Annotated in this window: 57 protein-coding genes, 1 other RNA gene and 1 riboswitch (2 of these 59 only partly in view); of the genes, 31 read left to right on the top strand and 27 right to left on the bottom strand. The window is 58.1% G+C overall.

The features are described from left to right. Window positions 1-621, top strand: partial view of an EamA family transporter RarD gene (rarD, locus tag AC2FJW_RS14140; RefSeq protein ID WP_496750397.1) — the 3' portion only. Its footprint begins 282 nt before the window's first position; the window shows 621 of its 903 coding nt (coding positions 283-903); its start codon lies beyond the left edge, outside the window; its stop codon occupies window positions 619-621. On the opposite strand, the gene AC2FJW_RS14145 is transcribed toward rarD, so the two are convergent. Both AC2FJW_RS14145 and AC2FJW_RS14150 read right to left on the bottom strand, forming a co-directional pair. After that, window positions 612-1,328, bottom strand: coding sequence for an SGNH/GDSL hydrolase family protein (locus AC2FJW_RS14145; RefSeq protein WP_496750399.1), 717 nt, complete (start codon window positions 1,326-1,328; stop codon window positions 612-614). The two genes, rarD and AC2FJW_RS14145, sit on opposite strands and share 10 nt — an antisense overlap. After that, window positions 1,325-1,735, bottom strand: coding sequence for a nuclear transport factor 2 family protein (locus AC2FJW_RS14150; protein WP_142637264.1), 411 nt, complete (start codon window positions 1,733-1,735; stop codon window positions 1,325-1,327). The genes AC2FJW_RS14145 and AC2FJW_RS14150 overlap by 4 nt, the downstream gene beginning before the upstream one ends. A 60-nt stretch (window positions 1,736-1,795) precedes the next feature. Here AC2FJW_RS14150 and AC2FJW_RS14155 point away from each other — a divergent pair, with 60 nt between their 5' ends. After that, window positions 1,796-2,479: an RluA family pseudouridine synthase gene (locus tag AC2FJW_RS14155; protein ID WP_496709419.1), complete on the top strand. Its 684-nt coding sequence runs from the start codon at window positions 1,796-1,798 to the stop codon at window positions 2,477-2,479. Window positions 2,480-2,481: 2 nt separating this feature from the next. On the opposite strand, the gene AC2FJW_RS14160 is transcribed toward AC2FJW_RS14155, so the two are convergent. Then, window positions 2,482-2,667, bottom strand: a complete 186-nt coding sequence (locus tag AC2FJW_RS14160) for a hypothetical protein (RefSeq protein WP_496750401.1) — start codon at window positions 2,665-2,667, stop codon at window positions 2,482-2,484. 103 nt (window positions 2,668-2,770) lie between these two features. Here AC2FJW_RS14160 and AC2FJW_RS14165 point away from each other — a divergent pair, with 103 nt between their 5' ends. The 4 genes from AC2FJW_RS14165 (at window position 2,771) to AC2FJW_RS14180 (ending at window position 5,748) form a co-directional block, all read left to right on the top strand. Then, window positions 2,771-3,463 (top strand): helix-turn-helix transcriptional regulator, encoded by a 693-nt coding sequence (locus tag AC2FJW_RS14165; protein ID WP_271949714.1) that lies wholly within the window; start codon window positions 2,771-2,773, stop codon window positions 3,461-3,463. A gap of 117 nt (window positions 3,464-3,580) precedes the next feature. Next, on the top strand, window positions 3,581-4,252 hold the full coding sequence (locus tag AC2FJW_RS14170) for a YiaD family glycine zipper/OmpA-like lipoprotein (protein ID WP_142637036.1): 672 nt from the start codon (window positions 3,581-3,583) through the stop codon (window positions 4,250-4,252). Window positions 4,253-4,367: 115 nt separating this feature from the next. Beyond that, window positions 4,368-4,910: an NADPH-dependent FMN reductase gene (locus AC2FJW_RS14175; protein WP_496692496.1), complete on the top strand. Its 543-nt coding sequence runs from the start codon at window positions 4,368-4,370 to the stop codon at window positions 4,908-4,910. Window positions 4,911-4,959: 49 nt separating this feature from the next. After that, window positions 4,960-5,748, top strand: a complete 789-nt coding sequence (locus AC2FJW_RS14180) for an HTD2 family dehydratase (RefSeq protein WP_496750403.1) — start codon at window positions 4,960-4,962, stop codon at window positions 5,746-5,748. On the opposite strand, the gene AC2FJW_RS14185 is transcribed toward AC2FJW_RS14180, so the two are convergent. Both AC2FJW_RS14185 and AC2FJW_RS14190 read right to left on the bottom strand, forming a co-directional pair. Beyond that, window positions 5,740-6,159, bottom strand: a complete 420-nt coding sequence (locus AC2FJW_RS14185) for a GNAT family N-acetyltransferase (protein WP_496750405.1) — start codon at window positions 6,157-6,159, stop codon at window positions 5,740-5,742. The genes AC2FJW_RS14180 and AC2FJW_RS14185 overlap by 9 nt on opposite strands. A gap of 56 nt (window positions 6,160-6,215) precedes the next feature. After that, window positions 6,216-7,256: an NAD(P)/FAD-dependent oxidoreductase gene (locus AC2FJW_RS14190; RefSeq protein WP_496750406.1), complete on the bottom strand. Its 1,041-nt coding sequence runs from the start codon at window positions 7,254-7,256 to the stop codon at window positions 6,216-6,218. A gap of 49 nt (window positions 7,257-7,305) precedes the next feature. Here AC2FJW_RS14190 and mnmC2 point away from each other — a divergent pair, with 49 nt between their 5' ends. Continuing rightward, window positions 7,306-7,971 (top strand): tRNA (5-methylaminomethyl-2-thiouridine)(34)-methyltransferase MnmC2, encoded by a 666-nt coding sequence (mnmC2, locus tag AC2FJW_RS14195; RefSeq protein ID WP_496697643.1) that lies wholly within the window; start codon window positions 7,306-7,308, stop codon window positions 7,969-7,971. Next, window positions 7,968-8,837: a DMT family transporter gene (locus AC2FJW_RS14200; RefSeq protein WP_496697645.1), complete on the top strand. Its 870-nt coding sequence runs from the start codon at window positions 7,968-7,970 to the stop codon at window positions 8,835-8,837. The genes mnmC2 and AC2FJW_RS14200 overlap by 4 nt, the downstream gene beginning before the upstream one ends. Here the strand turns inward: AC2FJW_RS14200 and AC2FJW_RS14205 are convergent. Then, window positions 8,811-10,775 (bottom strand): lytic transglycosylase domain-containing protein, encoded by a 1,965-nt coding sequence (locus AC2FJW_RS14205; RefSeq protein ID WP_496750438.1) that lies wholly within the window; start codon window positions 10,773-10,775, stop codon window positions 8,811-8,813. The genes AC2FJW_RS14200 and AC2FJW_RS14205 overlap by 27 nt on opposite strands. A gap of 133 nt (window positions 10,776-10,908) precedes the next feature. Here AC2FJW_RS14205 and dapA point away from each other — a divergent pair, with 133 nt between their 5' ends. Continuing rightward, window positions 10,909-11,781: a 4-hydroxy-tetrahydrodipicolinate synthase gene (gene dapA / locus AC2FJW_RS14210; RefSeq protein ID WP_496750408.1), complete on the top strand. Its 873-nt coding sequence runs from the start codon at window positions 10,909-10,911 to the stop codon at window positions 11,779-11,781. Between the two features lie 99 nt (window positions 11,782-11,880). Here dapA and AC2FJW_RS14215 read toward each other — a convergent pair whose 3' ends face one another. The 6 genes from AC2FJW_RS14215 to pdxR all read right to left on the bottom strand — a co-directional run bounded on the left by AC2FJW_RS14215 (window position 11,881) and on the right by pdxR (window position 20,784). Next, the gene (locus tag AC2FJW_RS14215; protein ID WP_496706771.1) at window positions 11,881-12,753 is read right to left on the bottom strand and encodes a dimethyl sulfoxide reductase anchor subunit family protein; all 873 of its coding nucleotides are present in this window, start codon (window positions 12,751-12,753) and stop codon (window positions 11,881-11,883) included. Then, window positions 12,753-13,502, bottom strand: a complete 750-nt coding sequence (locus AC2FJW_RS14220) for a 4Fe-4S dicluster domain-containing protein (protein ID WP_271949727.1) — start codon at window positions 13,500-13,502, stop codon at window positions 12,753-12,755. Before AC2FJW_RS14220 ends, AC2FJW_RS14215 begins: the two co-directional genes overlap by 1 nt. Beyond that, on the bottom strand, window positions 13,499-16,312 hold the full coding sequence (locus tag AC2FJW_RS14225; RefSeq protein ID WP_496750409.1) for a molybdopterin oxidoreductase family protein: 2,814 nt from the start codon (window positions 16,310-16,312) through the stop codon (window positions 13,499-13,501). Before AC2FJW_RS14225 ends, AC2FJW_RS14220 begins: the two co-directional genes overlap by 4 nt. An 87-nt stretch (window positions 16,313-16,399) precedes the next feature. Continuing rightward, window positions 16,400-17,413 (bottom strand): phosphate acetyltransferase, encoded by a 1,014-nt coding sequence (gene pta / locus AC2FJW_RS14230; RefSeq protein WP_496677819.1) that lies wholly within the window; start codon window positions 17,411-17,413, stop codon window positions 16,400-16,402. A 5-nt stretch (window positions 17,414-17,418) separates the two neighbouring features. After that, complete coding sequence (gene xsc / locus AC2FJW_RS14235; protein ID WP_142637005.1) at window positions 17,419-19,197, bottom strand: sulfoacetaldehyde acetyltransferase; 1,779 nt, start codon at window positions 19,195-19,197, stop codon at window positions 17,419-17,421. A gap of 126 nt (window positions 19,198-19,323) precedes the next feature. Further along, window positions 19,324-20,784, bottom strand: a complete 1,461-nt coding sequence (gene pdxR, locus AC2FJW_RS14240) for a MocR-like pyridoxine biosynthesis transcription factor PdxR (protein ID WP_282021956.1) — start codon at window positions 20,782-20,784, stop codon at window positions 19,324-19,326. Window positions 20,785-20,919: 135 nt separating this feature from the next. On the opposite strand from pdxR, the gene AC2FJW_RS14245 reads away from it, so the two are divergent. Continuing rightward, window positions 20,920-21,228 carry an ArsR/SmtB family transcription factor gene (locus tag AC2FJW_RS14245; RefSeq protein WP_142637001.1) on the top strand — a complete coding sequence of 103 codons (309 nt, stop codon included), beginning with the start codon at window positions 20,920-20,922 and terminating at the stop codon, window positions 21,226-21,228. Then, entirely contained in the window at window positions 21,221-22,252 is a 1,032-nt protein-coding gene (locus AC2FJW_RS14250; protein ID WP_496697656.1) for a permease, read from the top strand. Before AC2FJW_RS14245 ends, AC2FJW_RS14250 begins: the two co-directional genes overlap by 8 nt. A gap of 42 nt (window positions 22,253-22,294) precedes the next feature. Here AC2FJW_RS14250 and AC2FJW_RS14255 read toward each other — a convergent pair whose 3' ends face one another. Next, window positions 22,295-22,684, bottom strand: coding sequence for a hypothetical protein (locus tag AC2FJW_RS14255; RefSeq protein WP_496697657.1), 390 nt, complete (start codon window positions 22,682-22,684; stop codon window positions 22,295-22,297). Window positions 22,685-22,735: 51 nt separating this feature from the next. Beyond that, complete coding sequence (locus AC2FJW_RS14260) at window positions 22,736-23,494, bottom strand: DUF1013 domain-containing protein (RefSeq protein ID WP_142636995.1); 759 nt, start codon at window positions 23,492-23,494, stop codon at window positions 22,736-22,738. A 130-nt stretch (window positions 23,495-23,624) separates the two neighbouring features. Between AC2FJW_RS14260 and AC2FJW_RS14265 the strand changes: the two genes are divergently transcribed. Further along, complete coding sequence (locus tag AC2FJW_RS14265; protein ID WP_496750439.1) at window positions 23,625-24,254, top strand: ribonuclease T2 family protein; 630 nt, start codon at window positions 23,625-23,627, stop codon at window positions 24,252-24,254. A gap of 141 nt (window positions 24,255-24,395) precedes the next feature. On the opposite strand, the gene AC2FJW_RS14270 is transcribed toward AC2FJW_RS14265, so the two are convergent. From AC2FJW_RS14270 to AC2FJW_RS14285, 4 genes are all read right to left on the bottom strand, one after another. Then, window positions 24,396-24,761, bottom strand: coding sequence for a thermonuclease family protein (locus AC2FJW_RS14270; RefSeq protein WP_281995398.1), 366 nt, complete (start codon window positions 24,759-24,761; stop codon window positions 24,396-24,398). Window positions 24,762-25,056: 295 nt separating this feature from the next. Beyond that, window positions 25,057-25,650, bottom strand: a complete 594-nt coding sequence (recR, locus tag AC2FJW_RS14275) for a recombination mediator RecR (protein ID WP_142636989.1) — start codon at window positions 25,648-25,650, stop codon at window positions 25,057-25,059. Between the two features lie 64 nt (window positions 25,651-25,714). After that, the gene (locus AC2FJW_RS14280; RefSeq protein ID WP_142636987.1) at window positions 25,715-26,059 is read right to left on the bottom strand and encodes a YbaB/EbfC family nucleoid-associated protein; all 345 of its coding nucleotides are present in this window, start codon (window positions 26,057-26,059) and stop codon (window positions 25,715-25,717) included. A 235-nt stretch (window positions 26,060-26,294) separates the two neighbouring features. After that, window positions 26,295-28,046, bottom strand: coding sequence for a DNA polymerase III subunit gamma/tau (locus tag AC2FJW_RS14285; protein ID WP_496697659.1), 1,752 nt, complete (start codon window positions 28,044-28,046; stop codon window positions 26,295-26,297). A 156-nt stretch (window positions 28,047-28,202) separates the two neighbouring features. On the opposite strand from AC2FJW_RS14285, the gene AC2FJW_RS14290 reads away from it, so the two are divergent. Beyond that, entirely contained in the window at window positions 28,203-28,703 is a 501-nt protein-coding gene (locus AC2FJW_RS14290; protein WP_496697660.1) for a protein-tyrosine phosphatase family protein, read from the top strand. A gap of 1 nt (window position 28,704) precedes the next feature. Here the strand turns inward: AC2FJW_RS14290 and AC2FJW_RS14295 are convergent, their stop codons facing one another. Beyond that, a complete protein-coding gene (locus AC2FJW_RS14295; protein ID WP_496697661.1) occupies window positions 28,705-29,109 on the bottom strand; it encodes a hypothetical protein in 405 nt (134 codons plus the stop codon). A gap of 83 nt (window positions 29,110-29,192) precedes the next feature. Next, window positions 29,193-29,412: riboswitch (cobalamin riboswitch) on the bottom strand. A gap of 139 nt (window positions 29,413-29,551) precedes the next feature. Here AC2FJW_RS14295 and AC2FJW_RS14300 point away from each other — a divergent pair. Beyond that, complete coding sequence (locus AC2FJW_RS14300; RefSeq protein ID WP_496697663.1) at window positions 29,552-30,409, top strand: alpha/beta hydrolase family protein; 858 nt, start codon at window positions 29,552-29,554, stop codon at window positions 30,407-30,409. A gap of 24 nt (window positions 30,410-30,433) precedes the next feature. Here AC2FJW_RS14300 and rsgA read toward each other — a convergent pair whose 3' ends face one another. The 3 genes from rsgA to AC2FJW_RS14315 form a co-directional block, all read right to left on the bottom strand. After that, window positions 30,434-31,462 carry a ribosome small subunit-dependent GTPase A gene (gene rsgA / locus AC2FJW_RS14305; RefSeq protein ID WP_496706757.1) on the bottom strand — a complete coding sequence of 343 codons (1,029 nt, stop codon included), beginning with the start codon at window positions 31,460-31,462 and terminating at the stop codon, window positions 30,434-30,436. A gap of 158 nt (window positions 31,463-31,620) precedes the next feature. After that, window positions 31,621-31,719, bottom strand: an RNA gene (ffs, locus tag AC2FJW_RS14310) — signal recognition particle sRNA small type. 39 nt (window positions 31,720-31,758) lie between these two features. Continuing rightward, the gene (locus AC2FJW_RS14315) at window positions 31,759-33,600 is read right to left on the bottom strand and encodes a 5'-nucleotidase C-terminal domain-containing protein (RefSeq protein ID WP_496750411.1); all 1,842 of its coding nucleotides are present in this window, start codon (window positions 33,598-33,600) and stop codon (window positions 31,759-31,761) included. A 195-nt stretch (window positions 33,601-33,795) separates the two neighbouring features. On the opposite strand from AC2FJW_RS14315, the gene nudC reads away from it, so the two are divergent. From nudC to AC2FJW_RS14330, 3 genes are read left to right on the top strand one after another with little or no spacing between them, the layout of a single operon-like run. Next, entirely contained in the window at window positions 33,796-34,776 is a 981-nt protein-coding gene (gene nudC / locus AC2FJW_RS14320; protein ID WP_496697668.1) for an NAD(+) diphosphatase, read from the top strand. Between the two features lie 40 nt (window positions 34,777-34,816). Beyond that, window positions 34,817-35,284, top strand: a complete 468-nt coding sequence (locus AC2FJW_RS14325) for an SRPBCC family protein (RefSeq protein ID WP_142636970.1) — start codon at window positions 34,817-34,819, stop codon at window positions 35,282-35,284. Window positions 35,285-35,308: 24 nt separating this feature from the next. Continuing rightward, complete coding sequence (locus tag AC2FJW_RS14330; RefSeq protein ID WP_496750413.1) at window positions 35,309-35,776, top strand: GNAT family N-acetyltransferase; 468 nt, start codon at window positions 35,309-35,311, stop codon at window positions 35,774-35,776. A gap of 1 nt (window position 35,777) precedes the next feature. On the opposite strand, the gene AC2FJW_RS14335 is transcribed toward AC2FJW_RS14330, so the two are convergent. Next, complete coding sequence (locus AC2FJW_RS14335) at window positions 35,778-36,611, bottom strand: prephenate dehydratase (protein WP_496750415.1); 834 nt, start codon at window positions 36,609-36,611, stop codon at window positions 35,778-35,780. A 119-nt stretch (window positions 36,612-36,730) separates the two neighbouring features. Here AC2FJW_RS14335 and AC2FJW_RS14340 point away from each other — a divergent pair, with 119 nt between their 5' ends. From AC2FJW_RS14340 to AC2FJW_RS14360, 5 genes are all read left to right on the top strand, one after another. Then, window positions 36,731-37,240: a c-type cytochrome gene (locus tag AC2FJW_RS14340; RefSeq protein ID WP_496750441.1), complete on the top strand. Its 510-nt coding sequence runs from the start codon at window positions 36,731-36,733 to the stop codon at window positions 37,238-37,240. Window positions 37,241-37,414: 174 nt separating this feature from the next. Then, on the top strand, window positions 37,415-39,319 hold the full coding sequence (locus tag AC2FJW_RS14345) for an extracellular solute-binding protein (protein ID WP_496750416.1): 1,905 nt from the start codon (window positions 37,415-37,417) through the stop codon (window positions 39,317-39,319). A gap of 9 nt (window positions 39,320-39,328) precedes the next feature. Continuing rightward, window positions 39,329-40,414 (top strand): microcin C ABC transporter permease YejB, encoded by a 1,086-nt coding sequence (locus tag AC2FJW_RS14350; RefSeq protein WP_142636962.1) that lies wholly within the window; start codon window positions 39,329-39,331, stop codon window positions 40,412-40,414. Beyond that, complete coding sequence (locus AC2FJW_RS14355; RefSeq protein WP_142636960.1) at window positions 40,415-41,521, top strand: ABC transporter permease; 1,107 nt, start codon at window positions 40,415-40,417, stop codon at window positions 41,519-41,521. After that, a complete protein-coding gene (locus AC2FJW_RS14360; protein WP_496750418.1) occupies window positions 41,518-43,095 on the top strand; it encodes an ABC transporter ATP-binding protein in 1,578 nt (525 codons plus the stop codon). The genes AC2FJW_RS14355 and AC2FJW_RS14360 overlap by 4 nt, the downstream gene beginning before the upstream one ends. Before the next feature lie 19 nt (window positions 43,096-43,114). Here the strand turns inward: AC2FJW_RS14360 and AC2FJW_RS14365 are convergent, their stop codons facing one another. Further along, entirely contained in the window at window positions 43,115-45,043 is a 1,929-nt protein-coding gene (locus tag AC2FJW_RS14365) for an elongation factor G (RefSeq protein ID WP_496750420.1), read from the bottom strand. 209 nt (window positions 45,044-45,252) lie between these two features. Continuing rightward, entirely contained in the window at window positions 45,253-46,608 is a 1,356-nt protein-coding gene (gene hemN / locus AC2FJW_RS14370) for an oxygen-independent coproporphyrinogen III oxidase (RefSeq protein ID WP_496750421.1), read from the bottom strand. 61 nt (window positions 46,609-46,669) lie between these two features. On the opposite strand from hemN, the gene fnrL reads away from it, so the two are divergent. Together fnrL and AC2FJW_RS14380 are read left to right on the top strand one after the other, a co-directional pair. After that, the gene (gene fnrL / locus AC2FJW_RS14375; protein ID WP_281973102.1) at window positions 46,670-47,413 is read left to right on the top strand and encodes a transcriptional regulator FnrL; all 744 of its coding nucleotides are present in this window, start codon (window positions 46,670-46,672) and stop codon (window positions 47,411-47,413) included. Window positions 47,414-47,485: 72 nt separating this feature from the next. Continuing rightward, window positions 47,486-47,740 (top strand): GlsB/YeaQ/YmgE family stress response membrane protein, encoded by a 255-nt coding sequence (locus AC2FJW_RS14380; protein ID WP_142636950.1) that lies wholly within the window; start codon window positions 47,486-47,488, stop codon window positions 47,738-47,740. A 28-nt stretch (window positions 47,741-47,768) separates the two neighbouring features. Here AC2FJW_RS14380 and AC2FJW_RS14385 read toward each other — a convergent pair whose 3' ends face one another. Continuing rightward, entirely contained in the window at window positions 47,769-48,608 is an 840-nt protein-coding gene (locus tag AC2FJW_RS14385; RefSeq protein WP_142636947.1) for a universal stress protein, read from the bottom strand. A gap of 195 nt (window positions 48,609-48,803) precedes the next feature. Between AC2FJW_RS14385 and ccoN the strand changes: the two genes are divergently transcribed. From ccoN to ccoP, 4 genes are read left to right on the top strand one after another with little or no spacing between them, the layout of a single operon-like run. Then, window positions 48,804-50,411, top strand: a complete 1,608-nt coding sequence (ccoN, locus tag AC2FJW_RS14390; protein WP_142636945.1) for a cytochrome-c oxidase, cbb3-type subunit I — start codon at window positions 48,804-48,806, stop codon at window positions 50,409-50,411. 14 nt (window positions 50,412-50,425) lie between these two features. Continuing rightward, window positions 50,426-51,154 (top strand): cytochrome-c oxidase, cbb3-type subunit II, encoded by a 729-nt coding sequence (gene ccoO / locus AC2FJW_RS14395; RefSeq protein ID WP_142636943.1) that lies wholly within the window; start codon window positions 50,426-50,428, stop codon window positions 51,152-51,154. A gap of 11 nt (window positions 51,155-51,165) precedes the next feature. Next, window positions 51,166-51,378: a cbb3-type cytochrome oxidase subunit 3 gene (locus tag AC2FJW_RS14400; RefSeq protein WP_142636941.1), complete on the top strand. Its 213-nt coding sequence runs from the start codon at window positions 51,166-51,168 to the stop codon at window positions 51,376-51,378. Next, window positions 51,375-52,238: a cytochrome-c oxidase, cbb3-type subunit III gene (gene ccoP / locus AC2FJW_RS14405; RefSeq protein ID WP_142636939.1), complete on the top strand. Its 864-nt coding sequence runs from the start codon at window positions 51,375-51,377 to the stop codon at window positions 52,236-52,238. The genes AC2FJW_RS14400 and ccoP overlap by 4 nt, the downstream gene beginning before the upstream one ends. Window positions 52,239-52,341: 103 nt before the next feature. Here ccoP and AC2FJW_RS14410 read toward each other — a convergent pair whose 3' ends face one another. Then, window positions 52,342-52,524: a hypothetical protein gene (locus AC2FJW_RS14410; protein ID WP_496750423.1), complete on the bottom strand. Its 183-nt coding sequence runs from the start codon at window positions 52,522-52,524 to the stop codon at window positions 52,342-52,344. A gap of 100 nt (window positions 52,525-52,624) precedes the next feature. Between AC2FJW_RS14410 and AC2FJW_RS14415 the strand changes: the two genes are divergently transcribed. The 3 genes from AC2FJW_RS14415 to AC2FJW_RS14425 all read left to right on the top strand — a co-directional run. Next, window positions 52,625-53,500, top strand: a complete 876-nt coding sequence (locus AC2FJW_RS14415) for a LysR family transcriptional regulator (RefSeq protein WP_496709410.1) — start codon at window positions 52,625-52,627, stop codon at window positions 53,498-53,500. Window positions 53,501-53,600: 100 nt separating this feature from the next. Then, on the top strand, window positions 53,601-55,028 hold the full coding sequence (gene ccoG / locus AC2FJW_RS14420; protein WP_281973105.1) for a cytochrome c oxidase accessory protein CcoG: 1,428 nt from the start codon (window positions 53,601-53,603) through the stop codon (window positions 55,026-55,028). A 2-nt stretch (window positions 55,029-55,030) separates the two neighbouring features. After that, a protein-coding gene (locus AC2FJW_RS14425; RefSeq protein WP_496750424.1) for a FixH family protein crosses the window boundary here: on the top strand, window positions 55,031-55,191 show its 5' portion. 298 nt of this gene lie beyond the right edge of the window; the window shows 161 of its 459 coding nt (coding positions 1-161); it begins with the start codon at window positions 55,031-55,033; its stop codon lies beyond the right edge, outside the window.

Here is a 55,191-nt window from a genome sequence, read left to right on the forward strand (position 1 = left end):
ATCTATGTCTGGGCCATAGCCAGTGGGCATGCGCTGGACGCAGCGCTGGGCTATTACATAAATCCGCTGTTCAGTATCGCGCTGGGCGCGGTGCTGCTGCGCGAACCTTTGAACCGGACGCAGCTGATTGCTGTTGGGTTGGCCGCAGCCGGGGTGGTGGTTCTTGTTGTAGAGGCCGGAAGCCTGCCTTGGGCGGCGCTGGGGCTTATGTTCAGTTGGGGGTTCTACGCCTTCTTCAAACGCTCACTCCCCATCGGGCCAAATCAGGGGTTCTTGCTGGAAGTGCTGATCCTGCTGATCCCCGCATTGGTTTATGTGACTTGGCTGGGGGTCAACGGGACGGGGCATTTCGGGCTGGTCGCAACCGACACCATGCTGCTGGCCGGGGCCGGGGTAGTGACCGCCGTGCCGCTGTTGATCTATGCCAATGGCGCCAAGCTGGTGCGCCTGTCGACGATGGGCATCCTGCAATATATCGCGCCGACCATGATTTTTGTGACTGCCATCGCGGTTTTTGGAGAGCAGATTGACCGCGGCCGCATGATTGCGTTTCCGCTGATCTGGGCCGCACTTGTGGTCTACTCGATCCCGATGATCCGGCAGATACGGGCTCAGGCCTGACGCAACAATTCGGCGGCCTTTTGCGCCCAGATCGCATAGGCTTTGGGGCTGGGATGATAGCCGTCCGGTGCGGCCAACGCCGGGTCATCGGGTAAATCAATGGACAGATGGCGGATTTGCGGGAAGCCGGTCGCAATCTGTTGCAGGCCTTGGTCCAGGCGGGCTGCCTGACGCCCCAGCACCCAGGCAAGCGGTTGCGGCAAGGCGGGAAACCGACCCATCTGGGGAACGGCCGTTACAATGACACGCCGGGCTCCAAGCTGGTCGGTGATCAGGTGCATCAGACGGGATTGGTGTTCGACAAACCGCTTTTTAGTGACGCCACGGGTGACGTCATTGACGCCAAGCGCCGTAATGACGGCATCAAATTGATCTGTCAGACCCTCAAGGCGTTTCAGTGTATCCAGCGTTGTATGCCCTGTCATAGCCTCGAGCCGCCATTCGACACTGTGGCTTTTTGCTAGTTGTGCGACCAACTGCCCGGACAAAGCCTGCGCCTGGGTGCCAGCGCCAACACCTGCTGCCGAGCTGTCGCCTGCGATTAGCAACCGCAAACGCGGGCCGCGCCCTTCACGGCCTTCGCGCGGCCCGGTCGGTTCGGGCAGGAACCGCGCCTTTCGTCGAACTGAAATCCCCTGTGCCGCCAATAGTGGCAACAGCGGTAATCTCAGAAACTGATCAGCTCCGATCCGGGCAGGCTTGGTCAACCCAAAGCGTCCTTGAAATTGATAAAGCGAGGGTCTTTTGCCACGCGTGCCATCATCTCGGTGCGCAGGGCTGCAATGGTTTTAAGTGGGCGCATGACCACTTCGAACTTTTCGATCAAGCCTTCATCATTCAGCCGGATCAAGTCCACACCAACCGCATCCAGATCACCAACCTTGCACTGAAATTCCAGCGCCCAGTCTTTGCCTTCACCCATGATCCGACGATAGCTGAAGTCCGAGAATACCTGCCCAACATGCCCCAGCAGAGCCGCCACGGGTTCGCGCCCGGCCCAGGTGCTGTAGTAGGTCGGCGGCAGAAAACGCACGTCTTCGGCCAGAAACTCGTGAATCAGACTTTCATCGCCTTTTGTGATGACATCTTTTAGTTGTTCGATTGTCGGGTGCATGGTTTCTCCTCCGAGTTGTCGCATGATTTGCTGAACTATTCAGTTCAGGCAAGCACGACGTTGCGGGAGGTTGTCGCTTGCGATAGGCAGACCCGCATGAGCGAGACCTACGATCCCCCGAAAACACCGCTGGATGTGCTGCACGAAGATGCGCATCTGATTGTGGTGAACAAGCCCTCGGGGCTTTTGTCCGTACCGGGTCGAGGAGAGCATCTGGCCGATTGTCTGTTGACCCGTGTGCAGGCGGCGTTCCCGCAAGCCCTGCTTGTGCACAGGTTGGACCGCGACACTTCGGGCGTGATGGTTTTTGCCCAAACCCCTCATGCTCAGCGCAATCTGAGCATGCAGTTCGAACAGCGTCAAACTCGTAAGACCTATATTGCCCGCGTCTGGGGCATGGTAGAGTCAAAGACCGGAACTGTTGATCTGCCGTTGATTGTAGACTGGCCCAACAGGCCGCTGCAGATGGTGTGCCATGACACTGGCAAGCCTGCGGTGACGGATTGGCGCGTGGTCAAATATGAAGGCAACACTACCCGCATACGCCTGTTCCCGAAAACCGGGCGCTCGCACCAGCTGCGGGTTCACATGCTGGCGCTGGGCCATCCGATTTTGGGTGATCCGTTCTATGCAAAAGGTGAGGCGCGGGCCTTCCCGCGCCTGATGTTGCATTCCGAGGAATTGCGGCTGAAGAACCCCGATGGCGGGGCGTCGATGAAGTTTCGCGCAAATGCCGAGTTCTAGAGTCAGGCGGGGTTGGTCCAAAGCAGTTTGAGATTGCCCAGTGAAAATCGTCCGACCCGTTTCCTAGGAGCGCAGGGCTGTCGGCTGGCCATGATCTCGCGTTCGATTTCAAAGGCGCGCAGGGTATGGTCCTGGGACCAGCGTCCCAGTTGCAGTGTCATCATTACGTGATTGTCGAGGCTGGGCATCAGTAATCTCCTGTGAATTGTTGAACCAGCATCCCACATCACTCCTGACAGCGCGTTGTCAGGGGGGTGTGCTAAGGTGTCAGCAGAGAAACCGGAGTTTGCCATGCGCCGTTCGTCCCGCCTGTTTGAAATCATCCAGATTCTGCGTGCCGCCGACGCTCCGGTTACTGCTGAGATGCTGGCGCAAAAGCTCGAAGTCTCGGTGCGCACGGTGTATCGCGACATCGCGGCACTGCAGGCCCAACGCACACCGATCGAGGGCGAAGCCGGCGTCGGGTATCTGATGCGGCGGGGCTATGACTTGCCACCACTGAACTTCGACGCTGAAGAGGTCGAGGCGCTTTGGGTCGGTCTGTCAATGCTGGCACGGACCGGCGACAGTACCCTGCAGGAAGCCGCCAAACGCATTTGCCGGAAAATAGAAGGCCTGCGCGCAAGTCCCGACTGGTTGCAGGTCGCGCCTTGGGGGGCTCCGGTTGATGATCCGGCCAAGGGCTGTATCCCGGTCGTGAATTACCGCGAAGCCATCCGGGACGAGCGCAAGCTTCGCCTCACATATGTCAGCTCGCAAGACGTTCGCTCCGAACGGGTCGTCCGTCCGGTTGCCCTGATCTATCACATCGAGTGCACGATGCTGGTTGCGTGGTGCGAATTGCGCAACGGTTTTCGCCATTTTCGGACCGATCGCGTCTGGGCCTGCGAAATGGTTGACGATCATTTCTGCGGCCAAGGGCAGCCGCTGCGGGAGATCTGGCAGGAGCAGAACCAATGGGGTTCCCCTGCCGAGGCCCATTGAGCGGCGGGTATTCGCCGATATCACCTGATTGTTGCTTGAGCCTGCGGGGGGGCAGCGCGATATACTGTGCCAAATAATGGGACCCGGCAAACGGGCCTCTGAGCAGAAGGTGATATCATGACGATTTCCAAGCTTGTTGTTTCTGCTGGGCTTTGCTCGGCCTTGTTCTTGGCGGGCTGCACCGACCCCGGAACGCTGAACTTGCCCTCGGACCCCAACCAAAATACCAAACAGGGTGCGCTTTTGGGTGGGTTGGTTGGTGCCGGTGTCGGGGCCATTGCGAACGACTCGGATCCGCTTCTGGGTGCGCTGGCTGGTGGTGCAATCGGTGCAGCAGGTGGCGGCCTTATCGGCAATCAACTGGACCGCCAGGCGGCTGAGTTGCGCCAGCAGCTGGCAAATGACGGCATCACAATCGTCAACGCGGGCGACCGCCTGATTGTTACCGTCCCCAACGACATCACCTTTGACACCGACAGCTCGACCGTGCGGCCTGCATTGCGTTCTGATTTGGTCCGGGTGGGTCAGAATTTGGTGAGATATCCCAACTCGGCCGTTCAGGTCATTGGCCATACGGACAGTGATGGCGAAGCCTCTTATAATCAGGCCCTATCTGAGCGTCGGGCTAGGTCCGTGGCGGATGTTCTGCAAGCCAATGGTGTGAACGGGGCCCGTATCAGCACCATCGGATTGGGTGAGAACCGACCTGCGGCCTCGAATCTCACACCCGAAGGGAAGGCGCGGAATCGTCGGGTTGATATCGAAATCATCCCCAACGGCAACACCTGATGTGACCGGGCACCGTCTAGGTGCCCGTTATTGCACATTGACTGCGCGTCAACTGGGCTTTGGCTGGCGGTGATCAGGGGCTACCTTCTGGAAAACGCCTGAACGGAGTGCTTTTATGTCCGAACCGATCCTTCTGAGCCTGTCAGGTTCACTGCGCCAAAATGCTACCAACCGAAAACTGCTTCGCGAGGCGGCGCGGCTGTTTGAGCCGGGCACTCATATCGAGGCCGATCTGAACTTGCCATTATATGACGGTGATCTTGAAGAAGGCGAAGGGGTTCCCGAGACCGTCCAGATTTTGGCGGATCAGATTGCCCGTGCGGATGCGGTCATCATTTCGACGCCGGAATATAATAAAGCGCCGTCAGGTGTGTTGAAGAATGCGCTGGACTGGGTCAGCCGCACCAAGGACAAGCCTTGGGCGAACAAGCCGGTTGCGGTGATGTCTGCCGCTGCGGGTCGTGCCGGCGGTGAACGTGCACAGATGATACTGCGCAGCTATATGGTTCCGTTCCAGACGCGCATCTTGCAAGGGCCGGAAATTCATCTGGCCGACAGTTCGAACGAATTCGACGCGCAGGGCAAGCTGGTTAACGAACGCTATGAAAACGCCCTTCGGACCTTGATGAAGAACTTGCGGTCAGAGGCCGGTTTCTGAAACTGCCGGTTTGCTTGCCCGTAGGGGGCAGGCCGCCTAATCTTGCGCTATGTCGATGGAAATTCAGACAGATGTGATGGACGCAGCCCGTGCTGGCGCGTTGCAGGTGGCGCTTGGGAAACAGGCAACTGTGAGGGGCGGCACTGCGTTGCCGCCGTTCTTTCATCACCTGTATTTCTGGACTCCGCAGCCACCCGGCCAACTTGGGCGCGACGGACATCCCAAAGTCGGGGGCCTGATCCCCGATATGGGCCTACCCCGCAGAATGTGGGCAGGCGGGCGCTTGGAGTTTTTCGCGCCTCTGATAGCAGGTCAGTTAGCCGAACGGCGATCGCTATGTGAAAGTTCGAGTTCGAAATCGGGACGCACCGGCCCCTTGGGCTTTGTCACGTTGCGCCACGAGGTTTGGCAGGGCGGTGCGCTGCGCCTGACCGAATGGCAGGATCTGGTTTACCGCCAAGACCCCTCGGCCGATACGGCCACCCCTCGGGCACCACTGGCCAGGCAAGATGAAACCGAACATCGCGAGCTGTCCTTCGACAGCACAATGCTGTTTCGCTACTCGGCCCTGACATTTAACGGACACCGCATTCACTATGACATCGACTATGCCCGTGATGTCGAAGGATATGCCGGGCTGGTCGTGCATGGCCCGCTTTTGGCGCAGCACCTGATGTTGTTTGCGGAAGATGTGATGGGCCCATTGGCGCAGTTTTCTTTCCGCGCAACCTCGGCATTGATGCATTTCGAAACTGCGAGCCTGTGCCGGAAGGGCAATACCCTGTGGGTGCGTGCGGCAGACGGGCGCCAATGTATGATTGCCGAAGCCTCAGCCTAAATGTTTCTGCATGGTAATCGAGGTCGCCCGGGTGAACCCGGGATGCGCCGTTTCCGCCGTTTTGACAAAGCCCATCCGGGCAAAGGAGGCATGGTTTTCGAACAATTCGACCCGTGTCTTCAGTTCCAGCGTCGCAAAACCTATTTCAACCGCCCGCGCGGATGCCAGATCGACCAGACGCTGTGCCAGCCCCTGACCACGTCGGGTTTCGTCCACAGCCAGTTTGCTCAGATACAGACTGTCCTGTTTGGGTGTCAGAAAGACGACCGCATCCGGGCGATTGCCTATGATCCAAACCTCGTGGTCGCGGGCCTGTTGCCGAAGCGTTTCCTCGGTCAGGCGATGCATTGACGAGGGCGGGTCTATACGCCCCTCCATGAATGCAAAGCTGTGGCGGATCAGGAGTAACACCTGTGGCAATATCGGATCGTCTGGTTGCAGGCGAACTGGGGTGTCGTCGAGGGAGGTCACAAAGAAGCCTCGGGTTGAAAATCTGCGGGGATTTCATCGCGCCCTTCAAGCACCAGTTCGGCCATGACTTCTGCCACTTTGGGCGCCATGCCAAAGCCGATCTTGAACCCTCCATTGGCGATGAATTCTCCGGCGTGCAGCGGATGTGCACCCAGCATCGGCGCACGGCTTTTGCTGCGGGGTCGGATCCCGGCCCAGCGTTCGATCACTTCGGCACCGTGCAGGACCGGAACCGCCCGCGTGGCCCGATCCAGGACATCATCCAGCGCCGCATCGGTGCTGGTTGGGTCGTCATAGTCCCGTTCCGAGGTCGATCCGATGGCCAATGTGCCATCCGCATGCGGGACAATGTGAACGGCATCTGCAAACAGCTGGGAAACGTCCCCGGCATCGAACCGCAGCAAAGCCGCCTGTCCCTTGACGCCATTGCCGACCGTTTTGCCAAAGGCGTCGTTCAGTTCTAGCAGGCCAGAAAGCCCAGTGGCGTGAATGATCTGCCCTTGATTGGCCGCATCGGTTTTGACCTCAACCCCCATCACCGCCAGCGCCGAAACCAGTGCAGAACATGCCCGCCTTGGGTGCATCCGGGCGCTAAGCGTGTCGTGGATCACAAAGCCAGTGGGGCTGGGAGGGCACCACGACCCGACCTCATCCATTGCAACAACGCGCCATTCGGCCCGCCCCTGCCAAAGCTCTGCGGCGGTGACCGTACGTGCATGGGCCAGATCCAGCGTGCGGCTATCTGCGATGGGCTGCAGCCTACCCAACCGGGCATATCCGGCTGAGACGCCTCCGGTCACCTCAACCTGTTTCCAGAAGGGTTCGGCCATGATCAGGCTTTCGAATTGAAAAGCTTTCTTGGCATTCCAATTCTCGGGCACATGTGGTGCCAAAGCCCCGACCAAACCGCCGCTGGACCCTGCACCGGGCCCAAAAGGGTCAATGATCTGAACTTTTGCGCCGCGTCTTGCGCAGGCCCAGGCGATCGAAAGGCCAAAAATGCCCGCGCCTCGCACCGTCACATCGACCATTGCCATTCCCCTTTTCCTTGTTCAGTGTCGCGCCGCTTAGCTACAGGATTCCCCGATGGCAGACCAGCGCGCCGAACTGACTTGGAAAGACGGGCAGATACCCGTCTCGGACCGTTTCGACGACCCCTATTTCTCGTTGCAGAACGGGCGGGAGGAGACGCGGCATGTGTTTTTGGCGGGCAATGACCTGCCCGCGCGGTTTGCGCCGGGGTTTCACATTGCCGAGCTTGGGTTTGGCACCGGTCTGAACATGCTGACCGTCTGGTCCGAATGGGAAAAGGCTGGCCAAACGACCCCGCTGACATTCACCAGTTTCGAAGCCTATCCAATGGCACCGGACGACATGGCGCGCGCTCTGGCCGCCTTTCCCGAGCTGTCCCCTTGGGCCGACCGGTTCCTGTCCCAATGGCAGGGCGGTACCTGCGATCTGGGCACCCTGCGGCTTGAGGTTATCGAGGGCGACGCGCGGTCCACCCTGTCCGCATGGTCGGGGCAGGCCGATGCCTGGTTTCTGGACGGGTTCTCTCCGGCCAAGAACCCCGAACTTTGGGGTGCGGACCTGATGCAACAGGTATCCGACCACACGGCGCCCAATGGAACCGCCGCCACCTATACCGCCGCTGGGTTCGTCCGGCGCGGGCTCCAAGACGCGGGGTTCAACGTCACCCGCGCGCCGGGCTATGGGCGCAAGCGTCACATGACGCGGGCGGTCAAGCCATGACCCAACAGAACAACACTCGCGCCGGTATCGCGCTGATGATCGCGGCGACTGTGGTTTTTGCGCTGCAGGACGGTATCTCGCGCCATCTGGCCGGGACTTATAACACCTATATGGTCGTGATGATCCGCTATTGGTTCTTCGCAGCATTTGTCGTCGCTCTGGCGCTGCGTGCACCCGGCGGTATCGCGGCCACGGCCCGCACCAGTCAGCTTGGCCTGCAGATCCTGCGCGGGGTGCTTCTGGCCGGAGAGATTTGCGTCGCGGTCTATGCCTTTACCATCCTGGGCCTGATCGAAAGCCAGGCCGTGTTCATCTGCTACCCGCTGCTGGTGGCGGCACTCAGCGGCCCGGTTTTGGGCGAGAAAGTCGGTTGGCGCCGTTGGTCCGCCATCGGCGTGGGCTGCATCGGCGTGCTGATCATCCTGCAGCCGGGAGTGGGCGTCTTTAACCCTTGGGCGGTGATCCCGCTGATCTCGGCCCTGATGTTTGCCGTCTATGGCCTGCTGACCCGCTATGCGGCGCGGCGCGACACTACCGCCACCAGTTTTTTCTGGACCGGGATCGCCGGGGCGGTTGCCATGACGGCCGTGGGCGTGTGGTTTTGGGAACCTATGCAGGGCGGTGACTGGGTTTGGATGGGCCTACTCTGCCTGACCGGAGTTCTGGGACATTGGTTGTTGATTAAGTGCTACGAAATGGCCGAGGCCAGCGCCGTGCAGCCCTTTGCCTATTTTCACCTGATGTGGAGCGCCATTCTGGGAATCTCGGTCTTTGGTGAAAGCTTGCGACCCGCGGTTGTTGCAGGGGCCACATTGGTTATTGCCGCCGGACTGTTCACCTTATGGCGCGAACGACGCCAGAGTTGACCCGATCAGTTCCTCGGAAAATGGCACCGGCAACGCCTGCTGCCCCAACCGTGCGCGATACACAGGCAGGCTTTCGGCGACGCGCATGACATAGTTGCGGGTCTCGCTGAAGGGTATGAATTCGATCCAGTCGACGATATCGGCCTCACCCCGGCGCGGGTCGCCATTGCGTTTCATCCACGAGATGGGCCTGCCCGGCCCGGCATTATACCCCGCAGCCATCATCACCACATTGCCGTTGAATTCGGCTGCCAGCTCGGACAGGTAATTCGCCCCCAACTTGGCGTTATATCGCCAGTCCGAAGTCAGTTTTCCGGTTTGGTGGCTGCTTAGGATGCCCATGTTCCGGGCCACAACTTTCGCCGTCGCGGGCATCACCTGCATAAGCCCGCGCGCGCCCGCGCCGCTGATGACAACCGGGTCAAACTCGCTTTCGCGCCGGGCGATTGCTAGCGTCATTTCTTTGGCCATGGGCAGGCCCAGATCTGCCACCGGATGAACCGGGTAATACGCGGCGGGCAGGACAACGCCGGTGGTCGCGGCGCGCTTGGCGATCATCACCGCCAGATGTGGTTCGTTCAGTTCGATGACCAGATCGCCCAGTTGGCTTGCCTGAACGGGGTCGAGCCCCTCAACCAGATGGGTCAGGAACCGCTCGGATAGGTTTGCCTCACCTGCGCGCAACAGCAATAGCCCCGCTTCCAGAACGCTGGAATCGGCAAACTCCGCTTGTTTCCAGTGCGGTGCTCTTCGCGGGTTTGCCAGATCGCTGTCGAAGGGGCGCCCTATCCGTTCGGCGGCAAGAAGCCCGTAGAACGAGGTCTGGTGATCAGCACCCATGGCATAGGCCTCATAAGCCTTTTCCGCATCCCCCTGCGCGGCATAGGCCCGACCCAGCCAATACCCGCCACGTCCCTTGGAAATCGGTGACTGCACCGCGCCCGAGAAGTTCTGGAAATGCCGTACAGCCGTTGCGGGATCATTCAACCGACGCAGGGCAAGGAACCCGGAAAGCCATTCGAGATCGGCATAGGCATAGCCCATGTCCGGCGTCATATGGTGACTAGAGGCAATCTTGTATGCGCGGCTCACATCACCGTTGCGCATCTCAAGCCGTGCCAGTCGGCGACGGCCCTCGGCCCATTTGTCTGGCTCGCCCAGAGCATCCGGGCTGGATGACCGCGCCAGCATCAGATCAATCGCACTGTCATCCAGTTCCTTTTTATCTCGCCAGACAAAGCGGTCAAAGGCAAGCCCCGCCGATCCGGCCACGGATTCGGGAACCGCCCCTACTTTGGTATCAACACCCGGCGCACGTTTTTGCAATGCAATCCGCGCCTCGGCCAGCTTGCGCTGATCGTCATTCACCAATGGCAGCATTTGTCCTGCGCTAATCAGATGACCGTCCCACAGCATCCGGTCTAACCGCGCCGCGTGGTGGGGTTTCAGCAATGTCTCAAAGTTCTCGATATAGTCTTTCTGCAGGCCCGATCCCATCGGCATCGTACGCCAGGCGGTGACGATATCCGCCTGCGCATCGCCCTGTCGCCCTTTAGCCTTCAGCGCTACGGTGAAATTCAGCGCCCCTTCCGCCGTTTGCGGGGCAGTGTCGGCGTAGAATTTCAACACCCGGTCCGGGTCCGCCCCGGTAAAGGCGGGTTCGCTTTCGCGCCGTAGCCATGCCAGCCCCGGCCAATCCGGCCTGCGGTTCAGAAATACCAGCACATCGCCCGAGCTTCCGAACCCCTCGCGCAGCCAATGCCATACGATGATGTCACGTGACACAGATCCGCGCGGGCCTGCCTCTTGCAGCGCTGCGTTCCAATCGCCCTTTCGCATTTCATACATGCCAGCGCGCAGATCGCCCACCGAGTCGGCTTGGGCCGGCCCGAAGGATGCCAGAATCACCGCTGTCAAAAGCGCCAGAACGCGTGTCATGCCTTGCATTTCCCAACCAACCAAGGATAGAGCCATTTAGGATAAACCTTGCGCCAGCGGGATCAACACACATTGCTAGGAATGTGATTGCCCAAGGTGCAAAAATTGCTAACCGCACAGCAAGGAGCGTGTCATGTTCAAAGGCTCGATGCCAGCCCTCGTTACCCCGTTTTCGAATGGCGAGTTGGATCTGGGCACGCTCAAACGTTTGGTGGAATGGCAAATTCAGGAAGGCTCGACCGGTTTGGTGCCGGTGGGGACCACCGGTGAAAGCCCAACCCTCAGCCATGAAGAACACGAAACGGTGGTGGCAGAAGTTGTCAGTGCCGCAGCCGGTCGTGTCCCGGTGATCGCTGGTGCGGGCTCGAACAACACGGTCGAGGCGATCCGATTCGTTCAATTTGCGCAGCAAGTCGGCGCGAATGCCGCTCTAGTGGTGACCCCGTATTACAACAAGCCGACCCAGAAGGGCCTAATTCAGCATTTCCGCACCCTACATGATTGTGCTGATATTCCGATCATCATCTACAACATTCCAGGCCGTTCCGTCATCGACATGACGCCCCAGACGATGGGTGAGCTGGCCGAATTGCCAAGGATCGTTGGGGTTAAAGACGCAACCGGAGATTTGGGGCGTGTCAGCCAACAGCGCGCCTCTTGCGGGCCTGAGTTTTGCCAACTGTCGGGCGAAGACGCCACGGCGCTGGGTTTCAATGCGCATGGTGGTGTGGGCTGTATCTCGGTCACGGCGAATGTTGCGCCCAAGCTATGTGCCGAATTCCAGCAGGCCACCCTGAAGGGGGATTATGCCAAAGCGCTGACTTATCAGGACCGCCTGATGCCTCTGCATGAGGCAATCTTTATCGAACCCGGTCTGGTCGGGGCCAAATACGCTCTCAGCAAGCTGGGCCTGTGCAGCGAAGAAGTTCGCTCGCCCCTGACCACGCTGGACGACAGCACCAAAACAGCCATCGACGCAGCCATGAACCACGCAGGTCTGCTGTAACCAGGGGTGTTCTTGGCCTGATCCGATCTTCATCTGGCCAAAAATACCTCGGGGGATGAATTGGCCTGTTAGGGCCAAGAAGGGGGCTGGCCCCCTTCTTTACCGTTTGCCGTAATACAGACCCACGACATGCTCGGCCTGCGCAAAGAACAGCCAGCGCGAAACTGCAACGCCTGCCACATGCGACAGCGCAGCCAGAAGAGCGAAGAAGTGGTTGAACGGCAGGATCAGCAGGATGACCGGCAATAGGAAGGCCAGCACAAACGAGATGACCCGCAATTTGTCCGCATGTTTCCTGCCAACCACGTGGACAAATTCGCGCAGAAGATAGTTTGTACCTGTATGTGGAGGCTCAAACGCACGCACTGCCCCGCGCTGCCCCAAACCCGTAGCGGTACCAAGGTTTGTTCCTGAGTTCGCAAATGCCTTATCCCCTTGCCACCAGTAAAATGTCTGCGCAACGGCAGCGACCACCAACAGAGGAACGGCAAGGCTGACCTGACCGGCCAGAAGCGAGCCACCGGCAAGGCTGAAGCTCAGAAACATGATTGGTGTCAGTTTCATGTTCCAGCGTGGGATTGTCTTGAGCTGGGTGTAGATCATTGAGGTGGTGAAAACTGTTGCCAGCGAAAACAACGCGCCAAGGACGCCCAAAACACCCCAACGCTGACCAAAGATGACAGCGCCCAGCGCGTAGAAGCCCATAAGAATCAAGGCGATCACTGCGCACCAACCCTCACGGCTGAGCCAGCTTGACCGCCATTGGGTGAATGCTTTCCACGCACGTTCAGGATGGCCCAAGTGAAAGGTCGAGGCCATCAGCCCACCCACCGACAGGCCAAAGGCCATGGCATAGAATACGAAGGCTACCCACCCGGTGACATCCGGCATCCCAAGGCCCAGAAAAAACAGCAGCCCAAAGCCCAGACCGGACAAGGTGGTGAAGATAATGACGGATGGGGCCGGATGCATCAGAGCTTCTCCAGTGTCTTGTCGAGCCAACCCAGAAAGCCCTTGGGCTCTTCGGCTACCGGGGCCAGAAGGGGCGCGAGAATGTCGATCTGGTCCTCGATCTGATCTTTAGGGCGAGGTGGCAGGTATTTGTTGACGGGCTTGGTGCCCATTTCAGGCATCAGATCCATGCCACCACGTTCGGCGACCAATTTGCTGACATCGCTATCTGCGTCGCCCAGATCACCGAAATGGCGGGCTCCGGCGGGGCAGGTCCGCACACAGGATGGCACGCGGTCCACTTCGGGTATGTTCTCGTTATAGATGCGATCCACGCAGAGGGTGCATTTCTTCATCACGCCCTCGGCCATATCCATCTCACGCGCGCCGTAAGGGCAGGACCAGGCGCAAAGCCCGCAGCCGATACAGTCGCTTTCATTGACCAATACGATACCGTCCTCGACCCGCTTATAGCTGGCCCCAGTGGGGCAGACGGTGACGCAGGGCGCGTCCTCGCAATGGAGGCAGGATTTGGGGAAGTGGATCAGCTGGGCGTGACCCTGTTCGGGTTGGACCTCGTAGGAATGTACCCGGTTCAGGAAGGTGCCGGACGGGTTGCCGCCATAAGCGTCCTGATCCGACAGGGGCGCGCCGTAGTTTTCAGTGTTCCAACCTTTGCAGGAAATCACGCAGGCATGGCAGCCGACACAGGTGTCCAGGTCGATGACCAGACCCATTTTCTTGTCTGTGGATTGGGGGAGCTGGGTCATTTTCCTACCTTCCACGCCAGATCTTTTGGTCCGGTGCCGACCGGTGATTTGATCGGTTTGAATTCGGGCTGGCTTTCTGCATCCGAAGGTGGCGCTGCCTTTTCGATCCTGACCTTCAGGTCGAACCAAGCCGCCTGACCTGTAATCGGATCAGAATTGGTCCAACGCATTCCATCGCCTTTTGACGGCAGTAGTTCGTGGATCAGGTGGTTCAGCAAAAAGCCTTTGGTGGCCTCTGGTGCGTCTTCCTGCAGGGCCCAAGCACCTTTGCGTTTGCCGATGGCATTCCAAGTCCAGACAGTGTTTTCATTCAGCGCGGCCATCTCCATGACCGGAACAGTAATTTCCCCGTGCGGAGACGTCACTTTGGCCCAGTCGCCGTCCTGCATCCCGTGTTCGCGCATCAGTTTGGTTGGCACATAAAGCGGGTTGCGCCCGTGTAGCTGGCGCAGCCAGGCGTTTTGGGTGCCCCATGAGTGATACATCGCCATCGGGCGCTGAGTCAGGGCATTGATTGTGAAACCTTCATTGCCCTGCTGATCGGTTTCGTACCAGATCGGCAGCGGGTCCATGGTGTCCTTGAGGCGCTGGCGCAGATTTTCCGGCGGTTGCCGGTCCCCGTGGCCTTCGGCGGCCAGCTGGAACTTGCGCATCGGTTCTGAATAGAGCTGGAACAGATAGGGTTGCGGGCTGTCGTAGATTCCCATCCCCACTGCCCAATCCTGATAGGCTGCGTTCCAGGGTTTGTAGTAATCCGCCCCTTCGGGGATATGCGCGACGTAGAAGCCGCCATTTTCGATGTAGCGATTTAGCTGGTCGGGGTTGACCTCGCCACGACCTTCCTTGTCGCCATTTTCGCCTCGAAACCCGGCCAGCGGGCCGATACCGGGCTTTCGCTGATGGTTAACGATATAGTCAGCGTAGTCTTTCCACTTCGGCGTACCGTCTTCGTTGGTAAAGCCTGGCAAGCTCATGCGGTTGGCCAGTTCCACCAGCACCGACTGAAAGCCCCGCACGTCGCGGTCGGGCTCGATCACCGGCCAGCGGATTGCGTCGGCGGCGGCGTCTGCCTCGCAGATCGGGCGGTCGAGCAGCGAGATACAGTCGTGCCGTTCAAGATAGGTGGTGTCGGGCAGGATCAAGTCGGCATAGGCCACCATTTCCGAGGAATAGGCATCGGAATAGATGATGTTTGGGATGACATATTTGCCGTCTTCGGTCTTGGCGGTCAGCATCTCCATCACACCTTTGGTGTTCATGGAGGAGTTCCACGACATATTCGCCATATACATGAACAGCGTGTCGATCTTGTAGGGATCACCGGCGGCGGCGTTTGAGATTACCATATGCATCAGCCCATGGGCTGACATCGGGTTTTCCCATGTGAATGCTTTGTCGATCCGTTGGGGAATGCCGCAGTCGTCCAGCAACAGGTCTTCGGGCCCGCGGGGGAAGCCTAGATGCGGGCCTTCCAGGGGTCTGCCGGGGCGGCGGTCGCCATGCGGGGTTGGGTGCGCCTCGACTGGCTTGGGATAGGGCGGTTTGAAGCGGAAACCGCCCGGAACTTCGACCGTGCCGAGGATGATTTGCAGCACGTGCAGCGCGCGGCAGGTCTGGAACCCGTTGGCATGGGCCGAGATGCCACGCATGGCGTGGAAGCTAACCGGGCGACCGATCATCTTAGCATGGGTTTCGCCGCGGAAATCGGTCCATTCCTGATCCAGCTCGATCGCCTCGTCAAAGGCGACACGGGCGATTTCCGCCGCGATGGCGCGAATGCGACTGGCCGGGATGCCACAGCGGTCAGCCACGGCCTCAGGGGCGTGCTTGTCGCTTAGGTATTTCTCGGCCATCAGGTGGAAAACCGGGCGATGGGTGACGCCGTCCTTTTCGTAAGTAGCCGACAAGTCCGGGCGCACGCCCGGCTTGTCAAACGCAGTGAGTTCGCCTGTGGCCCGGTCGATCACCAGCGGTTTGCCGTCACTATCGCGCAAGAACAGACCCTTCTCGGGGCCTTCGGATGCGTTCACCAGAACAGGCGCGTTAGTATAGCGGCTGAGGTAATCCAGGTCGATCTTGCCGGCCTTCATCAACACATGGATCAGCGATAGAATGAATAACCCATCGGTGCCGGGGGTGATCCCGACCCAGTCATCGGCCACAGCGTTATAGCCTGATCGGATCGGGTTCACACCGATCACCCGTGCGCCGCGTGCCTTGATCTTGCCGATGCCCATCTTGATCGGGTTGCTGTCGTGGTCTTCGGCCACGCCGAACAGCATGAACAACTTGGTGTGGTCCCAGTCGGGCTGGCCAAACTCCCAAAACGCACCGCCCATCGTATAGATGCCGCCTGCTGCCATGTTGACGGAACAGAACCCGCCATGGGCGGCATAGTTTGGGGTTCCAAAATTCTGTGCCCAGAAGCTGGTGAAGCTTTGGCTTTGGTCGCGTCCGGTAAAGAAGGCCAGCTTGTGCGGTGCGGTTTCGTGCAGCTCGTTCATCCAGCCGACGGCGGTGCTGATTGCCTCGTCCCATTCGATCTCGCGGAACTCGCCCGATCCGCGCGGGCCGACACGGCGCAGCGGTTTGCGTAGGCGCGACGGCGCGTTGACCTGCATAATGCCTGCGCTGCCCTTGGCGCACAGAACGCCTTTGTTCACCGGGTGGTCTCGGTTGCCCTCGATATAGGCGACCTTGCCGTCTTTCATGTGAACGTTGATGCCACAGCGGCAGGCGCACATGTAACAGGTGGTCTGCCGGATCTCGTCCGAGACTTTGGGCGAGGTGTCAATCACTGGCTGGTTCATAGGCGCCCCTGTAGTTTGCAGACCGGTATTCCCCCGAGTATTGCCGGGAACCGGAATAAAATTTGTTTTTCACGGACTTGTCGAGACTTATATTCCGTTTTCGCCATGTTGTGCTTGAACAGCCGTCACGGCGATCATGTGAAGGATGTCCTCTGCCGTACAGCCGCGCGATAGATCATTTGCCGGCTTGGCCAGGCCTTGCAGGACTGGCCCGATTGCCTCAACCCCTCCGATGCGCTGTGCGATCTTATAGCCCAGATTGCCCGCATTCAGGCTGGGGAAGACAAAGACATTCGCTTCGCCCTTCAGTGGCGAATCCGTCGCCTTTTGCGCCGCAACCTCGGGGACAAAGGCGGCATCGAACTGCAGCTCTCCGTCGATCAGAAGGTTCGGATCTTTTTCGCGTGCGATCCGGGTTGCCTCGACGACCTTGGATACTTTTGGATGTTCGGCGCTTCCCGAGGTGGAAAAAGACAGCATCGCCACACGCGCCGTGTTTCCAGTCAAAGCTGAATAGGATGCGGCCGATGCGCGGGCAATTTCCGCCATTTCTTCGGCGTTTGGATCCACCACCAGGCCACAATCGGCAAAGATGCGCGCGCCTTTGACCTCGTGATGATCCTGGCAGAACAGCATGAGAAAAAAACTGGATACCATTGTTGTACCCGGCGCTGTTCCGATGATCTGCAACGCCGCGCGAACTGTGTCAGAGGTGGTTTCAACCGCTCCGCCCACGGTGCCGTCAGCGATACCCTGATGCACCAGCATGGCGGCAAAGGTCAGCCGGTTGGTGATCTGTTGCCCTGCCTCTTCAAGGGTCATACCCTTGTGCTTGCGGCGATTAAACAGCGCTTCAGCCAGTTCCGTGGTGATTGAGGAATGCGCCGGGTCAAGAATGTCTATCCGAGTGGGATCAAATCCTTCATGCGCATCCAGAAGGGCCGAAATTTTGGCCCCGTCGCCGATCAGGATGATCCGTGCAACGTCCTCTTTTACGGCCCTGACCGCACCTTCCACGACGCGGGGATCATCGCCCTCTGACAGGGCGATGATCTTGTCCGACGCGCTGGCCGTCCCGAGAATGGCGCGCAGCGGTTTCACGCGGATTATACCCCGGCCTGCGGTTCCATGTCGTCATTGCTGATGCCTGCCACCGCGACCGGTTTCTTCATTGCGTCCCGACGGAAGGGCTCGCCCAGTTCCTGGTTGATCATGGCTTCGATCAGCGTGGTGATCCCATTCTTCTGATCCTCAATGGCCTGATTCAGGGCTGCAGTCAGCTCATCCTGTGTGCGGGCCACGACACCTTTCAGGCCACAGGCCTGAGCGATACCGGCATAGGACACTTTGGTGTCCAGTTCGGTTCCGACAAAGTTGTCGTCGAACCACAGGGTCGAGTTGCGCTTTTCAGCACCCCACTGATAGTTGCGGAAAACAATCTGGGTGACTGCGGGCCATTCATCGCGGCCGATTGCGGTCAGTTCGGTTACAGCAATACCAAAGGCGCCATCACCCGAGAATCCAACGACAGGCACATCCGGGCAACCGATCTTGGCACCCATGACAGATGGCAATCCGTATCCACAGGGGCCGAACAGCCCGGGGGCCAGATATTTGCGGCCCGCTTCAAAGGATGGGTAGGCGTTGCCGATGGCACAGTTATTGCCGATGTCGGACGAGATGATCGCCTCTTTCGGCAGGGCTGCCTGAATGGCGCGCCACGCCATGCGCGGGCTCATCCAGTCGGGCTTGGCTGCACGGGCGCGTTCGTTCCAGGTTGTGCCCGGATCGTCCTGCTCGTGGTCCATCGAAGTCAATTCCTGCGCCCAGCGTGACTTGGTTTCCGCGATTTTCGCTTTGCGTGCATCGCGTCCTTCGTCACCTGCGGTGTCTGACAGCTGTGCCAGGATATTGGTTGCAACGGTGGCTGCGTCGCCAACAATACCGACAGATACCTTCTTGGTCAGGCCAATGCGGTCGGGGTTAATGTCAACCTGAATGATCTTTGCATTCGCCGGCCAGTATTCCATACCATAGCCAGGAAGAGTCGAGAACGGGTTCAGGCGAGTGCCGAGACACAGAACCACGTCTGCTTCTTTTATCAGCTCCATACCGGCTTTCGAGCCATTGTAACCCAACGGGCCAGCAAACAGCGGGTGCGAGCCCGGGAAGGCGTCATTGTGCTGGTAGCCAACACAAACCGGGGCGTCCAGACGCTCGGCCAGTGCTTTCGAGGCTTCGATGCCGCCCGCAGACAGAACCGTGCCCGCTCCGTTCAGGATGACAGGGTTCTTGGCATCCGACAGCAGCGCGGCGGCTTCGGTAACGGCTGATGCGCCGCCAGAAGGCAGTTCAAATTCAACTACGGCAGGCAGTTCGATATCCACAACCTGAGTGAAGAAATCACGTGGAACATTGATCTGTGCCGGTGCCGAGGCGCGCTTGGCTTTGGTGATAACGCGACTCAGAACTTCGGCCATCCGCGAAGGGTCGCGTACTTCTTCCTGGTAGCAGACGCAGTCTGCAAACATGCGCATCTGTTCCATCTCCTGGAAACCGCCCTGACCCATGGTCTTGTTTGCGGCCTGCGGGGTTACCAGCAGCAGCGGGGTGTGGTTCCAGTAGGCGGTTTTGACGGCAGTAACAAAGTTGGTGATCCCGGGTCCGTTCTGCGCGATCATCATCGACATTTTGCCGGTGGCGCGTGTGTACCCGTCAGCCATCATCCCACCCGAGCCTTCGTGTGCGCAATCCCAGAAGGTAATGCCAGCTTTTCCAAAAATATCCGAGATCGGCATCATCGCCGAACCGATGATCCCAAACGCATGCTCGATCCCGTGCATCTGCAGAACTTTAACAAAGGCCTCTTCGGTGGTCATTTTCATCTGATTTGTCTCCGCGGATTTGTGGATGAAGCCGGACGATCAGCCCAGCCTTTGGGTACGGTTGTGGCCCAAGGGACGGAATGGCGTTAGGTCCAAAACGAAATGCGGATTAGGTCCAGACGCGGGCTACTGCGTTTGGATGGCATCCGCGATCAGCTTCACGCCCGGAGCGATGCGGTCGGGCGCGATGGATGAGTATCCGAGCCGGTAGAAGTTCTGTGGCCTATCCGGCCCTGCGAAAAACGGTGCACCAGGCTCGATGTGAACGCTTTGGTTTTGCAGGCTGCGCGCCAGCTGGGACATGTCGACATGTTCGGGAGCGGACATCCACATCGAAGATCCGCCCATCACACCGCGCCCCGCCACCGACAGCCCGTATTCGTCGATAGCCTTGTCCATTGCATCCCGCCGCTTGGACAGCTCTTTGGACATGCGCCTGATCTGAGCATCGTAATGTCCCAGAGACAGAAAATACGCTGCAGTGCGCTGAATGTGGCCCGGCGGGTGGCGCAGCACCAAAGAGCGCAGCGCGCGCGCCTCGCGGATAAATGGCTCGGATCCAACCATGTAACCAAGGCGCAATCCAGGGAACAGCGATTTTGAGAAGCTGCCCACATAGATGACACGTCCATCCCGGTCCATGGACTTCAGCGCGGGTGAGGGCGCCCCGAGAAACGCCATTTCGAATTCATAGTCATCCTCGACCACCATTGCGTCCAGATCCCGGGCACGATCCAAAAGTTGGCGGCGGCGGGTGATCGGCATTGTTGCGGTTGTCGGGCTCTGATGGCTGGGCGTGGTGAAGATGACATCCGTTTCATCGGGCAGCGCCTCGGGTGGCAGGCCATCCTTGTCCACGCCAATGGGTACGACTGCGCAGTCCCAATGGTTCAACAGGCTGCGCAGCGCATAGTAACAGGGGTCTTCGATGACGGCGGTGTGATTGTGAGTCAGCAGAATGCGCGACGCCAGCCAAAGTGCGTTCTGCGCCCCCAGTGTGATCAATATTTCTTCGGGGCGTGCCGAGATTCCACGGCGGGGCAGAGTGTGGCGGGCGATGAACTCGATCAGCAACGGATCGTCCTGATCGACATAGTCGCGGGTCAGCGATTCGAAATCCTTGTGCCCCAATGCCCGCACTGCACATAGCCGCCAGTTGGCATGATCGAACAGGGTTCGGTCCGCCTGACCATAGATAAAAGGATAGGTATAGTCCCGCCAATTCCAGGGCTTGGGCAACACATCCGAATCTACAAACCGGCGGGCCAGCGCCTTGTCCCAATCCACGGTCTCAGTGCCCCGTTGGATGGGCGTGTATTTAGGCGGTACTGGCGCATTTTCCGACACATAATACCCAGATCGGCCCCGGGCCGTCAGGTAGTCATTGGCCAACAGCTCGGTATAAGCCAATGTCACGGTGATCCGGCTGACACCCAGATGCGAGGCCAGTTTACGCGACGAGGGCAGTTTTTCTCCGACATGGAAACGGCCTGACAGGATACCTTCTGCAATCATTTGCTGAATCTGGGCCTGCAAGGTGCCTTGCCCATTCAGCTCTAGAAAGAACGTATCTACTGAAATCCCCATAAGACCTTATAGAGTGGCCTTATTGATTGAGCAATCTGGACTTACGTCCTTTTCACGAATTCTGATCAGAATTTGTTGACGGCGCCTTTCCATATCTCTATATAACTAGAAATCTAGTTTATTGGAGTTGTGGATATGTGGGAAACCGCTGCAGCAGGATTTTCGGCGATGGGGTCAGAGGCGCGACTGAAAGTCCTCAAGACACTCGTTCGCGCCGGAGAGGCCGGGCTGACCGTAGGTGAGATCCAAGAGAGGACCGGCATCGCCCCGTCGACGCTGGCCCATCACCTCCGGTTTCTTGCGGCCGGTGACGTTGTCGAACAGGAAAAGATCGGGCGCACCACGATCAACCGTGCCCGGTATGACCATCTCAGAAACCTCGCGCAGTTCATTCTGTCGGAATGTTGTGCGGACGAAACTGGAAAGGCGGCAAACGATGGCTGACCTTACTCAGAGCCCTCGGGCCCCGTTCAAAACCGTCTTCGACCTGATCAAAACCCCATGGGCGGTGATTGTCGCCATTCTGATCGCGGTGGCGATACTCGACCCAGGCAATCTAACGGAGGTGATAACATTTGCCGGTAAGGCACTGGCCCATACCGGCCAATATATTCTGTTTGCTGTGCTGCTGTTGTCATACCTCAAGGCCACCGGTGCCGAAGTCATGGTGGCCCGAGCCTTTGAAGGCCGCGAGACGCGGATGATCCTTTTGGCTGCCCTGTTTGGCGGGTTGGCCCCATTCTGTTCCTGCGAGGTCATCCCGTTCATTGCTGGTTTACTGGCGCTTGGGGCGCCACTGTCTGCGGTTATGGCGTTCTGGCTCAGCTCTCCGCTGATCGACCCGCCGACGCTATTGATTACGGCTGGCGCATTGGGATGGCCCTTTGCTATCGGAAAAGCCGTAGCCGCAGTGGCACTTGGCCTGTTTGGCGGATTCGTCGTGCGCACCATGACGCGCAGCGGTGTGTTGACCCAACCTTTGCGGAACTACCAACCAACTGGATGCGGCAGTTGTGGACCTAAGCAAGAGGACAAACCGGTCTGGAAATTCTGGCATGACCCTGCGCGCCGGAATAGATTTCGTAGCGAGTTCTTTCGAAACGGCCTGTTCTTGTTGAAATGGCTGGCGCTTGCCTATGTTCTCGAGGCGTTGCTGATCAATTATGTACCCGCTGATCTGATCGCACGCGCGGTCGGAGGAGACGGCGTGTTGCCCATAATCATCGCAGCACTTGTTGGGATGCCGGCCTATCTGAACTCATACGTCGCGCCGCCGCTATTGGCAGGTCTGATGGAGCAGGGGATGAGCGCCGGGGCAGCAATGTCCTTTATGATCGCGGGTGCGGTCAGCTCGATCCCGGCCATGGCTGCGGTATGGTCGCTGGTCAGGCCGAAAGTGTTTGCGACCTATCTGGGTCTGGGAATAATCGGCGCAGTGATCGCAGGGATCATCTTTCAGATGATCTGAAGGAAAAACCGCCCGGTGTGGACACCGGGCGGTTTTGCTTTGTCAGCTTGCTTCGCAATAACGCGGAAGTTTGAAGCGATACCTTGGTTCGCCACTTTCCACATAGACCCGCTTTTCGACACAGGCGCTTTGGCCGACGGTCTGGGAAATCGGGGCCTCGGTCGAAGTGATCGACGTCGCGGACCCGTCGGGTAAACGTACCGAGGCAATCACCCCGTTCTTGAGGTCGCCGTTGATAGCGGTGGCGGACAGAACCGGGACGGTCATGAAGGCTTCGTGTTCATGCGTGCCGTCGTCGTTCAGCAACAGCAGGGCTGCGGCAACCGCGATAACGCCTAGGACACCGAACACGAGCAGGCCCCAGGTTCTTAGGAAGGCATAGATTGTCACGGCGCGGTGTGGGCCAAAAATGGCAGACAGTATGTTCAGCATCAGAGTCTCGTCAAAAAAGCCCCGGCCAGTCTGACCGGGGCTGTCTGCGTATCAGAAACGCGGATCGCTTTCGTCTTCATCCTCGGCCTCGCCTTTGGGCAAGTTGAAGAAACTGTCGGCGTCGATGATCGGCTCTTCTTTCTCCTCGGGGGAGTCATCAGACAACGAGAAGGTCTCGAGACCCTCGATCGCCGTTGGAATTTTGGGCGCTGCGTCCATTTCCAGCGACTGCTCGGTCGAAACCAGCTTGCGGCGCTCATCATCGCTCATGACGCCACCTTCAGCGGCTTTCTTGGCGGCGGCTTTTTGCACGATTGCGTCCAGCTCGGACTGTTTACACAAGCCCAGAGCGACGGGGTCAATCGGTTGCATGTTCGAGATGTTCCAGTGCGTCCGCTCGCGGATCGACTGGATGGTCGGCTTGGTGGTGCCGACCAGCTTGGCAATCTGACCGTCGCTGAGTTCGGGGTGGAACTTGACCAGCCACAGAATCGAGTTCGGACGGTCCTGACGCTTGGACAGCGGGGTATAGCGCGGGCCACGACGTTTTTCCTCGCCACTGGCAGCGGGGTTGAACTTGAGCTTCAGCTTGTGCAGTGGGTTGCCCTGCGCCACGTCAATCTCTTCCTGCGTAAGCTGGTTGTTGGCGATCGGGTCGAACCCTTTGACGCCAGCGGCCACGTCGCCATCGGCGATGCCCTGCACTTCCAACTCGTGCATTCCTACGAAATCCGCGATCTGCTTGAAGCTGATCGTTGTGTTGTCTACTAGCCATACGGCTGTTGCCTTGGCCATAAGCGGTTTTGCCATCAGCCCGTCTCCTATGCATACATCTTTCCCGTCGCCGGAATTCGGCGGCCCCGTGATCTTGGGGCAGGTTTCCGTTGTCGGGGAACTTGGGCTGTATATAGTCGCGGCAGGGCAAGAAGGGAAGAGGCGAATGCGCTGGCTGGTTCTATGGGTTTTTAGTGCAATGACGGCGCTGGCCGAGGGTGAAAAACCGGGTGAGTTCGACTACTACGTCCTGGCGCTGAGCTGGTCGCCGAACTGGTGCGCGCGCGAAGGCGACGCGCGTGGGTCCGCTCAATGCGATGTGCGGCATGATCACGGCTGGATTCTACACGGGCTTTGGCCGCAATTCCATCAGGGCTGGCCATCTTATTGCCGCACGGCCGAGGCCTCGCCGACGCGGACTATGACCGGTGAAATGGAAGATATTCAGGGCAGTTCCGGCCTTGCCTGGCATCAATGGAAGAAGCACGGCACCTGCTCGGGCCTAAGCGCTTCGGACTATTACACCTTGTCGCGGCAGGCCTATGGGTCGGTCGAGCGCCCAAAGGTGTTCCGCCAGTTGGACACATCTGTAAAACTGCCCGCATCTGTCGTGGAAGAAGCGTTTCTAAAGGTCAATCCGGGGCTGGAGCGCGACATGATCACCGTCACCTGCAAACAAGGCTATATCGAAGAGGTACGCCTTTGCCTGTCGCGCGATCTTGAACAGGTGCCGTGTGGTCGGGATGTGATCAAGGACTGCGCGGCCAAGGACGCGCTTTTTGATCCGATTCGTTAGGGTTTGCGGTAAAGGCGAGATGGTGGGTAATCGCAACTTCTACGTTGTTGCCACCGCATCCTGTTCAATAGCCAGATCGTGCCGAGGCTAAGGCCTACCTTGCTATTCCAAAGTCCTCAGGGCCACTGCGATACCATAAAGCTAGTCGGAATTGCGTTTCGGTTTTACTTCGGAATGGAACGCGCGCATGTTTCCCTTTTGGCGTGCGGCTGCCCGCCAGAGTTTCTTTCGCGCATCGCCCGGCTCTAGATGCGCGTATTCACCGCCGGAAAACTTGGGCCAGTCCAGAGCCAGTCCAAGTTTAACCAATTCTGCGGCGACATCAGTACCATCTGGAAGCGTGCACTTGGCGACGATCCGATCGTAGGAAACCTCTTCTTTGATTTCGGCTGTGATCACCATGCCTTTGCACATCTTGATCAGCGCAAACTTGGATTTCTTGCCCCAGGGATGCTCAAGCTCGGGCGCATCGATTCCGGCAACCCTGATCTTGGTGCCGCTTATCACGATCGTGTCGCCGTCGATTACGTGGCACTTGCCTTTGAGAGTCCGTGTGGTTGGATAAGCCGAGGGCGGCTGCTTTGACGGAACCGGTCGTGCTCTGGTGATCGCCGGTCTTTTAGTTGGCTGGAAGGGCACCACCCTGGATCGTTTGCGCGATGATCCGAACAGGGTCCTCAATATATAACTCAACATATGAAAAACGCATTCTAAATCTGCTTAATCGATGCGTAGAATGTTAGGCTGGATACAGTATTTGTGTAAACTTGATATTTGAATTCGACCAAGTGTCGAAGCTCAACTACAACTCCTTCCGCGCCCTCAGCGCCGCCGTAATCGTCCCGTCATCCAGGTAGTCCAACTCGCCGCCAATCGGCACGCCCTGCGCCAGCGAGGTCAGGCGCACCTGCCCGTCCAGTTGATCGGCTATATAGTGCGCGGTGGTCTGGCCATCGACAGTGGCGTTCAGCGCCAGAATGACTTCGGTGATCCCCTCGGCTGTGACCCGATCCTTGAGGCGAGGAATGCGCAGCTCATCCGGGCCGACTCCATCTAATGCCGACAAGGTGCCACCCAGAACATGATAGCGGCCTTTGAAAACTGCGGCGCGTTCCATCGCCCAAAGGTCGGCGACGTCTTCGACGACGCACAGCTCTCCGGTCGCGCGGACTTCGCTATCGCAGATGTCGCAGATATCCGAGGTGCCTACATTGCCGCAATTCAGGCACTCACGGGCAGTGATGGCAACCTGTTGCATTGCGTCCGCAAGCGGTGTCAGCAGAAGGGCGCGTTTGCGGATCAAATGCAGCACTGCGCGACGGGCCGAACGTGGGCCGAGGCCTGGCAGTTTGGCCATCAGGTCGATCAGATTGTCGATATCGCTGTTCGAACTCACTGCGCTTGCTCCTGCATAAGGGCCGGGCAGTTGGGCCCGGCCGGTATTTCGTCAGGAGTGCCTATCAGAACGGCAGCTTGATGTCTGCGGGCAGGCCCATACCTTCGGTCAGCTTAGCCATCTCAGCCTGCGACCGTTCTGCGGCCTTGGCCTGAGCATCTTTGACGGCGGCCAGGATCAGATCTTCGACCACTTCCTTGTCGTCGCCGTTAAAGATTGACGGGTCGATATCGAGACCTTTCAGCTCTCCCTTGGCCGTGGCTGTTGCCTTGACCAGCCCTGCACCGGATTCGCCGACAACCATGATGGTATTCAGCTCTTCCTGCATATCCGTCATCTTGGTCTGTAGATCCTGTGCGGATTTCATCATCTTGGCCATGTCACCCAGGCCGCCGAGTCCTTTGAGCATCGGTATTCTCCTAATATCCGGTTTGACGCCTAAATACGGGCGCGCTCGGCGCGGCACAAGGGCCGAGCTGGCTCCCGCCCGTCGTCAAGGCCTTTGGCAAGACCTTTCCTCTCGTTGGGCCCGGCAGCGCGGGCAAGCCCGCGCTGCCGGGCCCAAGGCCGCTCAGGGGTATCGGCGTCAGCCGATGGCCCGTGGCGGGCGCGGGAGGTTTCCAGTTGGGTAAGATGGGACGATTTCAGTCTTCCTCGAACGGGTCCCATTCGTCTTCGACCTCGGGCAACGCCTCGGTTTCCACCTTGGCGGCACGTTCTTCCGGTGTTTCAATCCGCTTGATGCGAGCCTTCGGAAATTGCATGAGCACCGCCTGAACCAACGGGTGTTTCTCAGCCTCTGCTTTCAACGCCAGCTCGGCGGCGTCTCGAATCTCGGCGATGGTCGCAACCTCACCATCGGCCACAATCGACACAGCCCAGCGGTTGCCAGTCCATCGTTGCAGCGACGAACCCAGTCTCGCTGCCAGATCTGTGGGTGCGTTCTGTGTCGGGGTGAACTCGATCCGCCCCGGTTGGTAAGAAACCAGCCGCACCCCGTTTTCGACCTCGACCAGGAGTTTCACATCCCGATTGGTGCGGATCAATTCAACCACGTGGTCAAAACTCGGATACCGTGCCAGCGCCGATTGGATATCATGGGCCAGAGCGGCCGAAGGTGCGCCGGCGGGGCTGCTAGTTGCGGACACGTAAGAAGATGATGCCGCTTGTACCGGAGCCTGAGAGGGCACGGCCATACCACCGCCAGGACCGCCATTCGGAGGCGGTGGCGGGTTGTCCTGCAGGCGCTTGATCAGCTCTTCGGGGCTGGGCAAGTCGGCAACATGGGTCAGGCGGATAACGGCCATTTCAGCAGCCATCATGGCATTTGGCGCGGCCGATACCTCTTCCAGCGCTTTCAGCAACATCTGCCACATCCGGGTCAAAACGCGCATTGGCAGGGCCTCGGCCATTTGCTGACCACGAGCACGTTCATCAGGGGAAACCGTCGGGTCCTCGGCTGCGTCTGGCGTGATCTTCACAACCGAAACCCAGTGCGTGATTTCGGCCAGATCGCGCAGCACGGATAGCGGATCGGCCCCTTCGGCATATTGCCCGCCCAATTCAGTCAGCGCGTTTGCTGCATCCCCTCGCAGGATCATTTCCATCAAGTCCAATACCCGGCCCCGGTCGGCCAGACCCAGCATCGCGCGCACCTGATCGGCGCTGGTTTCACCGGCCCCATGGCTGATTGCCTGATCCAGCAGCGAAGTTGCGTCGCGCGCCGACCCTTCGGCCGCGCGGGTGATCAGCGCCAGGGCATCATCCGCGATCTGTGCCTTCTCAGCCGCTGCGATCTTATTGAGCAGGCCAATCATGTCCTCGGGTTCGATCCGGCGCAGGTCAAATCGTTGGCACCGCGACAGAACAGTCACCGGGACTTTGCGGATTTCGGTCGTGGCAAAGATGAACTTCACATGCGCAGGAGGTTCTTCCAACGTCTTGAGCAGCGCGTTGAACGCGCTGGTCGAAAGCATGTGAACCTCGTCGATGATGTAGATCTTATAGCGCGCACTGGCGGCGCGGTATCGGACCGAGTCGATGATTTCGCGGATATCATTCACGCCGGTTCGGCTGGCGGCGTCCATTTCCATCACGTCGACATGGCGACCTTCCATGATGGCGACGCAATGTTCGCACTGGCCGCAAGGCTCGGTCGTGGGCTTGCCTTGCCCATCAGGACCGATGCAGTTCATGCCCTTGGCGATGATCCGTGCCGTGGTCGTCTTACCGGTGCCGCGGATGCCAGTCATGATGAAGGCTTGTGCAATCCGGTCGGCCTCGAACGCGTTTTTCAGCGTGCGCACCATTGCGTTCTGACCGACGAGGTCAGCAAAAGTTTCCGGGCGGTATTTCCGCGCGAGAACCTGATAGGCGGGGCTGGGCGTGTCGGTCATGTCTGCTCTGTTGGATTCGTGTCAGGTTTGCAGCGTAGAGACCCCCGCCGTCCGCGTCCACCGCGCGCGAAAAGGAATTTCGTTTTGGCAAGTTGCATCAGAGCCGGTAAATCATGAGGGGCTTTAGCCCCATGTGGTGATGCAGGTAAAGGAGCTGTGTTGGAGAGTTTTGCAATTCACCCTCTTGGATTGGGCAAAGGGCAGATCGCTCTGTGCCCACTGCCGGGTGTCACGGGCGATTATGCTGGGGATTTCGCAGTAATCCGGGATTGGGCGCCGGACCTGGTCATCTCGATGACGACCTCGGATGAGTTCCAGCACTCCGGCGCGCGTTCAATCGAGGAGGACCTGCAGCGCGAACGGATTGCCTGGGTCCACCTTCCGGTCTCCGATTTCGGCGCCCCCACGCCTGAGGTTGAGGCGCTTTGGCCGCAAGCCAGCGCCGCCGCCCAACATGTCCTTGCCAGTGGCGGCAAGGTGCTGGTGCATTGCCGCGGTGGGTGCGGACGCTCGGGGATGGTTGTGATGCGGCTAATGGTGGAATGCGGCGAAGCGCCTGGCCAAGCGCTTCGGCGGTTGCGTGCGGTGCGGCCCTGCGCGGTGGAAACCGACGCGCAAAAGGACTGGGCGGGGTTGCCGGCCCGAACCCTTCCCTGAATCAGGCAGACACTTGATACGGAATACTGTCGCTGCGCGGCGGCAGGGTCGATACGTCGAGCATCGCACAGGGTGGTTCTGACAGAAAACCAGCGGATTTCTGGATGAACTCCGGCCCGAACATCATGTCGCCATAGGCGTCCAGCTTTTCTGTCGGCGTGTCCGTGCTGGTGCCGCAATAGACCCTGATCTGTTCTGACTGGGCCCGAAAGCGGGCCGTGCAGCCTTCGGTGCAATGGGTCAGATCGCTGGTGCCTTCGACCTCGAATGTTTTGGATGTCGCAGGCCTTGCCGTCGCCATCGCCTCGGCCATGGCGCGTGCCATTCGGGCAAGGGCGGGGCAGGGTTTCCCGGTCCTCTGACAGATGGTTGCGGTGAATTCGTGTGTTTTTGTCTTCCAGATCATAATGCGCCCTCCGCGCGCAGGACGAAGGGTGAGGATCAGGTGTGACAGCGCGCTGACGACCTGCCCGGACACCCCGCCCGAGTTTCGGTTTCGATACGATGGCAGGTCTCCTGACTTGCGGGTCGTCGCTTTGCCGACCTTCCCAGCCCTGGGGCCAGTGGTATTTCGGCATTGCTCACCGCTTACAGTTGCGGGGGCAGTCGCGGAGTTGGCCCTTTCCGGCATCGCCGGGGCAGACCGCACCGTGTTCCCTTTTCATCCCGCCCCAATTCCGGGGCAAGAACCATCACCACATCGCTAGCGGCTATGCAGACCCCGAGTCAAGCCACCTGTTGGGGTGCAAACCGGACGTTTGGTCATCTTGATGAAATCTTGACTCTGGTGGCCGAAATCGGGCCGATTGTTGAGTGAACCGAGTAGTTCAGAATTTGTCGGAAGCGCCATGCTTGATACCACGCCCTGCGTCCAGACTAAGGACTTTGATTTTGCCTCAGGCTCTGCCAGCCTGTCGGCGCGGCTGTATCTGCCTGAAACCGAGCCGAAGGTCGCCGTGGTGATTCACAGCGCAACTGCAGTGCCGCGCGAATATTACCAGCATTTTGCCCGTTGGCTGGCCGCCGAACAGGGTATTGCCTGTCTGACCTATGACTACAGCGATTTCGGGCATTCACTGCGCGACAAACTCAAAACCTCCGAGGTGACCATGGCGGATTGGGCCTTGGTCGACATGCCCGCCGCACGGGCTGAGATGCGCAGGCGGTTCCCGGACGCTTTGCAGTGGAGCATCGGTCATTCCCTTGGCGGCTTGCTGGGGCCGGTGCAGCCAGACATTGATCAGATCGACCGGATGATCTGTGTATGTTCGGGGCTGGTTACTCTGTCCGACCATCCCTGGCCCTATCGCGGGCTGGCGTGGTTGTTCTGGCACGGCCACGGGCGTCTGGCAGTGAATGCACTGGGGTATCTGCCGGGCAAAGCTGTGGGGATCGGTGCCGATTTGCCGGGCCCGGTCTATTGGCAATGGCGCAGCTGGTGCACGGCGCCGCAGAATTATGTGCCGCAGATCGGTGACGCTCTGCCCGAAGCGAGATGGGCGCAATCGAATACACCGGTGGACCTGTTCGCCTTCGAGGACGACCAGATGGTGCCGCCAGACGCAGTCTGGCGGCTTGCCGATCTGTATGGGCCGAAGGCGCGGCGACATCTGTTGTCTCCGAATGAATTCGGAGCGCCTGAGATCGGTCATATTGGCGCTTTTGCCCGCAGAAACCGGGCGGTTTGGCCCCGGTTGATTGCCTGAAAACGAGGCGCCTTTTTGTCACGCTTAGTGTCTGCTGCGGGACTTTTTGTCGTGCATGACGGATCGCACCATTTTGCCAAAGGCTTTGTCACGTGCCCGTGACTGCGCGAGGGTCTCGGAATTCCTCTGATCTTCGCGCCGAAGCTTGTGCCAGCGCGCCAACCGGTCGGGCTCAATCACGCCATTGGCAATCGCCTCCTGCACAGCACAACCGGGTTCGGCCTGGTGCTGGCAATCTGAGAACCGGCACGTTGCAGCCAATTCCAGAAGGTCGGAGAAAACCTCATCCACGCCGTCTTGGGCATCCATCAAACGCAGGGCGCGCATTCCTGGCGTATCAATCAGCCACCCCCCGTTTCGCATCGGGTGAAGCGCACGATGGGTCGTGGTGTGGCGACCCCGTGCGTCATCCTCGCGGATCCCCGCCGTTGTCCCGGCCTGACCAGTCATGGCGTTCGCCAATGTGGTTTTGCCGACACCGGATGAGCCGACCAAAGCAGCAGTTTGCCCGGCAGGGCACCAGGACAGGATCGGATCAATCTCTGACGCCTCCAGCGCGTTGACGGTTAGAACGGTCAGAAACCGAGCCAGCGAACTGGCCTGACTGGCATAGCTCTCTGGGTCAGGGCAGCTGTCGGCCTTGGTCAGGACAACAACCGGATAGCATCCGGCCTGATGCGCCAGTGCCAGATAACGTTCAAGCCGGGCCAGATTGAAATCGGCATTGCAGGAACTGACGATATACAGCACGTCCACATTCGCCGCGATCAGCTGAACCTGCGCACCGGTGCCTGCGGCCCGGCGTTGCAAGAGGCTTTTGCGCTCCAAAAGATGCCGAATGCGGTTTTGATCATCCGCAAGGACCCAATCGCCAACCGCAAATTCGCCGGTTGATCGGTCAGGGGTCAGATCAGATGTGCCGCCAAGCGCATTCAGGCCGATCAGGCGATCACGATGGACGGCGTTGATGCGATGCGGTGTGCAGGTAGGGTTCACAGCATGTTGGGCTGCAAAATGAGAGGACCATCCCAGGTCCGAAAGTGTTTTGGACATTGTTCTGCCTGTGTTCAGATACAGGAAACCATCAGGGTGGCAGGCGCGCACCCATCGGTAACGTGTTCAGGCAAAAGCGGGGGTTAGTCCCGGAAACGCTCTGCCCGAAGGGTCATTGCTACAATCATAAAGTCCCTCCTGCGGCAGTCGTTGCGCGTAAGTGAGAGGTTGGACATCGACCCAAGCGGGGCTCGTTGTGGCTGCTTCCTTCCGGATCTGACCAGGTTGGCGAGGCGCTCGCCCGCGCCAACCTCTCGAGGGTGGATATAGGCAGTTGGCCGGAAAAACACAACCCGTCAGAAGGTCAGAAGAATCCGTAAAAAGCCATTTTCGTCGGTTCCAAGGACTTGTGGATCAAATTCCTTAATGTCCTGCAGATGTCGGTGGGCATTTGGACCGGTGCGTAAGATCGCCTGCGTACCAGTGTTACTGGTGATTCTGAAGGGGTCCTGGGCCTCTTCCAGCGGATCGCTGACCAAGGTGCCTGACAGATAATCCAGTAGGGCTTGCTGGACCGGCAGGATGGGCATGTCGATACGTTGCGCATTACCCGCAAATGGGAAATGCCCGCCCCCGCTGGCGCGATAATTGTTAAGCGCGACGGCAAATTGCTGATCCGGTGCAATGGGGGTGGCACCGACCAGAACTTCTGAAACGCGCCGGTTTTCGGCGTTGATCAAGGTGCCCATATCGTCGAAACGCGGAGGTTGTGTCAGATCAATTCTGCAGGACAGCCCGTATAGCACATCAAAGTTGTGACCCACCCGATTTTCGCAAATAAGTTCGGATGCAGATCCGGTCGAAATCTGGTTGAAAACAGCTGCGGACATCTCAAGCCAGTCCACGATTTGGTCACCGGATACAATGACACCCTGCAATTCGTTTGGAAAAACATGCAGGTCAACCACGTTACGCAGGAATATCTCGCCAGGCTTAACATCCGTATAGAATCGCGGCCCGGCCCGACCGCCGAATTTCGAAGGTGAAACCGCCGATAAAATCGGAATATCTGCCAGGTCGGTATCGGACATACACAGACGTAACGCGGCAGCCTGGGCGGCGGCGACCAGCCTCAGCCCACGGTCCTCGGTGCAAAAGCTGAAATAGCTGTGCAGATGGTGCGGGGTGCGGCCGACCGGCTGGCCCGCTCGCCTGCGGGTTTCGGCATGACCAGAGGAAAACAGATGCAACAATTCCGGATCTTCGGGCGCCAGTGATACCATTTCGTCGGGACGCCCCGCAGATATCGGTCGTAGCGCCGCCCGGGCTTCGCCAACGGTCCAGCCGCCGCGCTCTGCCGAGTGAAGTTTCAGGTCGACCACCCCCAGATGTGATCCGGCCGTTCCGGGTAAGACAACTGGTTTGCCATGCACCAGAGTGTTTTCAGAGCCGGCCTTGGCGGGATAGGTCAAATGGGAATGGCCAGCAATTATTGCGTCAATACCTTCGATTTCGGCCAGCGGAATAATCGCGTTTTCCATATTCTGTTGTGACGTGTCCGGTCCGAAACCGGTATGGGCCAACGCGATGATCAGGTCGCAATTTTCGTCTTGGAGCTTTCTGACTTTGTTTGCCGCACAAGTCAGGATGTCCTGAGTGGTAAGGGTGTCGTGCAGCTTGTGCGCCTCCCATTGCGCTGTCTGAGGGGGGAGGACCGAAAAAACACCAATTTTCAAGGCTATAGGTGTCGGCGCGCCAGGGATCTCTTTGTGCAAAATGACATGATCTTGCCAGATCTCTGGCCCATTCGTGCGCAAGGCATTGCTGCTGAGCACAGGGCAAGGGGCGTCAGAGATAACGCGCTGTAAGAATTGAAGCCCGAATCCGAAGTCGTGGTTTCCCAGGCCAATCGCGTCATATCCCAGGCTGCCGAAGGCCTGCATCAGGATGTGCGGCGCATTGGCGGGATCGGCAGCCCAATCCCCCAACGGTGTACCCTGCAGAGCGTCTCCGTTGTCGAAGAGCAAGACGATATCTCCGTCTGCCTCAGCCTCGTTCCGCGCCTGCCGGATCAGGCTGGCCGTTCGGGTCAATCCGATCGTAGGTTCGTCTTGATCCGCGTAATAATCAAAACTGCACAGGTTCATGTGCAGATCGGTGGTCGCCAAAATCCGGATACCTACAGACTGATCAGACAAATGCGAAATTGTTTTCAATACTCTACTTTTGGCAGTTTTATGAATAACAACTTCAACAAAAAGCATAGTAAGTGCAAATTTTTTTATGCACTTGCGGTAATTTGACAGGATCGCCTCGGTTTTTGGTCGTGGAATTGTCGTTGCAACACCGACGCTGTCATGGCAGCCCTGTGCAGGCGAACCAGAGGAATTTAAATGAAGAACGCGGAACAGGTAACGTTTGGTGGATCAGGGCTGGATCGTGCCGCACATCTTCGTGGAGACGTCGACGCGATGGCAGCAGCGCGAGCACATCCGAAAGCGAAATGCCTGTTGCTGTGGCGCGGAAAGCTGCTGGTTCAAGGAGAGGCCCTTGATCAACTCTGCTTGTTACCTGTCTTGCATGAGCTGATCGCAAATGGTCCCGGTGGGATCGTCCCAGCGCCAGTATTGCTTGGTCTCTCGGATGAAGTTCCGGTTTTTGCCTTTGATATATCCGATTGGATGCCCGAGGGCGTTGACCTGTCCGAGCTTGGAGCATTCTTCGACCGATCAGAGCAACAGCACCCGGATTTGCCTGAAGGTCAGGTTTTTGTCGAATTGCGCCGCATCATGGCGCGCCTTTCCCCACGTGATGCCGAACTTTCGGCTTCCGCCAAGGCGGTCATCGCCTGGCATGAAACCCATAGGTTTTGCGCCCGTTGCGGCGCCGCCAGCGAGATGTCGCAAGCAGGATGGCAACGCAGTTGCCCGTCGTGTGGGGGGCAGCATTTCCCACGCACCGACCCGGTGGTCATCATGTTGATCACATATGGGAATTCGGTGCTGATGGGGCGATCCCCGGGATGGCCTGAAGGGATGTATTCGCTACTGGCCGGATTTGTCGAACCCGGAGAAACGCTGGAAGCGGCGGTGCGCAGAGAGGTGATGGAAGAGGCCGGTGTCCCCGTCGGGCAAGTAACCTATCTTTCCAGCCAGCCCTGGCCCTTTCCGGCGTCACTGATGTTTGGCTGTGCAGGCGAGGCATTGTCGCAAGAAATCACTATAGATCCGGTTGAAATCGAAGACGCGATATGGGTGAATAAGGCTGAAATGATGCAGGTCTTTGCTGGGGAACATCCCAGCCTTCTGCCAGCGCGCAAAGGCGCGATTGCGCATTTTCTGCTGCAAAACTGGCTTGCAGATACGCTCGACTGACAAAATACTGGGCGAATAGGCAAGAGAACGATAACCCACCATGCAATTCTCCGCACGTGAAGATATTCAGGCCCCTGTCAACGCAGTGTTCGAAATGTTTGCGGATTTCGAACGGTTCGAGCGGATGGCAATGCGCCGCGGGATCGAGGTCCGGCGTTTGTCAGGGCATATGGGCGTTGTGCCCGGTACATCCTGGGAGACCGAGTTCCGTATGCGCGGAAAGCCTCGGCGCGTGGAAATCAATATGGCCGAATGTGATCCACCGACCCATATGCGGTTCGAGGCGGCAAGCAAGGGAATGAATGGCTCAACCAGGGTCGAGTTTCTGGCCCTGTCGCAACGTAGAACCCGGCTGACCGTGGATATGTCGCTATCGGCCAAATCCCTGCCTGCACGGCTGTTGCTGCAATCGCTCAGATTGGGTCAGTCGCGGTTCCGGCGACAGTTTCAGGCCCGCCTCAGCGAATTCGCGCGGGAAATGGAAGAACGTCATCTGCACGGTTCTTGAGAATTCCGAGACAAGAGGCCCTGAATGTCTGATGTGATATTGCGCAGCGCTGTTGTGGATGACGCCAAAGGTATTTCCGAGGTCCTGCAAGAGATCGTGACCGCCGGTAAGCGCACCAAACCCAGCGATGAGAGTTTTGCCAAAGAGCATTACATCAGCCACCGCGGTAGCATCCAATGCACCGTGGCGGTGCAGGGTTCACAGGTATTGGGCTTTCAGGCGCTGAAACTGGCCGTCGACGGAAACACTTATGGCGTAACAGCCGGTTGGGGCATCATCGGAACACATATCCGCCCGTCAGCCGCGCGCATGGGGATCGGACGGGCCCTGTTTCAGGAAACGCTGCTGGCGGCCCGCGCCGCAGGTCTGCCTGCAATAGACGCGACCATTGGCGCGCAAAATGCCGAAGGCCTCGCCTATTACGCGGCCATGGGATTTGTCGATTACCGCTCACATGAAGGGGCGATGTGCAAGAAATACCGGCTGGGTTGAGCTAGCCGCGCGGCTGGACTGCCGGATAGACGCCCAGAATCTCGACATTGGTGGTGAAATGTTCCAGCTCTTCCAGGGCCAGTTGTACATTGCGGTCATCCGGGTGCCCGACAATATCCGCATAGAACTGAGTGGCCGTGAACGACCCGTCGACCATATAGCTTTCCAGCTTGGTCATGTTGACACCATTGGTGGCGAACCCGCCCATCGCCTTATACAGCGCTGCTGGGATGTTACGGACCTGAAACACAAAGCTGGTGATCATCCCGTGCGCCCCGCGCCGCGCCAGGTCCGCATCGCGTGACATGATCAAAAAACGCGTGGTGTTGTCGTCGCTGTCCTCGATATGGCGGGCCAGGACGTTCAGGTTATAGATCTCTCCGGCCAACTCGCTGGCCAGCGCGGCAGAATGCAGTTCGGCAGCCTCGGAAACCTCGCGCGCGGCGCGGGCATTGTCCGGGCTGACGCGTCCGTGAATGCCGTGCTGCTTCAGGAACCCAGCGCATTGTGGCAGCAGTACCAGATGCGAATGCGCTTCGGTGATGTCGCTCAGCTTGGCACCGGGGACTGCCAACAAATTGATGTGTACGCGAACAAAAGCTTCGTCGATGATATGCAACCCGCTATGGGGCAGCAGGCGGTGAATATCGGCCACCCGCCCATAGGTCGTATTTTCGACCGGAAGCATCGCCAGGTCTGCTTTGCCGGACCGAACTGATTCGATCACATCCTCAAATGTGCGGCAGGGCAGGGCCTCCATATCGGGACGAGCGTTTCGGCATGCCTCGTGGCTATAGGCACCGGGTTCTCCCTGAAATGCGATACGTTTTGTCATTTGGTCGATTCCGTGCAACAAGTTCCAGAATTGGGCGTTTAGTCGCGGTGTCTATACCTTGCCTCTTGTAAGGGGAAGCCTTAGACACCCCGCAGACAGCTGAAATGGACTCGCGATCAATGTTCGACACGATGACAGTTACCAAGGCCGCAGCAGGCCTGTTTGGCACCTTCCTGGTGCTGCTTCTGGCCAAATGGGCCGCAGAAGAGCTTTACCACGCCGATGCCCATGGCGAGACGGCTTCGTACATCATCGAAACCGAAAGCGCAGGCGAAAGCGCCAACGGTGAAGAGGTAGTATTTGAAGAGCTGCTGGCCGCCGCCGACGTTGAAAAAGGCGCCAAAGTTTTCCGCAAGTGTACCGCGTGTCACAAGCTCGAAGACGGTGCAAACGGCACAGGCCCTTATCTGTATGGTGTCGTTGACCGCCCTGTTGCAACGGCCAACGGTTTTACCGGCTATTCGGCGCCGATGCAGGCCCATGGCGGCAACTGGACACCCGAAGCCCTGGATGCCTTCCTGACCCGGCCAGCCAGCTATATCTCGGGCACATCCATGAGCTTTGCTGGCCTGAAAAAACCGCAGGACCGTGCCGATCTGATTGCCTATCTGCAGACAATCGGCAACTGATGCCAGACCGGCACATCTGAAATTCAAAGCCGCTGCCCCGTGCAGCGGCTTTTTTTGTATGAAGAAACCTTCACAATGCGCTCACGCATTCTAAACTTGAATCAGTCAACGCTGGACCTTTAGCTTCGTTCAGGCGCAAGACTATAAGAAGTGACGCAACAGGGGATGAGCCAAATGGAATCCAACCGACAGATTGTTCAGGCACGTGCATTGGATTTCAGAGGTTGGTTGACCATACCGATTACCGGCTTTTTGCTGCTTGCGCTCTTGACCTCTCAACTGTTTGCCGAAGAGACCATCATCAAAAGCCACGGATTCTCGGAATTTGGCGATTTGAAATACCCTGAAGGGTTTGCCCATTTCGATTATGTAAATCCTGATGCGCCGCGCGGCGGAGAGTTGTCTTATGCAGCGCAAGGGACATTTGATAGTTTCAACCCCTACACGCGGCAGGGCCGCGCGGGTGCGCGTTCTGCGGATCAGTATGAATCCCTGATGGTCGCGTCCTATGATGAAACGGCCACTTACTACGGTCTGCTGGCAGAAAGCCTTGAATACCCGGAAAGCCAGGATTGGGTCATCTTCAACATGCGACCTGAGGCGCGGTTTTCCGATGGAACCCCGGTGACTGCCGAAGATGTTGTGTTTTCGCATAATCTGCTGCTGGAACAGGGGTTAAAATCCTATGCCGACGCCGTCCGCGAGATGATTCCGCGTGCCGAAGCGCTGGATGATCATCGGGTTAAATTCTACTTCGCACCGGATATCCCGCGCCGTGGCCTAATAAGTCAGGTTGCCGGGACATCTGTGTTTTCCAAGGCCTGGTTTGAAGCAGACCCCGAAAACCGGCGGCTCGACAAATCCCGGCTTGAGCCCGGTATCGGATCCGGACCTTATGTTTTGGACAGTTATGACATCAACCGGCGCATCGTCTACAAGCGCAACCCGGACTATTGGGGCGACCACGTTAATGTGAATGTTGGCCGCAACAACTATGACTCCATCCGGATCGAATATTTCGCGGACTCGATTGCTGCGATGGAAGGGTTCAAGGCGGGCACGTTCACACTGCGCCAGGAAAACAATTCAAAAAGCTGGGCAACGGCCTATGATTTTCCTGCCATAACAAACGGAACAGTGGTTCGGGTAGAGCTGGAAGACGGGGATGTCCCCAACGCTTCGGGCTTTGTCATGAACCTGGACCGACCGCAATTTCAGGATCCCAAGGTGCGCGAAGCCGTCCAGTTAGGGTTCAACTTCGAATGGACGAATGAAAGCTTGCAATATGGCCTGTTTCAGCAGCGCGACTCATTCTGGCAGGGAACTCACCTAGAGGCGACGGGGCTGCCCGAGGGGCGTGAACTGGAGGTTCTGCAAAGCCTGGGCGATGCGCTGGACCCTGCGGTACTGACCGACCAACCGGTCGTTGCCCATGAATCCCGCGCCGAGCGTCAGAATGATCGTCGCAATCTGCGCGCCGCGATGAAGCTGCTGGATGAGGCCGGTTGGCAGGTGGGCGAAGACGGTATCCGCCGCAATCAAAACGGTGAAGTACTGGCCATAGAATTTCTGTCAGACCAGCCGACTCTTGATCGTATCATCCAGCCATTTGTCGCTAACCTTAGGACGATGGGCATAGATGCGACCTACAATCGTGTGGACAATGCGCAATTCACCCTGCGCCGCCGTGACCGGGATTTCGACATGATTTTCGGCGGGTACCCAAGTTCGCTGCAACCTTCGACGGGACTATACCAGCAATTCGGAACCGAGGCGGCCTCGTATTCCGTATTCAACCCGTCCGGTGCGTATGGCCCGGATATTGAACCGTTGATCGACAACATCGTAGCAGCGACCAACAGCGAAGAGTTGTTTGCCAATGTTCGCGCCCTGGACCGTGTTTTGCGGGCCAAGCGGATCATGGTGCCCACTTGGTATTTGGGCAAATACTGGGTTGCCTATTGGGACATGTATGAATACCCGGAAAACCTGCCGCCTTATTCATTGGGTGTCGAAGACCTGTGGTGGATCAACGCCGAGCAGGAAGCCCAGTTGAAATCCTCCGGCGCCTTGAGGTAATCCGCCCAAATGGGAGCATATATTCTAAGACGCCTGCTGCTGGTCATTCCCACACTGCTGGGAATCATGATCGTCAACTTCACCCTTGTGCAGTTTGTGCCAGGCGGCCCGATTGAACAGATCATCGCCCAGATGGAGGGTGGTGGAGATGTATTTGAAGGTATCGCTGGCGGTGGCGGCGATATCGAACAGCAGACCGGCGGCACAAATGACCGCTATATCGGCGGGCGCGGCTTGCCGCCTGAATTCATCGAAGAACTGGAAAAAGAATTCGGGTTCGACAAACCGCCCTTGGAACGGTTTCTGAATATGATGGGTAATTACCTGACTCTGGATTTTGGCGAGAGCTATTTCCGGTCGATCAGTGTGACCGATCTGGTGCTGGAAAAGATGCCGGTGTCTATTTCGCTAGGGCTTTGGTCGACGCTGATTGCCTATCTGGTGTCGATCCCTCTGGGTATTCGCAAGGCGATCAGGGACGGATCAAGCTTTGACACTTGGACCAGTGGCGCCATCATCGTGGCCTATGCCATCCCGGGATTTCTGTTCGCCATTTTGCTGCTGGTGCTATTTGCCGGTGGGTCCTATTGGCAGATCTTTCCGTTGCGGGGGCTTACCTCGGACAACTGGGACAGCCTGAGTGTATTTGGCAAGATTGCCGATTACTTCTGGCATATCGCGTTGCCGATCCTGGCGCTGACCATCTCGGCCTTCGCAACGCTCACCTTGCTGACCAAAAACTCGTTTCTGGACGAGATTAAAAAGCAATATGTCATGACCGCCCGCGCCAAGGGCCTGAGCGAAAGCCGGGTGCTGTACGGCCACGTGTTCCGCAATGCGATGCTGATCGTAATCGCGGGTTTTCCGGCCGTCTTCATCGGTGTTTTTTTCGGAGGGTCAATCATCATCGAAACCATCTTTTCGCTGGATGGATTGGGTCGCCTTGGGTTCGAGGCGGCGGTCGCGCGCGATTACCCGGTTATCTTTGGAACGCTGTTCATCTTTGGCCTGATGGGTTTGGTGGTCGGCATCATCAGTGATCTGATGTATGTGTTGGTTGATCCGCGCATCGACTTTGAAAAGCGGGAGGGGTAAATGGCGCTTTCCCCCCTGAATCAGCGCCGGTGGCGCAACTTCCGTCGCAATGGCCGGGCGTTCTGGTCGCTGATCATCTTCTCGATCCTGTTCGGCCTGTCGCTATTTGCTGAATTTATCGCAAATGACAAACCGATCCTCGTGAAATACCGCGGTGAGCTTTATACGCCGATCTTCAATTTCTACCCAGAGACCGAGTTTGGCGGTGATTTCCAAACCGAAGCAATCTATCGCGACCCCGAAGTGCGTTGTCTGATAGACAGTGGCGGTTTGGATCAGTGCTTTGACGATCCTGACGGCATTATCGAGCAGATCGAGGCCGGATCCTTTGCCGCCGACGGGTTCGAGCGCGGCTGGGCCATCTGGCCGCTGATCCCATACTCTTTCAAAACCAGCGTTGATCGGCCGGGCGCAGCCCCACTGCCGCCCAATGGTCAGAACCTGCTTGGCACCGATGACACCAAGCGCGATGTGCTTGCACGGGTGATCTATGGGTTCCGTCTGTCCATTCTGTTCACGCTGATGGTCACAGGTGTTGCCAGCCTGATCGGTATCTTCGCAGGCGCCATTCAGGGTTTTTTCGGCGGCTGGCTGGATTTGATCTTTCAACGGATCATCGAGATTTGGTCGGCCACCCCATCGCTTTATGTGATCATCATCATGTTCGCTATTCTAGGGCGCAGTTTCTGGTTGCTGGTGTTGCTTATGATCCTGTTCAGCTGGACCGGATTGGTTGGCGTTGTTCGAGCTGAGTTCTTGCGGGCGCGAAACCTTGAATATGTCCGGGCGGCGCGGGCGTTGGGCGTCAGCAACAGGACGATCATGTTCCGCCACATGCTGCCCAATGCAATGGTCGCCACGCTGACCTTCATGCCCTTCATCGTCACCGGAACGATAGGCGGGCTTGCCTCGCTGGATTTTCTGGGCTTCGGCCTGCCGTCCTCGGCCCCGTCACTTGGCGAGCTGACCTTGCAGGCAAAACAGAACTTGCAGGCCCCTTGGCTGGCCTTTACCGCCTTTTTCACCTTTGCCATCATGCTGTCGCTTCTGGTCTTCATTTTCGAAGGCGTCCGCGATGCGTTTGATCCCAGAAAGACCTTCTCATGAGCCTGCTGGATGTAAACAACCTCAAGGTTTCGTTCCGGCAGGACGGGCAGGTCAGTGCGGCGGTCAAGGGCGTGTCCTTCACGGTGGATCGTGGGGAAACCGTGGCTTTGGTAGGGGAATCCGGGTCCGGAAAATCTGTGACCGCCTTGTCGACCGTCTCGCTGTTGGGAGACAGCGCGATTGTCGAAGGTTCGGTGAAATATGACGGGCAAGAGATGATCGGGACGTCCGAGCAACATCTGATGGATGTGCGCGGCAACGACATCAGTTTCATCTTTCAAGAACCGATGACATCGTTGAACCCGTTGCACACGATCCAGAAGCAGATGGCAGAATCGCTGGCGCTGCATCAGGGGGTGGTGGGCGACGCGGCGCGTGATCGGATTGTCGAGTTGCTGACGAAGGTTGGCATCCGGGACCCGAAGGAACGGTTGGACAGCTATCCGCACCAACTTTCGGGCGGACAGCGGCAGCGCGTCATGATCGCCATGGCGCTGGCCAATAAGCCGGACATTCTGATTGCAGATGAACCGACCACGGCGCTGGACGTGACCATTCAGGCACAGATACTCGAGTTGCTGGCAGACCTGCAGAAAGCCGAAAACATGGGGATGCTGTTCATCACCCATGACCTTGGCATCGTGCGCCGGATCGCCGATCGAGTTTGCGTCATGAAGGACGGAGAGATTGTCGAAGCCGGTGCAACCGCGGACATCTTCGAGAACCCTCAACATCCCTATACCCGGAAATTGCTGGCGGCCGAACCGTCGGGCCAACCCGATCCGGTCGCCGCGGATGCAGAAGAGGTCGCCCGCACCGATCACCTGAAAGTCTGGTTCCCGATCCAGCGCGGCTTTCTCAAGCGAACTGTCGGCCATGTTAAGGCGGTGAATGACGCCAGCCTCAGCGTGCGCGCCGGCGAAACCGTGGGGATCGTGGGCGAAAGCGGGTCGGGCAAGACCACGTTGGCGCTGGCCATCATGCGGCTGATCGCGTCCGAGGGTGGTATCACCTTTCGCGACCAGGATGTGCGCCGTTGGTCCACACGCGAATTGCGCCGGTTGCGCAAGGATATGCAGATTGTGTTTCAGGACCCGTTTGGCAGCCTGAGCCCGCGCATGACCTGTATGCAAATCATCGCCGAGGGTCTGGCAATCCACAAGGTTGATCCACACCGCGCCCCGCGCGATCTGGTGGCGGATGTGATGACCGAAGTGGGGCTGGACCCGGCGTCGATGGACCGGTATCCGCACGAGTTCTCGGGCGGGCAGCGGCAGCGTATCGCCATCGCACGGGCGATGGTGCTACGTCCCAAACTTCTGGTGCTGGATGAGCCGACAAGCGCGCTGGACATGACGGTTCAGGTGCAGATCGTAGACTTGCTGCGAGATCTGCAGCGGAAATACGGGTTGGCATATCTGTTCATCAGCCATGACCTAAAAGTTGTCCGGGCGATGTCACATAATGTCATCGTTATGCGGAACGGTGACGTGATTGAAATGGGCGCTGCCGAAGACCTGTTCGAAAACGCGCAGACAGATTACACCCGCGAATTGATTGCCGCAGCGGGCTGAAGCCCGCTCTCCGTGTTTTTCACGCGTTTGCGGTTTCCCGTGTTGTCGCTTTCGGTATCGGGCCGCGCAGTTCTTCATAGTGATCAAAGCTTAACTTTACCCAACCGGTGCCGCGCGTGGCGCTGGCCAGGGTGCGATGCAACTCATCCTCGGCCACGGCAGGGAGTTGGGCATTGAAAATCTCCCAGCCCGAAGCGTTGGGGTTGCCTTCGAATCCCAGCACTTGACCCTGTAAGGAACTGATCGTGGGGACAATGTCGCCGACAAAATCGGATGGCAGGTGAATCTCTGCGTTCAGAATGGGTTGCAGGACCACCGGTTTGGCCTGAGGCAGCGCCTCGCGTACGGCGTTCTTGCCTGCGGTGCGGAAAGCATAATCGGAACTGTCCACATTGTGGTGTTTGCCGTCACTCAGCGTGATTTTGACATCAACAACAGGGAAGCCCTCGGGCCCCTGCTCCAGCGCGTCCTTGGCCCCGTGTTCAACTGAGGGAATATAGTTGCGCGGCACCGAACCGCCTTTCACGATCTCTTCGAACTGAAACCCTGATCCGCGCGGCATGGGCGTGACCGAGATCACGACATCTGCAAACTGACCCGCACCACCGGATTGCTTGCGGTGACGGTGGCGGTGTTCGATGGGCGCACGGATGGTTTCGCGATAGGCGGTCTCGATCGGGTCGGCCACGATTTCGATCCCGAAATCTTCAGCCAGTTTGGCGGTGATCCTGCGCATGTGCTGCGGGCCTTGAGAGCCCAGCACCGCATGGCCGCTCAGCTCATCCTGCTCCAGATGGAGACCGGGGTCGATCTCGACCAGACGGGTCAGGGCATTCGACAGGCGCACGTCATCTCGCTCATGCGCGGGTGATACGATCTGACGTTGGGCGGCTGGATGTGATGATGCCCATTCCGGTAACGGAGATTCGGATTTGCTGTCGTAAATATTGCCGGGGATCAGGTGATCGGATTTCACGGCCAGCCCGATCTGACCTGCCTCCAGCCCGGAAATCTGGGTCTTGGCGTCAAGTGTCGTCAGATTGCCGACTGTCTCACCTCCCAAAGCTTCATGCGCACGCACGCCATCTCCCAGGCCACGAAGGACGATGATCTTGCCGATATGTTTCTTCACGTCCGCGAATCCCGCAATGGCGCGGGCAGTCTCGGTGGCCTCATCGCGGTTGGCGGCAATGTTGAACTCAGGGGCTTCGTGCCGCAGGGCTTTCATCAGGCGGGTCAGGCCATTGCCATGGCTGGCCGCGCCCAGACAGGCGGGGATCAACTGGTGGTTCTGCAAAACCTGCGCGGCCAGATCGTAGATCTCGGCACTTGCGGGCTGTTTGTCTTCGATCAGCTGCTCCAACAGGTGATCGTCAAAATCCGACAGCGTCTCTAGCAGCTCGGTGCGGGCTTCTTGTTCGCGGTCCTCGACCGCGTGCGGCAGTTCGATCAGGGCCGAGGGCTGGCCTTCCTGATATTTCCAAGCCCGCTCCGAGATCAGATCGACCGCGCCGACTATTGTCTCGCCGTCGCGAATAGGGACCTGACGTAGGGCGATGTGGTGGGTGCAGTAGGTCTGTAGCGCGGCGATGATATCCCGGATACGGCCATTTGGGGCATCCATCCGATTGATGAACAGGAAACAGGGAATGCCCGCCTCTTCAACCAGCCGCAGATAGGGCGCGCACAAGACAGCCGCGTCTGGGTCCGGCGGGACAACCACAACCGCCGCATCCGAAATCGCCATGGCTGGTCCGACATAACCCAGATTGTCGCTGCCCCCGTCCACGTCGATCGCGCACCAGGGCTCGTCCAAGTAAGAAAAACCGTGCAAGTGCACGGTTCCGGAGACATCGAATGTGGTGGGTCGGTCGTCGAGACGGCTTATGGCCTCGACCAGGGTTGTCTTGCCAGATTGGCTGGGGCCGAGGACGGTGAATACGCGCATGAGTGATGTCCCTCTTTTCAGGTTGCAGTAATACCTGCACGAAAAGGGCCGACCCACACGGCTGCGTGGGCGAGGACTGACTGCGAATTCACCTGCCTCAGGGTTCGGAGATCGTTCCGCCCAAGTGTGAAGACAACCAGAGGCTCGCGTCAAGCCCCTGTACTGGTATCTAAGCGGCGGGCCGCACAACCGGGCCCACCTGTAAGCGATCAGATCGCCGAGCTGTGGCCTGCCTTGCTTAGGTCATAGGCGTCAAAGCTGCGGGCAATCATTCGGGTCAGCGGCCGGGCCTCGGGTGGGATGAAGAGGCCATCCTTGGTGACGTGTAGCAGATTGTTGAAGTCGGCATTGGCCCTCTGGTACATCTCGTTCAGCTCTTGGGCGGATATGTTGTGGTCACGCAGAATCTCAGCCGAATTGATCTGAAAATCACACATCAGCGCTTCGATCAGACGTGCGCGCAAAATGTCCTGCCCTTTGAACAAATGCCCGCGCGAGGTCGAAAAGCGCCCCTCGCGGATGGCTTTCGTATAGGCCGATGTTGCCGGTGCGTTCTGGGCGTAGCCCTGAGGAAACCGCGAGATCGAGCTTGCGCCCACACCGATCAGCACCTCGGCCTGATCATCCGTATAACCCTGAAAGTTCCGTTTCAGTCGCCCGGCCCTGAGCGCATGTGTCAGACCATCATCCTGCGTGGCAAAGTGGTCAATTCCGATCTCGGCGTAATCATTCCAGAGGAACAGTCGACGCGCCGTCTCGAACAGCTCCAGACGTTGCTCGGGCGTGGGCAATGCGTCCGAAGGAATCAACTGTTGCCGCTTGGCCATCCACGGCACGTGGGCGTATCCGTACAGCGCAACGCGGTCGGGGTTCAGTGACAGCAGTTTCTGTACGCTTTCTGTCATCCTTGATTTGGTCTGATGCGGCAGACCGTACAGGATATCAGCGTTCAGGCTGGTAATGCCGCGGGCACGGATCATGTCCACAGCTGCGCGCGTGGTGTCATAGCTTTGGACGCGACCGATAGTTTTCTGAATCTCATCGTCGAAATCCTGCACGCCGATCGAGGCACGGTTCATGCCCGCTTCGGCCAACGCGTCCAGTCGGGCTTGGTCAATCTCGTTCGGGTCGATTTCGACCGAGAATTCAGCACCCGGGCCCAGCGGTACAACATCCAGAATGCGTGTGGCCAGATCCCGCATCAGATCGGGATTCAACAGCGTTGGTGTGCCGCCGCCCCAGTGCAGACGCGAGAGGGTGACGCCTTGAGGCAGGCACGCGGCTAGCAGATCAAGCTCGGCCTTGAGGACGTCGACATAGGCGATGACCGGGTTGTCAGTTTGAGTCCCCTGTGTTCGGCAGGCACAAAACCAACACAGCCTGCGGCAGAAGGGCACGTGTATGTACAACGAGACGGAGCTGCCGGGTTTAATGCTGGTAATCCAGTCTTCGTAAAGGTTTACCCCCACATCATTGTTGAAGTGAGGGGCTGTTGGATAGCTTGTGTAGCGCGGTACTTTCGCGTCAAATAGTCCAAGCTTTGCAAGTTGTGGTTTAACTATCATGGCGATACCGTTAGAGGACGGCACGCCTAGCAACCTTGATAGAGATCAAGTGGGAACGCGCATGACACAGATTTTCAAAATCGATCATACAAACTGTGAAGATTGTCCAATCCGCCACAGAGCAGTCTGCGCGCATTGCGATGTTCATGAGCTGGAGCTTCTTGAAGGCATCAAATATTATCGCAGCTTCGAGGCTGGGCAGACAATCATCTGGTCCGGTGATCAGATGAATTTCGTGGGCTCGGTCGTGTCGGGGATCGCTTCTTTGACTCAGACCATGGAAGATGGGCGCACGCAGATGGTTGGCCTTTTGCTGCCCAGCGATTTCGTCGGTCGTCCCGGTCGAGATTCAGCGCCTTACGACGTCGTGGCAACGACTGACATTGTCATGTGCTGTTTCCGTAAGAAGCCGTTCGAAGAACTGATGGGTGCTACTCCGCATATCGCGCATCGTTTGCTTCAGATGACATTGGATGAGCTGGACGCTGCCCGTGAATGGATGCTGGTGCTGGGGCGCAAGACTGCGCGCGAAAAAATCGCAAGCCTGTTGTCTATCATCGCGCGCCGGGATGCTTCGATTGGGCAGAACGGGAGTTCCAGCCCAATCGTTTTTGATCTTCCGCTGACGCGCGAGGCGATGGCAGACTACCTTGGCCTTACACTGGAAACCGTCAGCCGTCAGATATCCGCCTTGAAGAAAGACGAGATCATCTTGCTAGAAGGCAAGCGCCGTGTATCTGTTCCGGATATGGGCCGGTTGATGGAAGAGGCAGGCGACGATTCCGATGGCGGATATCTGGTGTGATTCACATACGGCGTGACCCGTTGTCTTAACCGTGGTTTAGTGGGACCAGTGAAACTGCGTCAGGAGTAAGTCATGGGATTCAGCAGCCTTTTGGCCATGCTGCTTATTGGTGCCATCGCGGGATGGTTGTCCGGAAAGATCATGGAAGGCCGGGGATTCGGCTTGATTGGTAACATCATCGTTGGCGTTGTCGGGGCATTTCTGGCCGGGCTAATTTTCCCAGCCCTTGGTTTTGCCGTTGGCGGCGGTCTGGTCTCGTCAATTATTTTCGCCACCATTGGGGCAATCATTCTGCTTTTCCTGATCGGCCTTGTGAAACGCGGATAAGAGCCGCCCGCTGGGCGGCTCTGCCGTTTCAATGTGCCATGAACACCGGAACAGTCGATTGTTCCAGCATATTGCGTGTCGCGCCGCCCAGGATGGCTTCTCGGAATCGGGAATGCCCATAGGCGCCCATGACGATCATATCTGTTTCGGTATCCGTCGCATGGCGGTTCAGGATGTCCGATACACGCGACATTGTTTTGCTGAGCACGTCGATTTCGCACTTAACTCCGTGGCGCGACAGCATCTGGGACAACAACCCACCGGGGTCCGAGCGATCCGGCCCATGCGTTGGTGGGTCGATCACCACGATCCGCACCTGATCGGCCCCGATCAGGAAGGGTAGGGCGCAGCGAATTGCGCGCATGGCTTCGACGCTTTCGTTCCAGCCGACCAAGACAGTACCGGGCTTGTCAAAAGGCGTCGTGTTTTCGGGTATGACCAGAACCGGAGCGTGACCTTCGAACATGGCTGCCTCGACGATAGGCTCTGCTTCGACGCTGCGGTCTTTTCCGTAAGGTTGCGGCAAAATAACAAGGTCCGAGAACCGCGCCCGATGGGCAACGTGGCGACCAATATCGGCAATCTGGGCCACGCCGCTTTCCGCAGACCAGCGTACGCCGGAACTGTTCAGATAGGTCTCTGCATAGTGCAGGGTGTCCTCGGCCTCTGCTTTGGCGCGGGACAGGGTCTCCTGCAGAATCAGCGCGTTGGCGCCAGCATAGTAATAGCCGGTCTGACTGCGATCGACCCCCAGGCACAGGGCTTCGGCATGCGCATCCTGGGCTGTGGCCAGGGCTGCCATCTGTGCCAGCGCCGGGGCCGATTGTTCCGTTTCCGTTAGAACTGTGAGAAGGGACTTATACGCCATCTTGACCTCTTGCCTCCAGGGCCGTTCCGTCCGCGACATTCCGGCCAAATCATTTCTGTAGCCTTGTCATAATATTCGCTATTCTGTCTTGATACAGATCAAAGCAGTTTGGGCTGTCCTCGGACAAAACAACGACCAGTCAAATGGGTTCCGCGACAAAAAAGAATCGCGCGGAGCATGGCAAAGGGACGCAATATGTCAAATTACATCAAGCTGATCGTGCTTGGTCTGATCGTGCTGTTTGCAGCGATCGGGACCAATTATGCACGCGATTTGGCGTATCAGGTGCATGCAATTCTGGTGATGTTGATCGCCGCGGGATTGTTCATCTGGACGCTTAGAAACACGGATGAGCCAGATATCCTCATAGATCGTTCAGGCGAGTACATGGACGATGTGGTCCGTTACGGCGTAATCGCGACGGCCTTTTGGGGCGTGGTTGGTTTTCTTGCCGGGACATTCATCGCCTTTCAGCTGGCCTATCCGGTGCTGAACTTTGAATGGGCACAAGGATATCTGAATTTTGGCCGATTGCGTCCGCTGCATACATCGGCGGTTATCTTTGCCTTTGGCGGCAACGCACTAATCGCAACGTCCTTCTACGTCGTCCAGCGGACCAGCGCCGCGCGCCTGTGGGGCGGCAATCTGGCATGGTTCGTTTTCTGGGGCTATCAGCTGTTCATTGTACTGGCTGCGACCGGGTATGTGCTGGGCGGAACCCAGTCCAAGGAATACGCCGAGCCGGAGTGGTATGTCGATCTGTGGCTGACCATCGTCTGGGTGGCCTATCTTGCCGTGTTCCTGGGAACAATCGTCAGGCGGAAAGAGCCTCATATCTATGTGGCGAACTGGTTCTACCTGGCCTTTATCGTTACCGTCGCCATGCTGCATCTGGTCAACAACATGACTATCCCTGTCAGCATCTGGGGTTCGAAATCTGTCATCGTCTGGTCAGGCGTTCAGGACGCAATGATCCAGTGGTGGTACGGCCACAATGCTGTGGGCTTTTTCCTGACTGCCGGTTTCCTGGGCATGATGTACTATTTCATCCCGAAACAGGCCGAACGTCCGGTGTTCAGTTACAAGCTGTCGATCATCCACTTCTGGGCGCTGATCTTCCTGTATATCTGGGCTGGTCCGCACCATTTGCACTATACAGCGCTGCCCGACTGGGCCTCGACACTGGGCATGGTGTTCTCGATCGTGCTGTGGATGCCGTCCTGGGGTGGCATGATCAACGGCCTGATGACCCTATCGGGTGCGTGGGACAAGCTGCGTACGGACCCGGTGATCCGGATGATGGTGATTTCGGTCGGCTTCTATGGCATGTCCACTTTTGAGGGCCCGATGATGTCGATCCGAGCGGTTAACTCTTTGAGCCACTATACCGACTGGACCATTGGTCACGTGCATTCGGGTGCGCTGGGTTGGAACGGCATGATCACCTTTGGTGCGCTGTACTTCCTGGTTCCTGTCTTGTGGAAGCGTGAGCGTCTGTATTCGTTGCAAATGGTCAGCTGGCACTTCTGGCTCGCCACTATCGGCATCGTGCTCTACGCCGCGTCGATGTGGGTGACAGGTATCATGGAAGGCCTGATGTGGCGCGAAGTGGATGCCAACGGTTTCCTTGTGAACTCGTTCGCCGACACCGTGGCTGCCAAGTTCCCGATGTATGTGGTGCGAGCTCTGGGTGGGGTCATGTTCCTCGCTGGGGCGCTGATCATGTGCTACAACCTGTGGATGACTGTGCGGAAAGCGCCGGCCAAAGAGGCCAGCCTGACCGTCGCGGTCCCGGCTGAATAAGGAGGGCCGGAGCAATGGCAATTCTCGACAAACATAAGATCCTCGAGACCAACGCGACCCTCCTGCTGATCTTCAGCTTTCTGGTCGTGACCATCGGTGGCATCGTGCAGATCACCCCGCTGTTCTATCTTGAGAACACCATCGAAAAGGTGGAGGGCATGCGCCCTTACACCCCCTTGGAAATGGCGGGCCGTGACATCTATATCCGCGAAGGCTGCTATGTCTGCCACAGTCAGATGATCCGCCCGATGCGGGATGAGGTCGAGCGCTATGGCCACTACTCGCTGGCGGCTGAATCAATGTATGATCATCCGTTCCAGTGGGGGTCCAAACGCACCGGCCCTGATCTGGCCCGTGTCGGTGGTCGTTATTCTGACCAGTGGCATGTGGATCACCTGCGCAACCCGCAGTCGGTGGTGCCTGAATCTGTAATGCCGAAATACGGCTTCCTCGAGCATCGCAAGATTGACGGTAAGTACATCGGTGATGTCATGAAGGCGAATGCGCTGGTAGGCACGCCCTATACCGAAGAGATGCTGGAGAACGCCGTGGCGGATTTCCGGGCGCAGGCCGATCCCGACAGTGACTATGACGGCCTGCTGGAACGCTATGGTGACAAGGTCAGCGTGCGGAACTTCGATGGTCAGCCCGAGCTGACTGAAGCGGATGCGATGGTCGCTTATCTGCAGATGCTGGGAACGCTGGTCGATTTCTCGACCTTCACCCCAGACGCGAACCGGTAAAGGAGGGTGTGATGGAAGAATATACACTCTTACGGCAATTCGCGGATAGCTGGATGTTGCTGCTGCTCTTTGTTTTCTTTGTTGGGATCATAATCTGGGTTTTTCGCCCGGGTTCCAGCAAGGAATACAAGGACACCGCGAATATCCCGTTTCGGCATGATGATGCACCAGCGCCCCTGCGGGGCGACGACAATCCCGCCACATCCAAGGAGGCGCGGCAATGAGCAAGACACCTGAAAAACAGCCGGGTGATCCGAGTACAACCGGCCACAGCTGGGATGGTATCGAAGAATTCGAAAACCCGATGCCGCGCTGGTGGTTGTGGACATTCTACGCCACCATCTTCTGGGCGGTGATCTATACGATCATGTATCCCGCATGGCCCTTGGTTCAATCCGCCACTGCTGGCGTTTTGGGCTGGTCCTCTCGCGCTCTGGTACAAGAAGAGATGATTGCGTTTGAAGAGGCGAATGCCCCTTGGAACGCCAAGCTTGTGGAAACATCGCTTGAAGATATCTCGGCAGATCCCGAACTGCAGCAATACGCGGCGAATGCCGGGGGCGCGGTGTTCCGTACCTGGTGTGCGCAATGCCACGGCTCAGGCGCGCAGGGTGCACCAGGATTCCCGAACTTGCTGGATGACGCCTGGCTGTGGGGCGGTTCGCTTGAGGATATCGAGACCACAATCGCCTATGGCATTCGCAACGAGGAAAGCGACGATGCGCGCTATTCCGAAATGCCTGCATTTGGCGAAATCCTGGAACATGACGAGATCACCCAAGTAGTTCAATACGTGATGTCCCTGACCAATGCGCAGACTGATGACGTAGCTGCGCAGGCAGGCAAGGTTGTCTTCGAAGATAACTGTTCGTCCTGTCATGGCGAGGATGGCACTGGTGACGTCTTTCAGGGCGCACCCAACCTGACCGATGCGATCTGGCTCTATGGTGGCGACGCAGAGGCATTGACTGAGACCGTGACCAATAGCCGTTTCGGTGTAATGCCTGCTTGGGAAAACCGCCTTACCGACGCACAGATCCGCGCTGTGACGGCCTATGTCCACCAGTTGGGTGGCGGTCAGTAAGGCCAAAAGAATACCTTCGGACGGTTCGCCGCCCGAAGGTTAAGGCACCGGCTGTTCTCTCTGTTCGCGCGTTTCCTGAACAGCCGGTGCTACTATTTTCAGACTACAGGCCCCCATTGGTGCAGTCCAGATGCGCCTTTTCGCGCGGGCCAGACTTTTCAATCCACCAGTGATGGTCCGGCAGCCAGCTGCCGCGCGCAAGGTCGCGGCTATCTGTGCCAGTGCCTTTGCCGTTAGCCTCTGTTTTGGTGGCTACCATGAAACTTCGTGCCAGTATCGCAATCATCTGATTCCTCCTGGATTGTGTTGCCGCTGTTATCAGGATTGATCTTTAGCCTGATAAATGCGACTCAATTACCATTCCAATATGTAAGTAGGACTTACAGATGAACTGGATGGATATGCCGCCGCTTGCGGCTTTGCGCGCCTTTTCTGCCTTTGCTGAGACTGGAAATGTTGTTCAGGCAGGGGCGTCGCTGAATGTCAGTCACGCAGCGATCAGCCAACAACTGCGTGCGCTTGAGAAACACCTGGATCTGGCCCTTCTGGACCGATCCGGTAAATCCATGACCCTGACGGCCGAGGGCAAGGTTCTGGCGCGTGCCCTGCATTTGGGATTTGGGGCCATAGGTGCGGCGGTCACTGACCTGAAGCGTGCAACCGAGGATCGCCCGGTCCACGTATCGCTGACGGCCTCTTTCGCAGCTTCGTGGCTTATGCCGCGCTTGCCTGCATTTCAGGCCGAGCATCCAGGCATTCACCTTGCGCTGGATCCCTCGCCCCGGTTGGTCGATCTGCGCCCCGGCGGCGTGGATCTGGCGATCAGATATGGGGCGGGGGACTGGCCTGATGTGACGGCCGAACTGCTGTTGCAAAGTCCGATCGTGATTGTCGCCGCGCCATCCCTGTTGACTGGGCGGGCACCTGTGACACCTAAAGCACTCAGCCGTCTGCCCTGGCTTGAGGAGTTCGGCACAACGGAGGCAACGCAATGGCTGGCCCGTCACGGCGTGGACCACAGCCCCGGCGCTGGCCGCATCGCCTTGCCGGGAAACCTGCTGCTTGAGGGAGTGCGCGCCGGGCAGGGTGTAACAGCCACCGTGCGGCATTTTGTCGAAGCGGATATCATTGCGGGTCGATTGGTCGAACTGTTCCGAGAACCCGACGGGCGCGGATACCATATTGTCACCGGTAATATGCCGCTTCGTCCAGGGGTGAAGATATTTATCAGGTGGCTCAGGCGGCAAGCTGGTAAGATGTGACAAAAGGTGTCTTTACGATGCGCTTTTGACCCATGTCAAAGTGGCTGCCCGTATGATCTGGAAGAAGACGCCGTAGAACAGCTACATCTGGAGCCAGCCCGTGAGCGATTCCGACCCCGCCCCCAGCCTATACGCAGCGCGCGAACCGATCTTTCCCCGCCGCGTGTCCGGCCCGTTTCGCAACCTGAAATGGTTCATCATGGCGGTAACGCTGGGGATCTATTACGTCACACCCTGGATCAGATGGGATCGCGGTCCCAGCCTTCCGGACCAGGCGGTGCTGCTGGATCTGGCCAACCGGCGCTTTTACTTTTTCTGGATCGAGATCTGGCCGCACGAGTTCTATTTCGTGGCCGGCTTGCTGATCATGGCCGGTCTGGGCCTGTTTCTGTTTACATCGGCGCTGGGGCGCGTGTGGTGCGGCTATGCCTGCCCGCAGACCGTCTGGACTGATTTGTATATCTTGGTCGAGCGCTGGATCGAAGGTGATCGAAACGCCCGTCTGCGCCTGCATCGTCAGAAAAAGATGGATTTCCACAAAGCAAGGCTGCGCGTCACCAAATGGGTCGCCTGGCTGTTTATTGGTCTGGCAACGGGTGGTGCCTGGGTGTTCTATTTCGCGGATGCGCCAACGCTGGTCCGTGACCTAGTGACCGGAAATGCACATCCGGTCGCCTATACAACCATATTGATCCTGACGGGGACGACCTTTTTGTTCGGTGGGTTCGCACGCGAGCAGATCTGTATTTACGCCTGTCCCTGGCCGCGCATTCAGGCCGCGATGATGGACGAGGATACTCTGGTGGTTGGGTATCGCGAATGGCGCGGTGAACCGCGCGGCAAAGGCAAGCGGACCGCGGATTCCGATCTTGGGGACTGCATTGATTGCATGGCCTGTGTGAATGTCTGCCCTGTCGGTATCGACATCCGCGACGGTCAGCAGCTTGAATGTATCACCTGTGCGCTGTGCATCGACGCCTGCGATGACATGATGGCCAAAATTGGCAAACCGCGTGGCTTGATCGACTACATGGCGTTGAGCGACGAATCGAGTGAACGCGCCGGTCATCCGCCCAAGAATGTCTGGAAACACATCCTGCGGCCTCGGACCATCATGTATACGGGTATGTGGTCTGCGGTTGGCTTCGCGCTTTTGTTCGCCCTGTTCATCCGGTCTGACATTGATCTGACCGTAGCGCCGGTGCGAAACCCGACATTTGTAACCCTTTCTGACGGCACTATTCGTAACACTTATGATGTACGACTGCGGAACAAACATGGCGAGGACCGCCCATTCCAACTGACCCTGTCCGGTGATCCGGCCCTGAAGATACAGATCGAGGGGGTTGAAGGTGAGACTGTCAATGTGACGGCGGATACGGCACAGTTGACCCGTGTTTACATCGTCGCATCGGGCGACACCGGGCCAGCAACTTTGGATACGACGCCGGTCCGCATCTGGGTCGAAGACCTGCAGAGCGGTGAGCGCGCCTATAAGGACACCACGTTTAACGGACGAGGGAACTGAACATGGCTGAACGTAAATTCACCGGCAAACATGCGCTGGCTGTGTTCGTTGCATCCTTTGGCGTGATCATCACGGTGAACCTGGTTCTGGCCTATAGCGCGGTGAAGACCTTTCCGGGGCTCGAGGTCAAGAATTCTTATGTCGCCAGCCAGGAATTCAACGA

It is taken from the genome of Ruegeria sp. CDSA020 (genome assembly GCF_059612345.1).

Excerpts from the sequence above, each read along its gene's own strand:
- AC2FJW_RS14150 (WP_142637264.1), bottom strand. The coding sequence starts at position 1,735 with ATGCACCCGACAATCGAACAACTAAAAGATGTCATCACAAAAGGCGAT.
- AC2FJW_RS14160 (WP_496750401.1), bottom strand. The coding sequence starts at position 2,667 with ATGCCCAGCCTCGACAATCACGTAATGATGACACTGCAACTGGGACGC.
- AC2FJW_RS14165 (WP_271949714.1), top strand. The coding sequence starts at position 2,771 with ATGCGCCGTTCGTCCCGCCTGTTTGAAATCATCCAGATTCTGCGTGCC.
- AC2FJW_RS14170 (WP_142637036.1), top strand. The coding sequence starts at position 3,581 with ATGACGATTTCCAAGCTTGTTGTTTCTGCTGGGCTTTGCTCGGCCTTG.
- AC2FJW_RS14175 (WP_496692496.1), top strand. The coding sequence starts at position 4,368 with ATGTCCGAACCGATCCTTCTGAGCCTGTCAGGTTCACTGCGCCAAAAT.
- AC2FJW_RS14180 (WP_496750403.1), top strand. The coding sequence starts at position 4,960 with ATGTCGATGGAAATTCAGACAGATGTGATGGACGCAGCCCGTGCTGGC.
- AC2FJW_RS14190 (WP_496750406.1), bottom strand. The coding sequence starts at position 7,256 with ATGGCAATGGTCGATGTGACGGTGCGAGGCGCGGGCATTTTTGGCCTT.
- mnmC2 (WP_496697643.1), top strand. The coding sequence starts at position 7,306 with ATGGCAGACCAGCGCGCCGAACTGACTTGGAAAGACGGGCAGATACCC.
- AC2FJW_RS14200 (WP_496697645.1), top strand. The coding sequence starts at position 7,968 with ATGACCCAACAGAACAACACTCGCGCCGGTATCGCGCTGATGATCGCG.
- AC2FJW_RS14205 (WP_496750438.1), bottom strand. The coding sequence starts at position 10,775 with ATGACACGCGTTCTGGCGCTTTTGACAGCGGTGATTCTGGCATCCTTC.
- dapA (WP_496750408.1), top strand. The coding sequence starts at position 10,909 with ATGTTCAAAGGCTCGATGCCAGCCCTCGTTACCCCGTTTTCGAATGGC.
- AC2FJW_RS14215 (WP_496706771.1), bottom strand. The coding sequence starts at position 12,753 with ATGCATCCGGCCCCATCCGTCATTATCTTCACCACCTTGTCCGGTCTG.
- AC2FJW_RS14220 (WP_271949727.1), bottom strand. The coding sequence starts at position 13,502 with ATGACCCAGCTCCCCCAATCCACAGACAAGAAAATGGGTCTGGTCATC.
- AC2FJW_RS14225 (WP_496750409.1), bottom strand. The coding sequence starts at position 16,312 with ATGAACCAGCCAGTGATTGACACCTCGCCCAAAGTCTCGGACGAGATC.
- xsc (WP_142637005.1), bottom strand. The coding sequence starts at position 19,197 with ATGAAAATGACCACCGAAGAGGCCTTTGTTAAAGTTCTGCAGATGCAC.
- pdxR (WP_282021956.1), bottom strand. The coding sequence starts at position 20,784 with ATGGGGATTTCAGTAGATACGTTCTTTCTAGAGCTGAATGGGCAAGGC.
- AC2FJW_RS14245 (WP_142637001.1), top strand. The coding sequence starts at position 20,920 with ATGTGGGAAACCGCTGCAGCAGGATTTTCGGCGATGGGGTCAGAGGCG.
- AC2FJW_RS14250 (WP_496697656.1), top strand. The coding sequence starts at position 21,221 with ATGGCTGACCTTACTCAGAGCCCTCGGGCCCCGTTCAAAACCGTCTTC.
- AC2FJW_RS14255 (WP_496697657.1), bottom strand. The coding sequence starts at position 22,684 with ATGCTGAACATACTGTCTGCCATTTTTGGCCCACACCGCGCCGTGACA.
- AC2FJW_RS14260 (WP_142636995.1), bottom strand. The coding sequence starts at position 23,494 with ATGGCAAAACCGCTTATGGCCAAGGCAACAGCCGTATGGCTAGTAGAC.
- AC2FJW_RS14265 (WP_496750439.1), top strand. The coding sequence starts at position 23,625 with ATGCGCTGGCTGGTTCTATGGGTTTTTAGTGCAATGACGGCGCTGGCC.
- AC2FJW_RS14280 (WP_142636987.1), bottom strand. The coding sequence starts at position 26,059 with ATGCTCAAAGGACTCGGCGGCCTGGGTGACATGGCCAAGATGATGAAA.
- AC2FJW_RS14285 (WP_496697659.1), bottom strand. The coding sequence starts at position 28,046 with ATGACCGACACGCCCAGCCCCGCCTATCAGGTTCTCGCGCGGAAATAC.
- AC2FJW_RS14295 (WP_496697661.1), bottom strand. The coding sequence starts at position 29,109 with ATGATCTGGAAGACAAAAACACACGAATTCACCGCAACCATCTGTCAG.
- AC2FJW_RS14300 (WP_496697663.1), top strand. The coding sequence starts at position 29,552 with ATGCTTGATACCACGCCCTGCGTCCAGACTAAGGACTTTGATTTTGCC.
- rsgA (WP_496706757.1), bottom strand. The coding sequence starts at position 31,462 with ATGTCCAAAACACTTTCGGACCTGGGATGGTCCTCTCATTTTGCAGCC.
- nudC (WP_496697668.1), top strand. The coding sequence starts at position 33,796 with ATGAAGAACGCGGAACAGGTAACGTTTGGTGGATCAGGGCTGGATCGT.
- AC2FJW_RS14325 (WP_142636970.1), top strand. The coding sequence starts at position 34,817 with ATGCAATTCTCCGCACGTGAAGATATTCAGGCCCCTGTCAACGCAGTG.
- AC2FJW_RS14330 (WP_496750413.1), top strand. The coding sequence starts at position 35,309 with ATGTCTGATGTGATATTGCGCAGCGCTGTTGTGGATGACGCCAAAGGT.
- AC2FJW_RS14335 (WP_496750415.1), bottom strand. The coding sequence starts at position 36,611 with ATGACAAAACGTATCGCATTTCAGGGAGAACCCGGTGCCTATAGCCAC.
- AC2FJW_RS14340 (WP_496750441.1), top strand. The coding sequence starts at position 36,731 with ATGTTCGACACGATGACAGTTACCAAGGCCGCAGCAGGCCTGTTTGGC.
- AC2FJW_RS14345 (WP_496750416.1), top strand. The coding sequence starts at position 37,415 with ATGGAATCCAACCGACAGATTGTTCAGGCACGTGCATTGGATTTCAGA.
- AC2FJW_RS14350 (WP_142636962.1), top strand. The coding sequence starts at position 39,329 with ATGGGAGCATATATTCTAAGACGCCTGCTGCTGGTCATTCCCACACTG.
- AC2FJW_RS14355 (WP_142636960.1), top strand. The coding sequence starts at position 40,415 with ATGGCGCTTTCCCCCCTGAATCAGCGCCGGTGGCGCAACTTCCGTCGC.
- AC2FJW_RS14360 (WP_496750418.1), top strand. The coding sequence starts at position 41,518 with ATGAGCCTGCTGGATGTAAACAACCTCAAGGTTTCGTTCCGGCAGGAC.
- AC2FJW_RS14365 (WP_496750420.1), bottom strand. The coding sequence starts at position 45,043 with ATGCGCGTATTCACCGTCCTCGGCCCCAGCCAATCTGGCAAGACAACC.
- hemN (WP_496750421.1), bottom strand. The coding sequence starts at position 46,608 with ATGATAGTTAAACCACAACTTGCAAAGCTTGGACTATTTGACGCGAAA.
- fnrL (WP_281973102.1), top strand. The coding sequence starts at position 46,670 with ATGACACAGATTTTCAAAATCGATCATACAAACTGTGAAGATTGTCCA.
- AC2FJW_RS14380 (WP_142636950.1), top strand. The coding sequence starts at position 47,486 with ATGGGATTCAGCAGCCTTTTGGCCATGCTGCTTATTGGTGCCATCGCG.
- AC2FJW_RS14385 (WP_142636947.1), bottom strand. The coding sequence starts at position 48,608 with ATGGCGTATAAGTCCCTTCTCACAGTTCTAACGGAAACGGAACAATCG.
- ccoN (WP_142636945.1), top strand. The coding sequence starts at position 48,804 with ATGTCAAATTACATCAAGCTGATCGTGCTTGGTCTGATCGTGCTGTTT.
- ccoO (WP_142636943.1), top strand. The coding sequence starts at position 50,426 with ATGGCAATTCTCGACAAACATAAGATCCTCGAGACCAACGCGACCCTC.
- AC2FJW_RS14400 (WP_142636941.1), top strand. The coding sequence starts at position 51,166 with ATGGAAGAATATACACTCTTACGGCAATTCGCGGATAGCTGGATGTTG.
- ccoP (WP_142636939.1), top strand. The coding sequence starts at position 51,375 with ATGAGCAAGACACCTGAAAAACAGCCGGGTGATCCGAGTACAACCGGC.
- AC2FJW_RS14410 (WP_496750423.1), bottom strand. The coding sequence starts at position 52,524 with ATGATTGCGATACTGGCACGAAGTTTCATGGTAGCCACCAAAACAGAG.
- AC2FJW_RS14415 (WP_496709410.1), top strand. The coding sequence starts at position 52,625 with ATGAACTGGATGGATATGCCGCCGCTTGCGGCTTTGCGCGCCTTTTCT.